Source organism: Nakamurella flavida, from assembly GCF_030811475.1.
GTDB classification, from domain to species: Bacteria; Actinomycetota; Actinomycetes; order Mycobacteriales; family Nakamurellaceae; genus Nakamurella; species Nakamurella flavida.
The window spans coordinates 2,960,377-3,017,197 of sequence record NZ_JAUSQV010000001.1 but is presented as its reverse complement, the minus strand read 5'-3'; the positions used below and the strand labels follow the sequence as shown (position 1 = coordinate 3,017,197).

Here is a 56,821-nt window from a genome sequence, read left to right as displayed (position 1 = left end):
TCGGAGCCCTTGAGGGCGTCCTGGACCTTGGTGAGCGCGGTCTTGGTGCGCTCCTTCGGGTCCTCCGGCAGCTTCTCGTCGTTGTCCTTGAGGAACTTCTCGGTCTGGTAGACCAGCGCCTCGGCCTGGTTGCGGACCTCGGCCTCCTCCAGACGCGCCTTGTCGTCCTCGGCGTGCGCCTCGGCCTCGCGCATCATGCGATCGATGTCGTCCTTGGGCAGCGCGGAGCCACCGGTGATCGTCATCGACTGCTCCTTGCCGGTGCCCAGATCCTTGGCGCCGACGTGCACGATGCCGTTCGCGTCGATGTCGAAGGTGACCTCGATCTGCGGCACGTTGCGGGGTGCCGGCGGGAGGCCGGTCAGCTCGAACATGCCGAGCTTCTTGTTGTAGGCGGCGATGTCGCGCTCGCCCTGGAACACCTGGATCTGCACGGAGGGCTGGTTGTCCTCGGCGGTGGTGAAGATCTCCGAGCGCTTGGTCGGGATGGTGGTGTTGCGCTCGATGAGCTTGGTCATGATGCCGCCCTTGGTCTCGATGCCCAGGGACAGCGGGGTGACGTCGAGCAGCAGCACGTCCTTGACCTCGCCGCGCAGCACACCGGCCTGCAGGGCGGCGCCGACGGCGACGACCTCGTCCGGGTTGACGCCCTTGTTGGGCTCCTTGCCGCCGGTGAGCTCCTTGACCAGCTCGGTCACCGCGGGCATGCGGGTGGAACCGCCGACCAGCACCACGTGGTCGATGTCGCCGACCTTGACGCCGGCGTCCTTGATGACCTGGTGGAACGGGTTGCGGGTGCGGTCCAGCAGATCGGAGGTGATCTTCTGGAACTCGGCGCGGGACAGCGACTCGTCCAGGAAGAGCGGGTTCTTGTCACCGTCGACGGTGATGTAGGGCAGGTTGATCGACGTGTTCTGGCTGGAGGACAGCTCGATCTTGGCCTTCTCGGCAGCCTCGCGGATGCGCTGCATGGCCATCTTGTCCTTGGTCAGGTCGATGCCGTTGGCCATCTTGAACTTGTCGACGAGCCACTTGACGACCCGCTCGTCCCAGTCGTCGCCGCCGAGCTTGTTGTCGCCGGCGGTGGCCTTGACCTCGACCACGCCGTCGCCGATCTCCAGCAGGGACACGTCGAAGGTGCCGCCGCCGAGGTCGAAGACGAGGATGGTCTGCTCCTGGTCGCCCTTGTCCAGGCCGTAGGCCAGGGCCGCGGCGGTGGGCTCGTTGACGATGCGCAGGACGTTGAGGCCCGCGATCTCGCCGGCCTCCTTCGTCGACTGGCGCTGGGCGTCGTTGAAGTACGCGGGGACGGTGATGACGGCGTCCACGACGGGCTCACCCAGGTAGGACTCGGCGTCGCGCTTGAGCTTGCCGAGCACCCGGGCGGAGATCTCCTGCGAGGTGTACTTCTTGCCGTCGATGGCGTCGGTGGTCCAGGTGGTGCCGACGTGGCGCTTCACCGAGCGGATGGTGCGGTCGACGTTGGTGACCGCCTGGCGCTTGGCGACCTCGCCGACGAGCACCTCACCGTTCTTGGCGAAGGCGACGATCGACGGGGTGGTGCGGGCGCCCTCGGCGTTGGCGATGACGGTGGGCTCGCCGCCCTCCAGGACCGAGACGACCGAGTTGGTGGTACCGAGATCGATACCGACGGCACGCGACATGCGTTCCTCCTGTGACGACCCGCCGTGCGGCGGGGGTGGTGGGCACGGTCCGGGGCGGATCCGCGCCGACTGCTGCGATCAAGACCTGTGACTGGTGAACTGAGGGAACTGACCTGACCGAGCCCGGCGCGACCGAGTCCGGCAGACCGGCCCGGACCTGAGTCCGACCGGCTCAACTTCCAGTGAACCAGATCCCGCGATCGTCCGCAATGTGACTTGCGTCGACCCGGCTCAACTTTGCTGCTGTCCGGATTCAACGGTCGTCCTGCATGGATATTCCCGAGATTTCCTGGGGCGCACCCCTGGTTCCGCGAGCGGAGCGGTGGCAGCCTTACGGCGTTCTCCGGGAGTCCCGAACGACGACGAAGGGGTGTCGATGACCCTGGCACCTGAGGTCGCCGACCTGGCCGTCCGATGGGTGCCGGCCGCCTGCACCGTCGGCATCACCGCGAGCCGGGACGGGCGGATCACGCTCTCCGAGGGGGCCAACCCCCTCGGTCGTTGGCTGAACCACCTGGAGGCGGAGTTCGCCCAGGGCCCGACCTGCGACGTGCGGAACCGCGGCGAGACGGTCGTCGTCGCCGATACCGCCACCGAGCCCCGCTGGGGTCAGCTCCCCGGGGAGATGCGCGACGCCGGGGTTCGTTCCCTGCTCGCGGTTCCGGTCGAGCTCCCGCCCGACGGTCGCGGCACCCGTGCCGCCCTGGCCCTCTACTCCGACCTGCCGCGCGCCTTCGAGGACGGCCGGGGGCGCGGTGATCTCCCCGCTCTGCTGGCGGCGGTCCGGGACGCGATCACCGCGACCCCGACCGAACCGGACCGGGTGGCGAGTGTCGTCGACCTGCAGACCGCCCTGGTCGGGCGCTCCGTCGTCGGCCAGGCCGTCGGGTTGGTCATGGGCCGACGCGGCTGCACCGCCCGGGAGGCCCGGGCCCATCTGCGCCGACTGGCGGCGCTCGAGGGCATCCCGCTGGTGCGGGTGGCGCAGGACCTGGTCGACAGCCTGGGTCCGCCGACCGCCCAGCCATGACGGCACCGATCAGGGCGTGAGGTCCGCTGCGGCCGCCCCGGTCACCGGCGCGGCGGGCGTCCCGCCGGGCGGGGGTACGGGGGGCACCGACCGGCGCAGTCCGATCGACAGCACCGCGGCGACCACGCAGAGGCCCGCCCCGCCCAGGAAGGCCCAGGTGTAGGTGCCGAACTGCTCGCGGATCACACCGGCACCGAGCGCCGCCGCAGCGGCCCCGAGCTGGTGGGCGGCGAACACCCAGCCGAAGACGATGGTCCCCCGGTCGCCGAAGATGCGACGACACAGCACCACCGTCGGCGGCACCGTGGCCACCCAGTCCAGGCCGTAGACGACGATGAACGCCAGCATGCTCGGGTGCACGGACTCGGCCAGCAGCAGCGGGAGCAGGGCGAGACCGACTCCCCGGAACACGTAGTACCCGAGCAGCAGATACCGGGGATCGAACCGGTCGGTGAGCCAGCCCGACGCGATCGTCCCGGCGATGTCGAACACGCCGACCACGGCCAGCAGACCCGCCGCCGTCGTCGTGGCCATCCCGTGGTCGTGCGCAGAGGGGATGAAGTGGATGCCGATGAGCCCGTTGGTGGTGGCCCCGCAGATCGCGAAGGCACCGGCCAGGGCCCAGAACGACCGGTTGCGCATCGCCGTGCGCAGGGCGCCCAGCGCGACCCTCGCCGCGCCGCCCGCCGGCGGCGGCGGATCGACCTCGATCGGCGTGCCCGGATCGGCGCCGTAGGGCCGGAGGCCGAGATCGGCGGGCCGATCGCGCAGCACCAGCACCACGACGGGCAGCACGGCCAGCGCCGCGCCCGCCACGACCAGCGAGGCGACCTGCCACCCGGTCGACTCGGCGAGGGCGGCGACCACCGGCAGGAAGACCAACTGCCCGGCCGCCCCGCCGGCGGTCAGGATGCCCAGCACCAGGCCCCGCCGCCTCACGAACCAGGCGTTGGCCACGGTCGCCGCGAAGACCAGGGCCATCGACCCGGTGCCCAGCCCGATGAGCAGCCCCCAGGTCAGCACCAGCTGCCAGGCCTGCTGCGCGAACACGGACAGACCCGCGCCGGCCGCGGTGAGCAGCAGGGCCACCCCGGTGACCCGGCGCAGACCGAACCGCTGCATCAGCGCCGCCGCGAAGGGAGCGGTCAGCCCGTACAGCACGAGGTTGACGCTGATGGCGGCGGACATGGTCGTCGTCGACCAGCCGCGTTCCTCGTGCAGCGAGACGATGAGCGGACCGGGGGCAGCCCGGAACGACGCCGCGCCCAGGAGCGCGACGAACGCCACCCCGGCCATCACCCATGCGGGATGCACTCTGCGCACGGCCCTGTCCTCGCTGATCGGCAGCCGCCCCGGCCGGGCTCGAGGGCCGGCGGAGCGGGGCCGCGGGACGGCCCGCAGCGATGGTGGCCCCTGCGTGCCCTCCCGCGATACGGCCACTTGCGCATCGCTGGCCTGCTCGGTGCGATGAGATCCGGGTCCGGCGACGGTCGAACACCGGAGAACGGGCGTGACACGCGCGCCCGGTCGCGACGACGGGAGACACAGATGTCCGGACCCGCCCAGCCCAGCGCCGCCCCGCCGGTGGTCGACCGTGACCGGTTCGACGCGGCCCTCGCCGCGCAGATCGAGGCCGAGAAGGAGGTGACGCGCCACGACGACCGGGTCTCGGCGAGCCGCCGCCGCCTGCCCATGGTGGAGGTGCAGGACTACGTCTTCACCGGCCCGGACGGACCCGTCCGGCTGACCGACCTCTTCGGCGACCAGCACGTGCTGCTGATCCAGAACGTGATGTTCGGGCCGGACTGGGACGCCGGATGCCCGAGCTGCACGTGGGCGGTGGACAACCTGCCGGCGAACATGTCCCGGCTCACCGACGAGGGGATCGCCTTCGCGATGGTGTCCCAGGCGCCCATCGACAAGCTGGAGGACTGGCGGACCCGGCGGGGCTGGGACCACCGCTGGGTGTCCTCGTTCGACACCAGCTACCACCACGACTGGGGGTGGACCGCGACCGACGCGGAGGGCCGCGAGGGACAGCAGCCCGGGTACTCCTACTACCTGCTCAAGGACGGCCCGCCGTACCTGACGTACATGACGAAGGCCCGCGGTACGGAGGCGATCCTGCCGGTCCCGCACATCATGGACCGGACCGTCTACGGCCGCCGTCAGGACTGGGAGGACAGCCCCGACGGCTGGCCGCAGGAACCCACCTACGGCTGAGCGGGAGCCCCGATCCGACGACCGGGGCCCCCGATCGTCGAACCGGCCGCCGGATCAGTCGTCGAAATCGGTGCTGCGGGACAGGGTCTCCCAAGTGTCGACCTCACTGCGCAGCGCGTCGAGCGCGGCGCGGAACCCGTCGGAGGCGTCGTTGCCGAGCAGCAGCATGAACGGCGGCTCCGCGCACTCCACCGCCTCGATGAGCGCCGCGGCGGCCTTGGTCGGGTCGCCCTTCTGGGTGCCGTGCACCGTGTCGTTCTCCTTGCGGCGCTTGCCGGCGGTGTCCGCGTAGGCCGGGATCGCCTCGGCCGACTGCCGCAGCGAACGCCCGGCGAAGTCCGTCCGGAACCCACCGGGCTCGACCACCATGGCGGTGATGCCCAGGGGCGCCAGCTCCTTGCGCAGCGAGAGGGTCAGCGCCTCGATCGCGGCCTTGACCGCGGCGTAGTACCCCGATCCCTCCGGGGAGATGCGGGCGCCGATCGACGACAGGTTGACGATGGTGCCCGAGCCGCGCTCGCGCATGCCCGGCAGGACGGCCTTGATGGTGCGCACGGTGCCGAACACGTGGGTGTCGAACAGCTCCCGGACGGGGCCGTCCTCCCCCTCCTCCACCGCGGCGCGATAGCCGTAACCGGCGTTGTTGACGAGCACGTCGATCCCGCCGAAGCGGTCCTGCGCAGCCTGCACCGCCGCGTGGACCTGCGCGTCGTCGGTGACGTCGAGGGCCACCGCCAGCGCGGTCTCCGGGTGGGCGTCGGCGAGATCCTGCACGGCGGTGACGTCGCGGGCGGTGACGACCGCGTTGTCACCGCGGGCCAGGACGGCGTCGGCGAACGCGCGACCGAGGCCGGTGGAGCAACCGGTGATGAGCCAGGTGGACATGGGCCCTCTTCTTCGAGTGACGGGTGATGACGGCCCCAGTCTGCGCGCCGTCGACCGCCCCCAATCACCGAGCGGGGGCCGGCACCCCCGCCCGGCCCGGGCTCACGCCTTGGGCGTGACCGCGTCCACGTCGAGCTTGAGCATGCGGGCGATGTTCCCGTTGAGCTCGCTGTCGTCGAAGATCTTCTTCCAGTCCGGCTTGATCAGGGTGTCGCGGCCGTAGTCCATGGCGATGAGACAGGCCTCGGAGAAGGGGTTGTCGCCGCGCAGGCCGTTGGCCAGGGCCACCTGGATGTGTCCGAAGAGCATCGCCTTGGCGGCGGGCTCGGGGACGCCGACGGTGTGCACTGTCTCCTGCAGGGCCTCGTTGAGCAGGGCGCCGATCATGCAGGCGACCGTCTCGACCAGGGTGGGCTCGAGGACGGCGAGCTGCTTGACCGTCACCCAGTGCACGTCGACCACCGGCGCGTACATGGCCCGGATGACGGTCTCGGCGGCGGCGCGCTGCTCGTCGGTGCCGGCCTCGAGGGCGGCCACGACCTCCTGCGGCGCGGCGATGCCACCGAAGGTGTCGGCCCACTGCTCGGCCGTGGTCCGCTGGTAGAACACCGACGGGTGGCAGGGGTGGGCGACGGCGAAGCAGATGTCCTCCCGCTCGGCCAGCAGACCGGCGTAGGCCGCGGCCGGGTCCAGGGTGAGCACGATGCTGCCGGATCGCATCTTCGGGACGAGGTCGGCCGACACCGCGCCGAGGATGCGGTCGGGCACGGCCAGGATGACCACATCGGCCTGGGCGACGGCGGTGTCGGAGTCGGTGATCTCCCGACCCTGCTCGCTGACCCGGTCGCGACCGGCCGGCGAGTTCTCGCTGTAGTGCACGGTGTGCCCGGTGCGCTGCAGGTTGTTGGAGACCCGCATGCCCATCTTGCCGCCGGCGCCGATGACGGCGATGGTCAGGGAATCGGTGCGGGTGTCGGGTGCAACGGTCATGACGCGCTCCTCAGGTAGGAAAGGTTGTGGTCGGTCCACTGCTGTTCCAGGGCGCAGGTCGCCCCGGGGGTGCCCTGCCACGGCAACCAGTGCTCGATGATCTGGCTCAGCCCGCGGGCCGCCGGGTCGATCCGCTCGATCATCGCGCGGTAGTCCAGCAGGCCCTCACCGAGCGGCGCGCCGACCAGCGTGAAGCCGACCCAACCGTCCTGGCGGGTGAAGCGAAAGTCCTTGATGTGCATGTTCACCACGTACGGAGCCACCCGGTCGATCACGTCGGCCGGCAGTTCGAGCGCCGCCACGCAGTTCGCCGGGTCGGAGCAGATGCCCAGGGCCGGGCTGTCCACGGTGCGGACCAGGTCGACCAGATCGGTGGACGACACCTGCTCGTAGGTCTCCAGGGCGATGCGGACCCCGGCCCGTTCGTACGCCGGCAGCACCTCGCCGAGCAGATCGACCGCCTCGGTGATGCCCGGCCGGTGGTCGGCGGTGTTCAGCATCGACCGCACGATCACCGCGTCCAGCCGTCGGGCCAACTCCAGGTAGCGCGACAGGTGCTGCGGGACGACCCCTCTCGTCCCCAGCTCCAGCCGTACTCCCCCACGCTCGGCCTGCCGGCGCAACGCCTCCAGGGCCTCGTCGTCGAGCGCGGCGACAGCCGGGTAGTCGCAGATCTGGAAGACGCCGACGCCCTGCTCGGCGGTGTCCGCGATCATCTGCCCGAGGCTCATCGGCGTCTCCGCCTGATCCGAGGCGCGCCAGAAGTAGGCGTAGGTGCCCAGTCCGATCGTCACCGGGATCAGTGCACCTGGGGCAGCTGGTCGGCCGTGTCGGCCGTGGGGGCCGGTGCCCGCCGGGACAACGCGACCATCAACCCCGCGGAGACCAGCAGCAGCCCGCCGACCACGAACATGGGCAGGTTGTAGGAACCCGAGGCGTCCTTGAGCCAGCCGGTCACGTACCCGGCCGCGAAGCCGGCGATGTTGCCGAACGAGTTGATCAGGGCGATGCCGGCCGCGGCGGCCGCACCGGTGAGGAAACGGGTCGGTACGGTCCAGAAGTTCGGCAGCGCACCGAAGATGGCGCACGCGGTGACGGTGATGACGGCGACCGTGGCCGCCGGCGAACCCATGTACAGGGCGACGGGGATGCTGACGCCGCCGACGACGGCGGGGGCGGCGATGTGCCAGGTGCGCACACCGCGGCGCTGCGCGTCCCGCGACCAGAAGTAGAGGAACACCGCGGCCGGGAGGTACGGGATGGCGGTGATCAGGCCGCGCTCCAGGAACCCGAACTTCGTCCCGAACTGCGCCTCGAACCCACTGATGATGGTGGGCAGGAAGAAGGCCAGGGCGTACAGGCCGTAGATGAACCCGAAGTAGATGAAGCACAGGGTCCACACGCGACCGTTGGTGAAGGCCGCCTTCAGACCGCCGCCGTGCTTGGCGCCGCTGGTCTTGGTGCTGGCCTCCTTCTCGAGCGCGACGGTCAGCCACTGCTGCTCGTCACGGTTGAGCCACTTCGCGTCGCCCGGCCGGTCGGGCAGGTAGAACCACGCGATGACGCCGACGATGATCGCCGGGATCGCGACGACCAGGAACATGAAGCGCCAACCCTCGAGGCCGAACACGCCGTCCACGCCGAGCAGGGCGCCGGCCAGCGGGGCACCGATCACCGTGGTCAGCGGCTGGGCCAGGTAGAACAGCGCGAGGATCTTGCTGCGGTGCGCGGCGGGCACCCACAGGCTCAGGAACAGGATGGCGCCGGGGAAGAAGCCGGCCTCGGCCACACCCAGCACGAACCGCAGGATGTAGAGCTGCTCGACGTTCTGCACCCAGGCGAAGAGCGCTGCCACGATGCCCCAGCTGACCATGATGCGGGCCAACCAGCGGCGGGCACCGAAGCGGTGCAGGGCCATGTTGCTGGGGACCTCGAGGAAGATGTACCCGATGAAGAAGACGCCGGAGGCGAAGCCGAACTGCGCGGCGGTCAGCCCCAGATCGGTGTTCATCCCGTTCGGGCCGGCGAAGGAGATCGCGGTCCGGTCGAGATAGTTGATGAAGAACATCAGGGCGACGAACGGCACCAGCCGGGTCGACACCTTCTTGATGGTCGATCTCTCGACCGAGGTCTTCGCTGCCAGGTCCACGATGACTCCAGGGATGTACGCGGCTCCCGCGGCGCTGCTCACGGGAACCGACGGGCCGATGCCGCCGGTCGAGGAACCGGCGGGACGGGACCTGGAGACCGCCGCGGCGCAGGTCTGTCGTCTGCGAAAACGGTAGGGCCAGACCGTCAGGTGGTCAATTGGTCGACCAATTGACCACTCGTTCGGCCCAGCCCGCGTCGGCCGCTGCCGTGGCTACACTGCGGCGAACCCGCCCACCGACCCCGAAGCCGGGCCGTCGGGCGTGCCCAGGCCGGAAGCGAGGTGACCGCGGTGACGCCACCCGCGGCCGAGGCGTTCCAGCCGTCGCCGGTGGAGCGCTACTCCACGGTGGGCGCCGTGGCCAAACAGCTGCTGACCCACCTGACCACCGGCCACTTCGCGCCCGGCACCCGACTCCCCGCCGAACGCACCCTGGCCGCCTCGCTGGGCGTGGCCCGGTCCACGCTGCGGGAGGCGATGGCCGCCCTGGACGTCCTGGGCATCGTCGAGGTGCGCCCCGGGTCCGGCTCCTACCTGACGTCGGACAGCTCGGAGATGCTGCCGCAGGCGCTGAAGTGGAGCCTGCTGCTCGGCCAGCCCCGGACCCGGGACCTCATCGAGGTGCGGGAGTACCTCGAGGTGATCACCGCCCGGCTGGCCGCCGCCCGGGCCACCGAGGAGGGCATCGCCCGACTCGGCGTGCACATGGACGGGATGCGTTCGGCCGGCGGGGATGTCGAGGCGTTCGTCCGGGCCGACATCGCCTTCCATCTCGAGGCCGCGCACCTGGCCGGGAACACCGTGCTGCAGGACATCCTGCACAGCGTCCGATCGCTCCTGCAGGTCTGGTTCGACCGCACCCTGCGCGTCCCCGGCACCCTGGAGGAGACCCTGCTCGAGCACGAGGCGGTGTTCCAGGCGATCGGCAGCCGCTCCCCCGAACTCGCCGAGGAGCGGATGAAGGCCCTGATGGACGCGGCCGACCGGCGGTTGACCGCCTCCATGGCCGACCTGGACTGAGCCCATCAGGAGTGCCGACACCGATCACCCCGTCGGACGGCCCCGGCCGATGGTGATCCAGGATGGGCGCATGGCCGACCCGCACCCGTCCTCGCCCTCCACAGACACCGCCACAGCCACAGCCACAGCCGCAGCCGCAGCCGCGCATCTCGCCTGGCAGCAGGAGCGCCTGCAGCAGGTGTCCGGTCCGGTCGGCAACACCGCGCTGATCGACTACCAGCCCGTCGGGGCCGAACCGGCGGCGGTGCGCGGACTCCCGGCCACGGTGCGGCGGGTCCCCGGTGAGAACGGCGTCCGCGTCACCCCCACCGGGCCGGTCCGGCTGCACACGGCCGCCGGCGTCACCCCGCTGACCGGGGAGACCCTGGTAAACCGGCTGGGCGTCGAGGGCCTCCCGCTGTTGAGCTCGGGCGGGATCACCGTGGACGTCTTCGGGCTCGACGCCACCGCCGTCGAACTGCGCATCTACGACGCCGCCGCCCCCACCCGGCTCGCCTTCGCCGGGATCGAGGTCGCCGAGTACGACCCGCGCTGGGCGGTCGACGCGGTGTTCCGTTCGTCCGGCGAGATCCAGCGCGTGCCCTGGGGGTTCACCCGCGCGTCGGACGACGGCCACACCAAGGCCGTGCCCGGCACCGTCGAGGCGACCATCGAGGGAGTCCCCTCCGTCTTTACCGTCTTCGCCGACGGGAACCACCTGGTGCTGGTGTTCGCGGACGCCACCACCGGGCGGAGCAGCTACGCCCCCGGCCGTTTCCTGCGCTTCCCGGCCGTGCCCGACGGCGCCGCCCTCACCCTGGACTTCAACCGGGCGATCGTGCCGCCCTGCGGGTTCAGCGACTTCTACTCGTGCCCGATCCCGCCGGCGGAGAACCGCATCGCGGCCGCCGTCGTGGCCGGTGAGCTCCGAGCCCGGCGATCCGGCGAGCAGAGTTCGCACTGAGCACCTGAGCACCCGGTCATCGGGCCGTCACATGCCCGTGTGCAGTCCGCACATCCAGGCCGAACCGATCGACGCCCTGCACATGGCCCACCGGAGTGTGACGACCTAGCGTGATCAGCACTTGTTGCGATCACCCCGAGGAGCAGTCATGGCGGCAGGCGCCACGAGCAGTGCCCACATCGACGACTACACCCTGTCACGGGTGCCGACGACCGACCGGAGGCACTGGTTCCCCATCGCCGTCCAGCGGTTCGGGCAGATCTCGGCCCTGTCGCAGTTCCTGCTGGGCGCCACCCTCGGCTACGGCATGAGCTTCAGCAACGCCTTCCTGGCCATCCTGCTCGGCTCGATCATCGTCGAGGTGATCATGTGCCTGGTCGGCATCATCGCCCAGCGCGAGGGGCTGAACACCGCACTGCTGGCCCGCTGGACCGGCTTCGGCGAGGTCGGCGCGTCCATCGTGGGTCTGGCCGTCGGCATCAGCCTGATCGGCTGGTTCGGCATCCAGTCGGCCATCGCCGCCGACTCGCTCGGCTCGCTGATGCCCGGCGCGATGCCCGGGTGGGCCTGGAGCCTGATCTGCGGCCTGGCCGTCACCGCCATCGTGGCGTTCGGGTTCAAGGGCATGCAGGTGCTCGCCAACATCACCGTGCCGCTGTTCCTCGTCCTGGTCGCCTGGTCCGTCATCGCCGAGCTGTCCCGGCACGACCTGGGTGACCTGCTGTCCAGCGCACCGGCCGGGCCGCAGATCTCCATCCTCACCGGATCGGGCATCGTGGCCGGCGGCGTCATCGTCGGCGCGATCATCACCGGCGACATGACCCGGTTCAACCGCACCCCGGCCGATGTCGTCAAGCAGACCGTGGTCGGGGTGAGCCTGGGCGAGTTCGTCATCGGGCTGTCCGGCGTCCTGCTGGCCCACGCCGCCCGCAGCGGCGACATCGTCGCCATCGTGACGTCGTCCATCGGTTTCATCGGGCTGCTCATCGTCATCACCGGCACGCTCAAGATCAACGACTGGAACCTCTACTCCGCGTCGCTGGGCCTGCTCAACTTCGTGTCGGTGGCCTTCCGCCGCCAGCTGCATCGCGTCCCGGCCACCGTCATCCTGGGTGTGGCCGGCACCGTGCTGGCCGCGGCCGGCATCCTCGAGAACTTCATGCAGTTCCTGATCGTGCTGTCGGTCGTCTTCCCGCCCATCGCCGGGATCATGGTCGCCGAGTACTTCGTGGTCCGCCGTTGGCGGCCGGACCTGGAGTCGAGCCGGCAGAGCGGGGCGCTGCCCGCCACCGCACCGCGGCTGGTCCCGGCCACCCTGATCATCTGGGCGCTGTCGTCGGTCATCGGCTACTTCGTCACCTGGGGCATCCCGTCGGTGCTGAGCCTGGTGCTGTCGATGGTGCTGTACATCGTCGCCGGCCGGCTCGGCCTGGTGACCGGTATGGGGGAGACCCGGACGCCGGAGAAGGCCGCGGAGCGCACCACCGTCTGAGCCGTCCCACCCCGAACGTCCTGTGCCGCCGCACGTCCCGGTGGCCGAACCACCGCGATCCAGGAGCACCGAAATGCACATCGGCATCGATGTCGGCGGCACCAACACCGACGCCGTCCTCATGGAGGGCGCCACCACGCTGGCCGGGGTCAAGCACTCCACGACCCCGGACGTCACCACCGGCATCGTGCAGGCCATCGAGGCGCTGCGGGCCCAGCACGCCTTCACCGGCCCGGAGATCCGGGCGGTGATGATCGGCACCACGCACTTCATCAACGCCCTGGTGCAGGCCAAGCGGCTCGCCCCCACCGCCGCCCTGCGGTTGGGGCTGCCGGCCACCCGGTCGCTGCCGCCGATGATCGACTGGCCGCAGCCCCTGGTGGAGGCGCTGTCGGCGCGGACGTACCTGGCCCACGGTGGGTACGAGTTCGACGGTCGGCCGATCTCCCCCCTGGACCCCGAGGAGCTGCGGACGCACGCCCGCGACATGCTCGCCCACGGGATCCGGTCGGTCGCCATCTCCAGCGTCTTCAGCCCGGTCAACCACGACCTGGAGGTGCGCGCAGCGGAGATCGTCCGCGCCGTGTTCGCCGAGGGCGGGCCGGACGGACCGACCGACGTGGCCGTCTCGCTCAGCCACGAGATCGGCCGCATCGGCCTGCTCGAGCGGGAGAACGCCACGATCATCAACGCCGCGCTCAGCGAGCTGGCCGGGGAGATCGTCGACGGGTTGACCGCGGCCGCCCGCGCCCAGGGCATCACCGCGCCGATCTACCTCAGCCAGAACGACGGCACGCTGATGGACGAGGGCTTCGTCCGCAGCTACCCGGTGGCCACCTTCGCCTCCGGCCCCACGAACTCCATGCGCGGGGCGGCGGTCACCAGCGGGCTGACCACCTGCGCGGTGGTCGACGTCGGCGGCACCACCGCGGATGTCGGGCTGCTGGTCGGCGGCTTCCCACGGGAGACGGCCGGCGAGGTCAAGGTGGCCGGGGTGCGGACGAACTTCCGCATGCCCGACGTGCTGTCCATCGGCATCGGCGGCGGCAGCCTGGTCGACCTGGACACCGGCGAGGTCGGCCCGGAATCCGTCGGCTACCGGTTGACCACCGAGGCCCTGGTCTTCGGCGGCTCCACGCTGACCGCCACCGACATCGCGGTGGCCGCCGGCCGGGCCGACATCGGCGACGCGACGAAGGTCGCGCACCTGGACCCGGTGTTCGTGCAGAAGGTGCTGGCCCGCATCGCCGAACGGGTGGCCGAGGCGGTGGACCGCATGCGGACCTCCCCCGACCCCATCCCGGTGGTCGCCGTGGGCGGCGGCTCCATCCTGCTGCCCGACGAGCTCCCGATCTTCGGCCGGGTGCACCGTCCGGAGAACTACTCCGTGGCCAACGCCATCGGCGCCTCCATCGCCCAGGTCGGCGGCGAGATCGACAAGATCATCGCCATCGAGCCGAGCCGGCGGCAGGAGACCATCGCCGCGGTGAAGCAGGAGGCGGTGGAGAAGGCCGTGGCGGCCGGCGCCCGGGCGGAAACCGTCGACATCGTCGACTTCGACGAGGTGCCCATCCCCTACCTGCCCGGCAACGCCACCCGCATCCGGGTCAAGGCCGTCGGCGATCTCGAGATGGACGCACGATGACCTGGTCGATCGGACCCGACGCCATCGACGACCTGGCCCGCGGTGCGGCCGTGCTGGGCACCGGAGGGGGCGGGGATCCGTACATCGGCGCCCTGCTGGCCCGCCGGGCCATCGCCGAGCACGGCGAGGTCACCGCCGTCGGCCTCGACGAACTGCCGGACGACGCGCTGGTGATCACCGTAGCCATGATGGGCGCGCCCACGGTGATGGTCGAGAAGCTGCCCACCCTGGAATCGATCATCGACCCGGTCCGGGCGATCGGTGCCTACCTGGGGCGGCCGGTCACCCACCTGGCCTGCGCGGAGATCGGCGGGGTCAACTCGACCATCCCGATCGCCGCCGCGGCGGTGCTGGGCCTTCCGCTGCTGGACGCCGACGGGATGGGGCGCGCCTTCCCCGAGCTGCAGATGGTGCTGCCCACCCTGTCCGGGATCAGCGCCTCCCCGCTCGGCTTCGCCGACGAGAAGGGCAATGTCGGGGTGCTGCAGACGATCGACAACTCCTGGGTCGAACGCATCGCCCGCGTCGCCGCCGTCGAGATGGGCTGCTCGGTGATGATCTGCGGTTTCGCGATGAGCGGCGCCCAGGCCCGGGAATCGCTCGTACGGGACTCCCTGCGCCGCTGCATCGGTCTGGGGTCCGGGATCGCCCGCGCCCGGACCGACAAGCTCGACCCGGTCACCCGGGTGGTCGAGCTGCTCGGCGGTCGGGAGCTGTTCACCGGCAAGGTGGTCGACGTGCAGCGGGCCACCACCGCCGGTTTCGCCCGCGGCACGGCCACGCTGCAGGCGGTCGGGGCCGGCGACGACCGGGATCTCACCCTGGCCTTCCAGAACGAGCACCTCATCGCCTCCCTCGGCGACGGCGTGTCCGGTGACGAGGTCCTCGTCACCACACCGGATCTCATCGTCGTGCTCGAGCACGACACCGGTGAGCCGATCACCACCGAGGGCCTGCGGTACGGCCAGCGGGTCCGCGTCGTCGCCGCGCCCAGCGATCCTCGGTGGCACTCGCCGGCGGCCCTGGCGATGGTCGGACCGGGCTACTTCGGGTACGACGTGCCGGCCCGCCGCTTCGACGGCACCACCGCCGAAGGCGTGTCGGTCACCGGCGTCCCCGCGGTCACAGCATGAGCTGGCAGCTGACCGCCGCCGATCTGCCCGATCTCGCCCGCGGCGCCACCCTGCTCGGCACCGGCGGCGGAGGGGACCCGTACATCGGCTCCAAGCTGGTCGAGCAGGCGCTGGGCGCCGGCTCGATCACCGTGCTCGACCCCGGTGACCCGGCCGATCTGCCCGACGACGCGTTCGTCATCCCGACCGCCCAGATGGGCGCGCCCACGGTGATGATCGAGAAGATCCCGGCCGGCACCGAGCCGACGCTCGCGCTGCGCACCCTCGAGGAGCACCTCGGGCGTACGGCGGACGCCACCATGCCCATCGAGTGCGGCGGGATCAACTCGATGATCCCGTTCGTGGTCGCGGCGGAGACCGGCCTGCCGGTGGTCGACGCCGACGGGATGGGCCGGGCCTTCCCGGAGCTGTCCATGGAGACCTTCGCGGTCTACGGCGTGCACGGGTCGCCGCTGGCCCTGGCCGGCGAGCGGGGCGAGAAGATCGTCATCGACACCGGTGACGACGACCGCCAGCTGGAGTGGCTCGCCCGCGCGGTCACCATCCGCCTCGGCGGCGTCGGGCACATCGCCGAGTACGCGATGAGCGGCGCCGACGTCCGGCGCACCGCCGTCCCGCGGACCATCTCGATGGCCCTGTCCCTCGGCCGGGCCATCCGGATCGCCCGGGAGGACAAGCGCTCTCCGTTCGACGCTATCCAGAAGGTGCTCGCCCCCACCCTCTACCACCACGTGGTCGACCTGTTCGAGGGCAAGATCGTGGACGTAGAACGGCGGACCACCGAGGGCTTCGCCCGGGGTCGGGTCCGCATCGCGCCGACCGGGTCCGGCGCGGAGCTCGAGATCTCCTTCCAGAACGAGAATCTCACCGCCCACCGGGACGGGGAGCTGCTGGCGATCGTGCCCGACCTGATCTGCGTGCTGGACCACGAGACCGCCGAGCCGATCACCACCGAACGGCTGCGGTACGGCCAGCGGGTGCGGGTGCTGGGCATCTCCACCCCGGACCTGATGCGCACACCCGAGGCCCTGGTCACCTTCGGGCCGGTGGCCTTCGGACTGTCCGAGGACTTCGTCCCGGTGGAACGGATCGCGCGGACCGCGGGCGCCGCGCTCTAGGCTGGCCGCCCGTGAGCCTCCGCGTCGAACGCCGTGACGTCGACGCCCTCGCGCACGGGTGCGCCCTGCTCGGATCGGGCGGCGGCGGCGCCACCACCCAGCTCGAGCTGCTGGCCCTCGGCGCCCCGTGGCCGATCGAGGTGGTGCCGGCCGATGCCGTGGACCCGGCCACACCCTGCCTGGCCGTCGCCCTGGCCGGGTCGACGATGGTGATGACCGAGCGGCTGCCCGGCCCGGAACTGCTGACCGCGGCCGTCGCCGCGGTGCAGCGGTGGACGGGGACCACCGCCCCGGCCCTGTGCACCCTGGAGATCGGCGGCCTGAACGGGCTCACCGGCTTCGTCGTCGCGCAGGGCCGCACCCTGCTGGACGCGGACTGCATGGGCCGGGCCCTGCCCGGCATCGACCAGGTCAGCCTGCTCGTCGACGGGGTCCCCGGGCTGGTGGTGGCGACCACCACCGGTGACGGCGTCGGGCTGGTCGACCGGCCCCGGCCGATGGACGCCGAGGCGATGGTCCGCGCGGCGCTGCGGCTGTCCGGGGGCACCGGGGCGGTGGTCGTCGGGGGCTTCACCGCCGGCGACCTGGTCGAGCACGCCGTGACCGGGTCGACCACCCGCGCCCTCACCCTCGGCCGCGCGTTCGTGGCCGCGCGGGAGGCGTCCATCGGCAATCTCGCCGCCGCGATCGGTGGCCGGCTGCTGGCCCAGGGCCGCATCCAGGCCGTGCTCACCGACCCGGTCGACCCCCAGGTGCAGTCCTTCCACCTCTTGGGCCCGGGTGGGGCCGTGCACCGGCTGATCACCCGGACGGAGACACTGGCCCTCATGACCGACGGGGTGCTGATCAGTGCCGCACCGACGATCCTGGCCGTGCTCGACGTGCGCACCCGCGCCGTCCTGCAGATCACCGATCTGTCCCCCGCCCACCACATCGCGGTGATCGAGCTCGCCGCACCGACCTGGTGGACCGATCGGCCCGAACGCCTCCGCCGCGTCACCCCGGCCGCCTACGGGGTCACCGACCTGGAACCGGGCGCGTCCGGGTGAGCGGCATCGATCTGCCCGCCCTGGCCGCCGAACCGGCCGACGGCGGTCTGCGGCAGGTCGCCGGGCCCGTCGGCGGCGCGTGGCCGACCGCGCTGCTCGCGCTGACCGAGGATCTCCTGGACACCGACGGCGCAGGTCGACTGGCCATCGTGGCCACCCCGCTGCCGGGCGAGCCGTGGCGGGTGGACGCGATGCTGCGGCGGGTGCGCGACCGCGGATACACCGCGCTGGCCGTCCCGGACGCCGACCGGCTCGACACCGGGACCCGACGGCTGGCCGACCGGCTGCACCTGGCGGTGCTGACGGTGGCCCGGCCGGTCGAACTGGCCGAGACCTGCTGGCGACTCGCCCTGGCCCGCGACGCCATCGTGCTGGACCTGGTCCGCCGACTGACCGCGGCGTTCCGCTACTCGGCGCAGGACCTCGGCGATCTGCTCGGCCACCTGGCCGCGGTGACCGGCAGCGGGGTCGCCCTGCTGGACGCCGCCGGGGTGATCGACGAGCACGGGGGCGAGCTGGCCGGATGGCTCACCGACCGGCCCGATCTGGTGCAGCACGACCGGTGGACCAGCATCGTGCACACCCCCGAGGTGTCGGTGGCCACCGTCCAGGTGGACAGCCCGTCCCGCCCCGGTCTGCGGTTGGCGTTCTTCGCCCCCGGCATCGGGGACAGCCAGCTCGACGCCCTGGCCGTCGCCGCGGAGATCGCGATGCCCGCGGTCGCCGCCCGCATCCTCATCGACGAGGTCGCCACCGTCACCGACGCGTCGGTGACCTCGGACCTGCTGCGCGACTTCCTGGACCTGGGCGAGGGCCACGACCAGGAGGTCGAGCGGCGGATGACCGAGCGGGGCTGGCGGACCACCGGCTACCACCTGGGGTACCGGGTCATCGGGCGCACCCGGCTGGACACCTTCGCCCTGCTGCGGGCGGTCGGCACCGCGCTGTCCGGGCTGGGCGTCGAGTCGCACGCCGCCGTCCAGGGCCGGGGCATCACCGCCTGGTTGCGCTTCGTCCCCGCCCCCAGCCCGCGGGACCTGGAGCGGCACGTGCACCAACTGCGGGCCGTCCACGACAGCCTGCGTCGGTCCTTCAACGTGGCGGGCGGGGTCGGCTCCCTGCAGGCCGATCGGGCCGGGCTCGCCGCCACCCTCGGGGAGGCCGCCGACGCCGCACGCATCGCCGCGGAACGGTCGGGGAACAACTGGTTCGTCCGCGTCGACGGACTCGGCCTGGAACAGCTGCTGCTCGCCCGCACCGAGAACGACACGTTCCTGCCGGCCGCCCGCTCCCTGCTGGCTCCGCTGCGCGGGGCGGACGCGGCGGGCAGCCGCGGGGAGGCGGACGTCCTGCTCGTCACCCTGACCAGCTATCTCGACCACGAGTCCGGCATCGCCGCCACCGCGCAGGCCCTGGGTGTGCACCGCAACACGGTGACCGGCCGGGTCCAGCGGATCCAGGAGATCCTCGGCGTCGACATGCACGACCCCGGCGTGCGGCTGGCCCTGCACCTGGCCTGCCGGGCCGTCCTGCGCTGACCCGGCCGCGCGTCACCAGGTGACGGGCAGCGCGTCCATGCCGTGCACCAGGGAGTACTCGCGGAAGGTCAGATCGGCCGCCGACCCGGCCACGGCCAGCCCGGGGAACCGCCGCACCAGGGCCGGGAACGCCGCCCGCAGCTCGATGCGGGCCAGTTCGGCCCCGACGCAGCGGTGGATGCCGTAGCCGAAGGCCAGATGCGCGGTGACCGCCTGATCGGGGGCGACCTCGTCGGGCCGGCCGACCAGCTCGGAGTCCCGGTCGGCGGCGGACAGCGAACACAGCACCATGTCCCCCGCGGCGATCCGTTGACCACCGATCTCCAGATCGGTCCGCGCGAACCGGGGGAACGCCACCTGCACCACGGTCAGGTAGCGCAGCAGCTCCTCCACCACCGCGGCGGTGTCGGTGTCGGAATCCCGCAGCGACGCGGCCAGATCCGGCCGTTCCATCAGCACGAGGGCGCCCAGGGCCAGGCTGCTGGCCGTGGTCTCGTGCCCGCCGGTGAGCAGCCCGTCGGCCAGACCGGCCAGTTCGGCGTCGGTGATCTCGTCGCCGTGCTCCCGGATCAGCATGCCCAGCAACCCGTCCCCCGGGTCGCGGCGCTGCTGCTCGACCAGGCCGGTGAGGTACTGCAGCGAGGCGGTGATCGCCCCCATCGGATCGCCCAGGTTGCCGAACAGGTCGAACCGCGACTCCGACAGCGACTGGAACGTCTCCCGGTCCTCGTACGGCACCCCCAGCAGTTCGCAGATCACCAGGGACGGGATGGGCATGGCGAACTCGGCCACCAGGTCCACCGGCGGCCCGGCCTGCTCCATGGCGTCCAAACGCCCGGTGATGATCTTCTCGATCCCGGGGCCGAGCTGGGCCAGGCGCCGCACGGTGAACTGGGGCGTGAGCAGCCTGCGCAGGCGGGTGTGGTCGGGCGGGTCGGCGAATCCGAGGCCGCCGGGATCCACGGTGGTGTCGTCGTCGCCCGCCCCGGCGGCCGCGGTCAACCGCCGGAAGTCGTTGCTGAACCCGTCGACCGACCCGAGCACCTGCTTGACGTCGGCGTACCGGGTGACCAGCCAGGCCGAGATGCCGAACGGGAACTCGAGTTTGCTCACCGGCTGCTCGCTGCGCCGCTGCCCCAGCTCAGGCACCGGGTCGAACCGGTTGCGCTGCAACGGCATGAAGGCCTCGGTCATGGTGGGGTTCCCTCCCGGGGATCACAGGACGTCGGACGGCGGCACCCTACGACCGGACCCAGCGCACCGCCCCGGCCGCCGGAACGGTGAGCGTCAGCACCCCGTCCCGGTCGGCGACGCGGCCGACCGTACCGGCGGAGTGTGTGAGTTCTCCGGGAGAACCGGCCCCGACGGTGATCTCGATCTCGCGTGCACCGGCGGAGAGGTTGGCAGCCAGCACCGTCAGGGTGTCGGACGTGCGGACCGCGACGTGCGTGACCGGGTCCGCCGTGGTGGCCGGCGAGGACGCCAGCACCCGACCTCCGGACAGCTCGGCGAGCCACTCGACGGCGCGGCCCATGGGGAGCAGCTCCCCTGCGGCGGTGACCACCCCGCGCGGTCCGCAGGTCTCGAAGTACGCCAGCGACACGACGCCCGGCACGGCCAGCGCGATCGCACTCGCCACGGCCCAGGCCGCGACGCCGTCGGAGACCTGTCGGGGGTCGGTCGCCTCCGGGACGAACTCGGCGCCGTACCCGGCGCTCACCTCGATGGCCGGGTCCGGCGGCGCCGGCGCGGTGGCCACCGCGTTGAACCGGGGCCGCAGGGTGACCGGGCCGATGTGCACCCGCGCCCCCGCGGCGAGGGCCACTGCCTGCTCGGCCACCCGCCGCTGTACCGGCACCGACTCGATGACCTGGCGTCGGGAGCGGTCGTGCATCTGCGGGGTCAGGCTGAACGCCACGCCCGCGCCGTCGGGCAGATCCAGGCGCTGGATCGTGCGGTTGAGCTCGGTGAAGTGGGCGCGGGTGCCCAGCACCGGCTCCGGGCCGGGCTGCATCCCGGCCAGCGCGTCCAGCAGCGCGGCCACCAGCGGCGGCTCGCTGACGTGGGTGGCGCCGTCGACCACGCCGACGCGGGCCACGGGGTGCCCGGCGAGGCTCCGGACGGCGTCGGCGATCGGGGCGGGACCCGGGCAGACGAACCGGACGTCCAGGCGCTCCCCCTCACCCGCGGCGCGGGCCAGGGCCGCACGCCAGTTCGCCGCGGCCAGATCCAGCTCGACGAGCACAGTGCCGGGCCAGCGCCGGTCGGGGCCGGTGCTGTCCAGGGCGGCGCTGTCGGGGGCGGTGGACGCCCCCAGGGCGATCTCGGGGAAGACCCAGGACTGCTCGTGCTGCGAGGCGCCGGCCGGCACGGGCGCGGCCGATGCGGGCCGGCCGGGTCCGGCCCCGGACGGCGCACAGCGCACCTCGATGGCCTGGGTGACCGCGTCGTCCGGGCCGAGCTCCACCGGGAACGGCCGGCTGAGCGGGGTGCTGTAGGTCTTGAACGAGGCGTCGGTCCAGTTGCGCTGGTCCTCGATCTCGAAGACGTCGCCCACCACGTCCATCTCGACGGCGAGCGTCCCGACCCGCCAGCGAAGGGCCGCGATGTCCCGGGCCGGCTGATGCGGGGCGATCTCCTCCGGCACGACGATGTCGGAACCGGTCCCGTCGGGGTGCGTGACGGTCACCGGCGTGCCGGCCCACTCCGGCGAATGCAGGGCGACCAGCCCGAATCGGTTGCGGCGGAACGGGTGTCGCACCGACCCGGTGATCTCGTACCGGAGCACGCCGGGTCGGAGGACCAACTGGCCGGTCAGTACCACCCCCACGGCGGGGTCGACGGAACGGCCCTCGACGGCCAGGATCAGCTCGTCCTCCCCGCCGTCCGGGAGAGGCCGGTGGGTCACGACGAGGTCCACGGTCCGCCAGTTCTCGTCCCGGACGACCCAGCGCACCGCGCGCAGCACGAGCGTTCCGCCGTACCGGATCTCGTCGACGGAGTCGTCGGTGAGCTGCACCGACCACGCGCCGTGCCGCACCGTCCGCGGGGCCTGCTCATCGTCGAGCCAGGGGTCGGCGGGGGTCACAGGGTGGTCATCCCGCCGTCCACCCGGAACAGGCTGCCGGTGGCGTAGGCCGACTCGTCGGCGGCCAGGTAGACCATGATCCCCTCGACGTCCTCGGGGCGACCCGGCCGGCCGAGCGGGATGCGGGAGACGATCGCCGCCCGGTCCTCCGCGTTGCCGGAGATGGCGGTGACCAGCGGGGTCTCGGTGTATCCGGGGACCACGGTGTTCACCCGGATCCCGTCGGCCGCGTAGGCCGCGGCCACGGTGCGGGCGAGCCCGTGGATGCCGGCCTTGGAACTGCTGTACGCGGTAAACGCGGCACCCTCGCCGTTCAACCCGGTGGGGCTGCCGGTGAGGATGATCGACCCGCCGGGCCGGGACCGGCCGGGTGTCAGCATGGCGCGCACGGCGTGCTTGACGGTCAGGAAGGTGCCGGTGAGATTGACCCCGACCGTGCGGTTCCACACCTCGAGGTCGAGATCGGCGATGGGCGCGTCCTGGCCGAACAGCTGTACCCCGGCGTTGGCCACCACGACGTCGATCTCCAGCCCCCGCTCCGCCGCGGCGGCGTAGCCCGCGGCCACGCTGTCCTCGTCGGAGATGTCGAGCCGGATCGCCACCGCACCGGGGCAGGCCCCGGCGGCCCGTTCGGCCGCCTGCTGGTCCCGGTCGGTGAGCACCACGGTCGCGCCCTCGGCGGCGAACCGCTGCGCGACCCGTTCCCCGATCCCCGATCCGGCCCCGGTGATCAGGGCCGTCCTGCCGGACAGTCGACCGGTCATGTGTCCTCCTCGAGATCCAGCGGGTGCGGGCGGGGTCACGGTAGCCCGCCGGTACTTTTGCCCGATGACCACGGACGAGCACGGCAACGACCCCGGACCGCCGGTCGACCTCTCGATCGGCCCGGACGGGCAGCCTCCCCGGTTCTGCTGGTTCGACCCCCGCAGCGACGAACAGGTGTACGCGGCCACCGCGGACGACCTGCTCGCCGAGTGGATGCCCGGCTACCTGGACCGGGACGAGGCGGGGCGCCTGGACGCCCGGACCCGGCACGCCCTGCACGTGCGACGCGCCCTGGTCGGCAAGCTCGCCGCCGAGGCCACCGACCTGACCGAGGAGCAGCGGCAGGTGCTACTGGCCGAGCCGGACGACATGCCCGACGTCGAGCGCTGGGACGCCCGCGTCCCGCTGGTCCTGCTGGACACCCGGTTCCGCCCGCACACCGACCGGCCCGCCCCGGTGGCCGATGGGGACGGGGACGTCCGGGAGGCGACGGTGCTGTGGCTGCGGGTGTCCGATGCCGAGGCCTACCTGCTGTCCCTGGCCCACGCCGGGGTGATCCGCCTCGACGTGCACGCGTGAGCAGGCCCGGGTGCGCCCCTACGATCCGGGGGCACGCCGGTCCTGCCGTGTCCCACCCGACCGTTCTGGAGACCCGATGCCCGACGACAGGCCGCTGATCATCCTGCGACCGGCACCGCAGGAGCGCGACCGGATCTTCGCGCCGGACACGCTGGCCCGGCTGCACCGGGAGTTCGAGGTGGTGGATCTCGACACCGACCTCTCCGACGCCGCACTCCTGGCCGCACTGCCGCGGGCGTTCGCCGTGGTCGGTCAGCCGGACCTGCCCGCCGACCGATTGGCCGCCGCCCCCGCGCTGCGGGCCATCGTCAACGTGGAGGGCAACTTCTTCCCCAACATCGACTACCCGACTGCCTTCGCGCAGGGGATCCGGGTGCTGGGCTGCGGGAGCGCGTACAGCCAGGCCGTGGCCGAGTACGCACTGGGCCTTGCCCTGGACGCGGCCCGGGGCATCAGCCGGGAGGACCACGCGGCCCGCTCCGGGCGGGAGAAGTACGTCTCGGAGAGCAACGTCGGTGCCATCCTGCTGCGCGGGGCCGATGTCGGCGTGATCGGTTTCGGCAACCTCGGGCGCAGTCTGCACGCGCTGCTCGCCCCGTTCCACACCAACGTCCGCGTGTACGACCCCTGGCTGCCGCCCGCGGTGCTGACCGACGCCGGAGTCCTCCCCTCCTCGCTCGAGGAGACGTTGTCCCGCAGCACGTTCGTCTTCGTCTTCGCCACGGCGACCCCGGAGAGCGCCCACCTGCTGGACGCGGCCAAGCTCGCCCTGCTGCCCGACGGGGCCCGCCTGATCCTGGTCAGCCGGGCCGCGGTGGTCGACTACGACGCCCTGCTGGCCGAGCTCACCGCCGGCCGGATCGTCGCCGGGATCGACGTCTGGCCGGTCGAGCCGATCCCCGCCGACAGCCCGTTCCGCGCCCTGGACACCGTGATCCTCTCCGGGCACCGGGCCGGCGGCATCGAGCAGGCGTTCCACACCATCGGCGAGATGGTCTGCGACGACCTGGAGCTCATGAAGGCCGGCCTGCCACCGGTACGGCTGCAGGCTGCGGCACCGGAGCTGGTCGGCCGGTACCGCAACCGCCCCGTCGGCTGAGACCACCCGCCCCGCCACCGATCCGGAGACGAGAATGCTCAAGGGAATCCCCGCCCTGCTCACCACCGAGGCGCTCACGATGCTGTCCGCGATGGGGCACGGCGACGTGCTCGCCGTGGTCGACCGGAACTACCCGGCCGCAGCCAACCACGCCCGGGTGGCCACCCTGGCCGGCGCCGACGCCCCGACGGCGATCGCGGCCATCGCCGAGCTGCTGCCCGTCGACACCTTCGTGGACCCGTCGGTGTGGGGCATGGTGCCCGATGACGAAGCTGACGCCGTCATCCCCACCCACGGCGAGATCACCCGGATCCTCACCGACGCGGAGGGCCGCGACGTGACCGTGACCCCGCTGGCCCGCACCGCGTTCTACGCCGCGGCCCGGCAGGCCTACGGCGCGATCCTCACCTCGGAGTCGCGGCCGTTCTCCTGCTTCCTCATCACCAAGGGCGTGGTCTTCCCGCCCGCGGACTGAGTACCGTCCGGTGGCCAGTTCCGGGGGGAACAGCGACGATGACGCCATGACCGTGGTCGAGCCGTGACCGCCCCCGACGCTGCCGCCGGGTGGCGATCGAGAACGGTCGACGTCCGCGGCGGCATCGTCGCCGCGCAGGCCCTGGGCGATCCCACCGACCCCGCCCTGCTGCTGCTCGGCGGCGCGACGTGGTCGCGGGACTGGTGGGACGACGCCTTCTGCCAGGCACTCGCCGCCGAGCACCTGCTCGTCCTGCGGTACGACACCCGGGACACCGGGGAGTCGACGCTCTCCCCGCCCGGGGAGCCGGACTACGCCGCGCGGGACCTGGCCGAGGACGCGGTCCACGTCCTCGACGCGTTCGGCATCGCCACCGCCACGATCGCCGGCCTGTCGATGGGCGGCGGGCTGGCCCAGCAGATCGCCGCGGTCCACCGGGACCGGGTGGCCGCGCTGGCCCTGCTGTCCACCAGTCCCGCGGGCGCCGTCGGTGATCTCCCGGGACCGTCGGCGGCGATCCTGGCCACCTTCGACGTCGAACCGCCCGCACCGGACTGGTCGGACGTGGACAGCGTCACGGACTGGGTGATCGAGGCCGAGCGCCCGTACGCCGGTCCCGGGCTGTTCGACGAGGACGGGATGCGCCGCCTCGTCGCGGCCGTGTGGGCCCGCACGCCGTCCATGGCCGGAGCCGCCAACCACTTCCTGGTGGCCGAGTCGGCTCCGTCGGTCGATCTCAGCGCCCTGCGGGGAGTGCCGGCCCTGGTCGTCCACGGCTCGGCCGACCCGCTGTTCCCCCTGGCGCACGGGGAAGCCCTGGCCAGGGCCCTGGACGCCCCGCTGCTCGTCCTGGACGGCGTCGGGCACCAGGCTCCCCCGCCCGCGGTGTGGCCCGAGCTGGTCGCTGCCCTCGCCGCGCTCGCCCACCGCTCGACCCGCTGACCTGCTGCGACGGACGTCGCCGACTCCCCGACCCTCCCGCTTGTTCACACTGATCTCACTACGTGTAGCCGACATTAAGCGCAGAGTTGCTACCGCAGGCCGGCGTGTGAGCCCGGCTCCGGGTCGGCCCGCACGAGCCGCCACCCGGTGCCGCCGCCCCCGCCCGGCCGTCCCGTCCGGCCGGACGAACCCTGTCGGACCACCCAGCCGGACGACCCAGCCGGATGACCACCGCCGGATGACCGCCGCCGCCCCGACCGCAGCTCAGGTCCGCCCACCCCTGCCCTGACGACGAACCGGGAGCGCCCATGAGTCTCCGCCCCACCGCCCTGACCGACCCCCTGCGCAATCGCGGCACCGCCTTCACCCTGGCCGAGCGCGCGGAGCTCGGCCTCACCGGACGGCTGCCGGCCGCGGTGGAGACGCTCGACGAACAGGCGTCCCGCAGCTACGCGCAACTGCAGCGGTACTCCACCGATCTGGAGAAGTACGTCTTCCTGGACTCCCTGCACGATCGCAACGAGGTGCTGTTCTACAAGGTCGTCGCCGAGCACCTCGCCGAACTGCTCCCGGTCGTCTACGACCCCACCGTCGGCGAGGCCATCAAGCTGTGGAGCCGCGACTACCGCCACTCGCGCGCCGTGTACCTGTCCATCGACCGCCCCGAGGACGTGCGCGCCTCGTTCCAGACCCTCGGCCTGGGCCCGGACGACGTCGACCTGCTGGTGGTCTCCGATGCGCAGGAGATCCTCGGCATCGGCGACTGGGGCGTGAACGGCACCGACATCTCCATCGGCAAGCTCGCCGTCTACACCGCCGCCGCCGGCATCGACCCGAACCGGGTGATCGCGGTGAACCTGGACGTCGGGACCGACAACGAGATCCTGCTGAACGATCCCGCCTATCTCGGCAACCGGCACGCCCGCGTGTCCGGTCAGCGGTACGACGACCTGATCCGGACCTACCTGGAGGTCGCCACCGAGCTCTTCCCGAACGCCCTGCTGCACTTCGAGGACTTCGGCCCGAGCAACGCCCGCCGGATCCTGGAGGAGTACCGGGACACCTACCGCATCTTCAACGACGACATGCAGGGCACGGGCGCCATCGTGATGTCCTGCGTCATCTCCGGGCTCAAGATCACCGGGCAGACCTTCGCCGAGCAGCGGCTGCTGGTCTACGGAGCGGGCACCGCCGGCACCGGCATGGCCGATCAGATCCACGCCGCGATGATCCGGTCCGGGGCGACCCCGGACGAGGCGAAGGCGCGGGTGTGGCTGGTCGACGTGGACGGCCTGGTCACCGACGACATGCCCGACCTGCCGAACTACCAGCAGGCCTACGCCCGCCCGGCCGCCGAGGTCGCGGACTGGCCGCGGACCGGCGGGAAGATCGACCTGGTCACCGCCATCCGACAGGTCGCCCCCACGGTGCTCATCGGCACGTCCACCGACCACAACGCCTTCACCCGGGACGTGGTCGAGGCCATGTGCGCCGGGGTCGAACGGCCCATCATCCTGCCGCTGTCCAACCCGACCGAGCGCATCGAGGCCATGCCGGCGGACGTCATCCCCCAGTCGAAGGGCCAGGCCCTGGTGGCCACCGGCATCCCGGTCCCGCCCGTCGAGTACGACGGCGTCCGGTACGTCATCGGGCAGGCCAACAACGCCCTGCTCTACCCCGGCCTGGGGTTGGGCACGATCGTCTCCGGCGCCCGACACGTCACCGACGGGATGCTGCTCGCCGCGGCCGAGGCCGTCGCCGGCCAGGTCGATCCGACTCCCCTGGGCGCCTCCCTGCTGCCCGACGTGGAGAACCTGCGGGCCTCCTCGGCGACGGTGGCCCTGGCCGTCGCGAAGGCCGCCGCCGCCGACGGCGTCGCCACCCGCACCCACGACGACCTGGTCCAGGCCGTGCAGGACGCCATGTGGCAGCCGGTCTACACCCCCCATCCGGCTCAGGCCTGACCCACTCCCTGAACGACCGCCCCGCAACCCAGACCCAGGAGAACCCATGACCACCCACGCCGATCCGCAGACGGCCCCGGCCGCCGCCGCCACCCCGACCGCCGCCAGCCCGACCCTGCGCGACGTCCCGATCGGCCTGAGTGCCACCGGCTCCCGCAGCGAGTTCGACTCCATGGGCACCGTGGAGGTGCCGGCCGACCACTACTGGGGGGCGCAGACCCAGCGGTCGCTGATCCACTTCTCCATCGGCAACGACCACATGCCGGTCGAGGTCTACCGCGCCTACGGCTACGTGAAGAAGGCCGCCGCGATCGTCAACCACGCCGCGGGCCGGCTGCCGGACTGGAAGACCGACGCGATCATCCAGGCCGCCGAGGAGACCATCGCCGGCAAGCTCGACGACAACTTCCCGCTGTTCGTATGGCAGACCGGGTCCGGGACGCAGAGCAACATGAACGTCAACGAGGTGCTGTCCAACCGGGCCATCCAGCTGCTCGGCGGGGAGCTGGGCACCCAGCACCCGGTGGGCCCCAACGACGACGTCAACATGGGGCAGTCCAGCAACGACACCTTCCCCACCGCGATGCACATCGCCGCAATCCTGGAGATCGACGAGAAGCTGCTGCCGCGGGCCACGGCACTGGCCGACGAGCTGGAGCGCAAGGCCATCGGCTGGATGGACGTGGTCAAGATCGGCCGCACCCACCTCGAGGACGCGGTGCCGCTCACCGTCGGCCAGGAGTGGTCCGGCTGGGCCGCGCAGATCCGCGCCTGCATCGACGAGATCGAGCACAGCCGCGGAGGTCTGCTGGAGCTGGCCGCCGGCGGCACCGCCGTCGGCACCGGCCTGAACGCCCCGGAGGGCTTCAGCGAGGACATCGCGCTGACCATCGCCGAGCTGACCGGCCGGAAGTTCGTCACCGCCCCGAACAAGTTCATGGCCCAGGGGTCGCTGGACGCCATGGTGCGGGCCGCCGCCGCGCTGCGCGGTCTGGCCGTGGCCCTGATGAAGATCGCGAACGACATGCGCTGGCTCGCCTCGGGTCCGCGCACCGGGTTCGCCGAACTCCTGCTGCCGCAGAACGAACCGGGCAGCTCGATCATGCCGGGCAAGGTCAACCCGACCCAGTGCGAGGCCATCGTCATGATCGCCATCCAGGTGCTCGGCGACGACGCGGCCATCGCCTTCTCCGGCTCGCAGGGCAACTTCCAGCTCAACGCGATGCGCCCGGTGATCATCAACAACTTCCTGCACTCGGCCCGCATCCTGGGCGACGGGATGGAGAAGTTCCTGAAGTTCTCCGTCAGCGGGACCGAGCTGAACAAGCCCAAGATCTCCAGCTACGTGGGCGAGAGCCTCATGCTGGTCACCGCGCTCAGCCCCGTCATCGGCTACCAGAACGCCGCGCACATCGCGGAGAACGCGCTGGCCGCCGGCCAGACCCTGAAGGAGGCGGCCCTGGCCTCCGGCCACGTCACCGAGCAGCAGTTCGACTCCATCGTCGTCCCGGCCTCGCTCGTCGGGCACGGCGTCCAGGGCGCCTGATGGAGGTGCGGCGCGGTACCGGGCGGGCCGCGCCGCCCTCCGACCCCCCGGTCGCCCCGGTCGATCCGGTCGCTGCGGTCGCTGCGGGGGCCACGAGCCCCGGGGCGGACATCACCGGCACCACGGCGGACACCGGGGCCGATCTGGTGGCCGCGGTGGCGGCCGCCCTGCTGGCCGACGGCGCCGAGACCGACAAGGTCGTCGAGCGGGCCGGACAGATCGCCCGGGCCGCGGGTGGCCGGGTCGAGCTGCGGCTGGACTGGACCACCTGCACCGTGCAGTACACCGATCGGTCCGGCCGGGTCGCCCGCCGGGAGTTCGCCGCCGCCCCCACCACGGTGGGCATGAACCGGGTCATGGCCGTCGATCGGGCGGTCGAGGACTTCGCCGCGGGCCGGCGGACCGCGGCACAGACGCTGACCGCCGTCTCCCGCGCCCGTGCCCTGCCGCCGGCCAACACCGCACTGTTCGCCGCGGCCTGCGCGGTCGGGGCGGTCTGCCTGGCGGTGATCTTCGGTGTCGACCACTGGCAGGCCGTCGGCCTCATCGCGGTCGCCGCCGGCGGCGCCGGACTGCTGCGCCGGGCCATCGCCCGGAGGGGCGGGTCGAACTTCACCCAGGTCGGTGCGGCGGCGCTGCTCGCCGGGCTGATCGGCGCGGCCGCGGTGCAGCTCGACCTCAGCTCACCGCTGCGGCTGGCCGCGGTCTGCCCGTGCATGGTCCTGGTCCCCGGCCCGCACCTGCTGAACGGATCGTTCGACCTGGCCCGCCTGCGCATCCCGCTGGGCATCGCCCGGTTGGCCTTCGCCACCCTCACCCTGATCGCGATCGGGGCGGGCCTGCTGGTCGGGCTCACCCTGGGCGGCGCGCAGCTCGTCCTGGAGCCGGCCGGCCGGGACGTGCCGCTGCTGGTCGACGCGGCCGCCGCCGGGGTGGTCGCGGTCTGCTACGGCGTCTTCTACTCCGCGCCGCTGCGCGTCCTGGTGTGGCCGTTCGCCGTGGGGGCGGCGGTGCACGCCCTGCGCTGGGTCGCCCTGACCCACTGGCACCTGCAGTCGGCCGTGGCCGCCGGGCTGGCCTGCCTGGTCGCCGGGCTGATCCTGCTGCCCGTCGTCCGCCGGTACCGCATCCCGTTCTCCGCGATCGGTTTCGCCTCGGTCGTCTCGCTCATGCCGGGCCTGCTGGTGTTCCGGACGCTGGCCGCGCTGGCCATGCTGCAGGACGCCGACGCGGCCGGCGCGCCGGCACTGATCCGGTCGGCCGTCGACGACGCCACCGTGGCCGGGCTGACCGTGCTGGCCATGGCCCTGGGCTTCCTCGTCGCGGTCGCCGTCCACCGCGCGGTGGCCACCCGCCCGGCCCGGCCGGTGACGCCGTGAGCCGGCCCGGCCGGAAGGCGCCCGCACTGCCCCTGTTGCTGAGCATCGTCGCCGGGCTGACCGACGTCACCACCTTCGTACTGCTGGACGGGATGTTCAGCGCCCACATCACCGGCAACCTGGTCGTCCTGGCCGCCGACGTGGCCACCGATCGCCCCGTCCACCTGACCACCCTGTTGGCCGTCCCGTTCTTCGTCGTGGTCGCGGCCGTGGTCACCGCGCTCGTCACCCGCTCCACCCGGCCCCCGGCCCGGTGGGTGTTCGGGCTGGCCACCGCCCAGCTGGTGTTCCTGCTCGCCGCAGGCGTGCTGTCCGTCGCGCTGGGCGCGTCCCGCCACCCCGGCGGTGCCGCCGCCCTCGGGGTCGGCCTGCTGGCCGTCGCGGGGATGGCCGTGCAGAACTCGTTGCTGCACCTGGCCTACAGCTCGACGCCGTCCACCGCGGTGATGACCGGCAACGTCGTCGAGGCGACGATCAGCGGGGTCCGCATCCTGATGGGTCGGTCCACCGGCGCCGCGGACGACCGGGCCGTCTGGCGACGTACCTGGCCCCTCATCGTGGGCTTCCTCGCCGGCTGCCTGTTCGGCGCGCTGGCCTGCCGCACCCTGCACGACCTGGGGTGGGTGCTGCCCGTCCTGGCCGCCCTCGTCGTCGTGGTGCACACCCGGACCCGGGCGGACGAGATCCCCTCCCCCGCCGCGGAGGCCGCGGTCACCCGACGATGACCACCCGCAGGGTCCGGGGGCCGTGCACGCCCTCCACCCGCTGCAGTTCGATGTCACTGGTGGCCGAGGGGCCGGAGATCATCGTCAGCGGTGCGGTGGGGTCGAGCAGGGCGATGGCCTCGGGCACCGTCTGCACCACCTGATCGGCGCGCAGCACGATCACGTGCAGGTCGGGGACCAGGGTGATGGCGCGACGCCCCTGGTCGGGCCCGCCGTCCAGGACGATCGTCCCGGACAGCGCGATCGCCACCCGGGCGCCGGTGACCACCGCATCGATGCCGTCGAGCTGCGCGGCGGTCAGCGGGATCTCGGACAGATCGCCGACCACCTGCCGGCCGTCCTGCTCGCAGGCGGCCAGCACGTCGTCCGGCAGGCCGCGCGGCACCACCACCGAGGCCGCATCGCCCAGGGCACGGGCGACCGCCGCCGTCACCTCCGCCGGGGCGACGACCTGCACCTCGGCGCGGTAGTCGATCAACCGGTCCACCAGCAACTCGATCGCCTCCGGGGACCCGGGCGCCAGGGCACCCCGCCGGTCGTACTCCCGCGGCACCGGCTGCGCGGCGACCGGTCCCGCCGTGGCCAGGGCCGCGCGGATGCGGCCGAGCACGGCCTCCCGACTGCCGGTCATGCCTGCTCCTCCGGATGGGTCTCGCGCCACCAGGCCCGGAACGTCTGCGCCGGCGGGGCCGGCAGGTCACGGGACTGCGTCCACCCGGACAGCGGCGGCGGCAGGGTGCTGATCTTCCGATCCCGACCCGCGACGATCCGGCCCAGCTGCAGACCCTTCTCGGCCGCGGCGAACCGCTTCGGGTCGCTCATCACCCACGACGCGGCCTTCATCGCCGCGTCCCACCCGCCGGGCATCCCGCCGCGCTCGTCGTCCACCGACCGGGCCCGCAGCTCGACCAGCAGCTCCGGAATGTTGATCTTCACCGGGCAGGCGTCGTAGCAGGCCCCGCACAGCGAGGAGGCGTACGGCAGCGAGGCGTTCGGGTCGTCGTGGCCCTGCATGCCGGTCAGTTGCGGGGTGAGCACCGCGCCGATCGGCCCCGGGTACACCGAGCCGTAGGCGTGCCCGCCGGTGCGCTCGTAGACCGGGCAGACGTTCAGGCAGGCCGAGCAGCGGATGCAGTGCAGCGCCGCCCGCCCGACCTCGTCGGCCAGCGCGTTGGTCCGGCCGTTGTCCAGCAGCACCACGTGCAGGTCCTGCGGGCCGTCGCCGGGGGTGACCCCGGACCACAGCGAGGTGTACGGGTTCATCCGCTCCCCGGTGGACGAGCGCGGCAGCAGCTGCAGGAACACCTCGAGATCGGCGAAGGTGGGCAGCAGCTTCTCGATGCCCATCACCGTGATCAGCGTGTCCGGCAGGGTCAGGCACATCCGCCCGTTGCCCTCGGACTCCACCACGCAGAGCGTCCCGGTGTCCGCGATGCCGAAGTTCGCCCCGGACACCGCGACCCGCGCGGAGAGGAACTTGCGGCGCAGGTGCGTGCGCGCGGCCATGGCCAGCTCACGCGGGTCGTCGGTGAGACCCTCGACCACGCCGGTCATCTCGGAGACGAAGATGTCCCGGATCTCGGTGCGGTTGCGGTGGATGGCCGGCACCAGGATGTGCGACGGCTTGTCGTGCCCGAGCTGGACGATGAGCTCGGCCAGGTCGGTCTCCACCGCCGCGATGCCCTGCTCCTCCAGGTACTCGTTGAGCCCGATCTCCTGGGTGGCCATCGACTTGATCTTGATGACCTCGTCGGCCCCGGTCGCCCGGACCAGCTCGGTGACGATCCGGTTGGCCTCGTCGGCGTCGGCGGCCCAGTGCACCGTCCCGCCCCGGGCGGTGAACGCCGCCTCGAACTGCTCCAGCAGCTCCGGCAGCCGGGCCATCACGTCGGCCTTGATCGCCGAGCCGCTGTCCCGCAACGCCTCCCAGTCGGCCAGCTCGCCGACCACGGCGGCGCGCTTGGCCCGGATGGTCGCGGTGGCGTGGGCCAGGTTCGCCCGTAGCTGCGGGTTGGCCAGCTCGCGGCGGGCGGCCTGCGGGAACGACTCCGTCCCCCGCAGCGGGGACTCCGGCGCGTGCGCGTGCCGGCGGAGCGGCACGCCCAGGAAGGTGGTCACGCCGCACCCACCGGCTGCTCGCGGGTGGCTGCGAGGATCTGCGCGAGATGCACGGTGTGCACGCCACTGCCGAGTCGCGACAGGCCCCCACCGATGTGCATCAGGCACGACGCGTCGCCGGCCGAGCAGACGTCCGGCCGGACCTCGAGCACGTTGCCGATCTTGTCGGCCAGCATCGCCGAGGAGGTGTCTGCGTTCTTCAGCGCGAAGGTGCCGCCGAACCCGCAGCACTGCTCGGCCTGCGGTAGTTCGACCAGGTCGATGCCCTCCACCGCGCGCAGCAACTGCATCGGCTTGTCACCGACCCGGAGCATCCGCAGCGAGTGGCACGTCGGGTGGTAGGTGACCCGGTGCGGGTAGTACGCGCCCACGTCGGTCACCCCGAGGACGTCGACCAGCAGCTCCGACAACTCGTAGGTGCGGGACGCCACCGCCACCGCCCGCTCGGTCAGTGCGGTGTCCCCCGCGCGGCGGGCCACCATCGCGTGCTGGTGCCGGACCGACCCGACGCAGGAACCCGACGGCGCCACGGCCACGTCGTAGTCGGCCTCGCTGAACACCTCGACGTGGTGCCGGACGACCGGCAGCGCTTCCTTGAGGTACCCGGTGTTGACGTGCATCTGCCCGCAGCAGGTCTGGCCGGCCGGGAAGACGACCTCGTGCCCGAGCCGGGTCAGCAGGGTGACGGTGGCCCGGACGACGTCCGGGAACAGCGCGTCGCCCAGACAGGTGGCCATGATCGCGATGCGCATCAGCTGCCCGCCAGGTGGAAGACCTCGCGGAGCTCGGTGAAGGCCCGGTCGGGCGCGGCCCCGTCGGTGCCGACGAAGAACTCAGCCATCTCGGCCTGCCACCGCGCGTTGACCGCGGTCGCGTCCATGGCCCGTTGGGCGGCGGCGAGGTCGTCGGTCTCCACGTACCCGACCAGCAGACCGTCCTCGGCCAGGAAGAGGGAGTAGTTGCCCCACCCGGTCTCCCGCAGCGCCTGCTGCATCTCCGGCCAGACCTCGGTGTGCCGGGCGGCGTACTCGTCCAGCCGGTCCGGCCGGACCCGCAGGGTGAAGCAGTGGCGCTGGGACACAGGAACTCCAGGTGCGGTCATCGGCCGATCCCCGCCACGCGGGAGCTCGGGACTCTTCTGGGAGGGTACGTCCGGGTGGTGAGGCCGGTCCGGAGATGCTCGCGCAGCGCCCACCGGTCGCCGGAGAGCACTCCGTGGGTGCGCGCCTGGACCAGCAGGTTCCCCAGGGCGGTGGCCTCCACCGGCCCGGCCACCACCGGGCGGCCGCAGGCGTCGGCGACCAGCTGGCACAGCAGCTCGTTCTGCGAGCCGCCGCCCACCACGTGCACGGTGGTCACGTCGCGGCCGGACAGGGCGGCGGCCCGCTCGATGCCCGCGGCGAACGCGGTGGCCAGGGAATCGAGGATGCAGCGCACCATCGCCGGGATGCCGTCCGGCGCCCGTTCCCCGGCCGACCGGCACGCGTCCGCGATCCGGGCCGGCATGTCCCCGGGCGGCAGGAACACCGGGTCGTCCGGGTCGAACTGCGGCCCCCCGGCGGGGAGCTCGGCCGCCCGGGCCAGCACGTCGGGGAGGCTGACGTCGACGCCCTGCAGACCCCAGGTGCGCAACGACTCGGACAGCAGCCACAGACCCATCACGTTGCGCAGGTAGCGGACGGTGCCGTCGACGCCGCGCTCGTTGGTGAAGTTGGCCGTCCGCCCGGCCTCGGTCAGCACCGGGGCCTCGAGTTCCACCCCGACCAGACCCCAGGTGCCGCAGGAGATGTACCCGAAGTCGGCGTCGGCGGCCGGCACGCCGAGCACCGCGGACGCGGTGTCGTGCGAGCCGACGGTGCTCACCGTCAGCGGCCGGGTCAGGCCGGTCTCCGCCACCACGGCCGGGGTCAGCCCGCCGAGCACGGTGCCCGGCGGCACCACGTCGGGCAGCAAGCCGGCGGGCAGGCCGAGACGGTCGATCAGCGACGTGGACCAGTCGCCGGTGCGGGCGTCCAGCAGACCGGTGGTCGACGCGTTGGTCTGCTCGGCCACCCGGACCCCGGTCAGCCAGTAGCCGAGCAGGTCCGGGATCAGCAGCGCCTGGGTGTCGGGTCGGCCCAGCGACACGTCGGCGGCGAACTGATACAGCGTGGTGAAGGGGAGGAACTGCAGGCCGCTGATCCCGTACAGCTCGGCGAAGTCGACCCGCTCGTGGGTGGCCGCCACGCCGGCGGCGGTGCGAGCGTCCCGGTAGTGGAACGGGTTGCCCGACAGCCGCCCGGAGGCGTCGACCAGGCCGTAGTCCACCGCCCACGAGTCGATCGCCACGCCGGCCAGCTCCGGGGCCCGCCGGGCCGCGGCCCGCAGCCCGACCAGCGCGTCCTGGTACAGACCCAGCACGTCCCAGTACAGGCCGTCCGGCAGGGCGACCGGACCGTTGCGGAACCGGTGCACCTCGGTCAGCTCCAGCACGCCGGGGGTGATCCGGCCCAGCATCACCCGGCCACTGGACGCACCGAGATCCACCGCGGCCAGCGCGATGCCGGTCTCCGCCGTCATCGGAACCCACCGCTCCTCGCGCAGGCGCTCATCGCAGGAAGGCGGCGGCGACGCCCGAGTCGACCGGGATGTGCAGGCCCGTGGTCTGCGACAGGTCGCCGGCGGCCAGCGCGAACACGGCCGCGGCCACGTGCTCGGGCAGCACCTCCTTGCCCAGCAACGTGCGCTTGGCGTAGTAGGTGCCGAGGTCCTCCTCCTTGACCCCGTACACCGCGGCCCGGGAAGCGCCCCATCCGCCGGCGAAGATGCCCGACCCGCGGACCACCCCGTCGGGGTTGATGCCGTTGACCCGGATGCCGTGCGGACCCAGTTCGGCGGCCAACAGCCGCACCTGGTGCGCCTGGTCGGCCTTGGTGGCGGAGTAGGCGATGTTGTTGGGTCCGGCGAACACGGAGTTCTTGCTGGAGATGGTGACGATGTCCCCACCCATGCCCTGCTCGATCATCACGCGGGCGGCCTCCCGGGACACCAGGAAACTCCCCTTGGCCATCACGTCGTGCTGCAGATCCCAGTCCTTGACCGTGGTCTCGAGCAGCGGCTTGGACAGCGACAGACCGGCGTTGTTGACGACGAGGTCGACCCCGCCGAAGGCCAGCGCGGCGGCGGCGAACGCGGCGGCGACACTGTCCTCGTCGGAGACGTCCGAGCGCACGGCGACGGCCACGTCCGGGCCGCCGAGTTCGTCGGCGACGGCCCGCGCGGTGTCCAGGTTGAGATCCGCGATGACCACGCAGCCGCCCTCGGCGGCGACGCGGGTGGCGATGGCCTTGCCGATGCCCGACCCGGCCCCGGTGATCAGGGCGATACGGGTGGCCAGCGGCTTGGGCTTCGGCATCCGCTGCAGCTTGGCCTCCTCGAGCGCCCAGTACTCGATGGCGAACTTCTCGGCCTCGCTGATCGGGGCGTAGGTGGAGACGGACTCGGCGCCGCGCATCACGTTGATGGCGTTGACGTAGAACTCGCCGGCCACCCGGGCGGTCTGCTTGTCCTTGCCGAACGAGAACATGCCGACCCCGGGGACGAGCACGATCGCCGGGTCGGCCCCCCGCAGCGGCGGGGAGTCCGGTGTCGCGTTCCGGTCGTAGTAGCCCTGGTAGTCCGCGCGGTAGGCGGCATGCAGCGCTGGTAACGCCGCCAGGGTGTCTTCCACCGTGGCGGTGGCCGGGAGGTCGACGACCATCGGCTTGACCTTGGTGCGCAGGAAGTGGTCGGGGCACGAGGTGCCGAGACCGGCCAGTGCAGCCAGCTTCTCGGAGGACAGGAAGTCCAGGACCTCGGGGCTGTCGGTGTAGTGGCCGACCTGCGGCTTGTCGGTGGAGGCCAGTCCGCGGACGGTCGGGAACAGTGCCGCCGCCCTGGCGTGCCGCTCGTCGGCGGGCAGGGCCTCGTAGCCGGGGACGACAGCCCCGAACGGCTGGTCGGACCCGTTCGCGGCCAGGAACTCCTCGGCCGTGCGGATGATCTCCAGGCTGTTCGCCTCGGCCCGCTCGGAGGTGTCCCCCCAGGCGGTGATGCCGTGGCCGCCGAGGATGCAGCCGATGGCCTGCGGATTGGCCGCCGCGATCGCCGCGATGTCCAGACCCAACTGGAAGCCGGGCCGTCGCCACGGCACCCACACCACCCGGTCGCCGAAGCATTGCTTCGTCAGCTCGGGGCCGTCGGCGGCGGTGGCCAGCGCGATGCCGGAGTCGGGGTGCAGGTGGTCCACGTGGGCCGCGTCGACCAGCCCGTGCATGGCCGTGTCGATGGACGGCGCCGCCCCTCCCTTGCCGTGCAGGCAGTAGTCGAACGCGGCGACCATCTCGTCCTCGCGGTCCACCCCGGCGTACACGCCGGTCAGCGCGCGGAGCCGGTCGAGCCGCAACACGGCCAGGCCGGCCGGCTGCAGGGTGCCCAGATCACCACCGGAACCCTTGACCCACACCAGCTCCACCGGCTCCCCGGTGACCGGGTCGGCGCCGGTGCCCTTGGCGGAGGTGTTGCCACCGGCGTAGTTGGTGTTGCGGGGATCGCTGCCGAGACGGTTCGACCGGGCGATCAGATCGGTCACGGCGGTGTCGTTCACCGCGATGTCGGGAACGGGGGAGTCGCTCACGGGGTTGCTCCTGGAGTCCGGGGCTGGCTGACGGGCTGAGGGATGGGGACGGCCGGTCGGATCAGGCGCCCCAGCTCGCCTGGGTACCGCCGACGCGGTCGGCGGCGGCCTTCGCCGCGTAGCCGGACTCGGCGAAGGCGCGCAGCGGATCCCGCGGCAGCCCGCGGGCCTCGCGGCGGTCGGCGAGCAGCCCGCGCACGTCGGTCTCGTAGGCGTCCATCACCACGCCGTGCGCACCGAGCACGTCGCCCTGCGCGCGGGCCGCGGCCAGCGCGTCCTGGTCGACCAGCAGCGCCTTGGCCGTGGCCGCCTGCACGTTCATCACCGAGCGGATCTGCCCGGGGATCTTCTCCTCGATGTTGTGGCACTGGTCGAGCATGAAGTTCACCCCCGAGGTCGGCAGGTGGGCGCCCTGGGCGACGATCTCGGTCATGATCCGGAACAGCTGGAACGGATCGGCCGAGCCGACGATGAGGTCGTCGTCGGCGTAGTTCCGCGAGTTGAAGTCGAACGCGCCCAGGCGGTTCTGTCGCAGCAGCTGCATGACGATGAACTCGATGTTGGTGGACGGAGCGTGGTGGCCGGTGTCCAGGATGACCTTGGCCCGCTCCCCCAGCGCCATGCAGTGCAGCAGGGACGTGCCCCAGTCGGGCAGGTCCATCGTGTAGAAGTACGGCTCGAAGATCTTGTACTCCAGCAGCAACCGCTGGTCGTCGTCCATGGCCGCGTAGATCTGGGCGAGGGAGTCGGCGAGCCGGTCCTGCCGGTCGCGCAGCGAGTCCTGCCCGGGGTAGTTGGTGCCGTCCGGCAACCAGATCTTCAGGTCCTTGCTGCCGGTGGCCCGCATGACGTCCAGGCACTCGCTGTGGTGCGCGATCGCCTTGTCCCGGATGCGGGGATCCGAGTTGGCCAGCGAACCCAGTCGGTAGTCGTCGTCCTGGAAAAGGTTCGAGTTGACCGACCCGATGGCGACCCCCTGCTCCTTCGCGAATGCGGTGAGCGCGGCGAAGTCGTCGACCTTGTCCCACGGGATGTGGATGGACACCCGCGGCGCCAGCCCCGTCATGGCGTGCACCTGGGCCGCGTCGGCGATCTTCTCGTACGGGTCGCGGGGGGTGCCCGGCGTGGTGAACACCTTGAACCGGGTGCCGGAATTGCCGTACGCCCAGCTCGGCACCTCGATGCCGAAGTCGTCGAGGGCGTCCAGCGGGTCCCGGCCGGTGGCCGGGGTGGGTGCGGGGGTGGTCATGGGAGTCCTCCGGGGAAACAGTGATCGAGGCTGGGCGGGCGGGTGGCACGGAGCGCTACTTGGAGCCGCCGTACCGCCGGTTGGTCAGCCCGTTGAGCAGGGCGGCGAAGACGAGCACGGTGCCCAGCGCGAGCAGCTGGTACTGCGAGCCCTCGTTGCCGACGAAGGCGAGCAGGATGCCGGCGTTGAGCCACACGATGAGCAGGGTGGCCAGCACGACGCCGGCGACCCGGCCGATGCCGCCGGTGATGGCGACCCCACCGAGCACGGCGATGGTGATGGCGGGCAGGGCCATGCCGCTGCCGGACACGCCCGCGTCGGGGCGGGCCGAGGCGAACTGGGCCACGGTGACCACGGCGACCAGACCGGAGATGACCCCGGCGTAGACGTACGCCTTGAACCGGGTGTCACGCACCGGCAGCGCGCTCCACCGGCCCGCCACGTCGTTGGTGCCGATCGCGTACAGGCGGCGGCCATAGGTGGTGCGCGCCAGCAGCAACCACACCGCGATGGCGGTGGGGATGAGGAACGTGAAGATGCCCAGCGGCACGTTCGGCAGGTTGCCGCCGATCACCGGCAGCTCCACCGAGCGGCTGATGGAGAACAGCTCCTGGATGGGCTGGGTGCTGATCGGCCGCTGGTTGTTGATCACGATGGCGAGGGACTTGAACGCATAGAACGTGGCCAGGGTGGCGATCAGGGCCGGGAAGCCGATGTAGGCGACCAGGAATCCGTTGAGCGCACCGCACAACCCACCGAACACGGCGGTGAGCAGGATCGCCGACCACAGCGGCCAGCCCCACTGGCCGTAGGCGAACCCGAACACCATGCCGGCCAACGACACGATGGCGCCGACCGAGAGGTCGATCCCGCCGCGACCGGACAGGATGACCAGCAGCTCGGCCAGCCCGAGCAGGGCCAGCGGGACCGCGTTGATCAGGCTGGAGGACAGGTAGTCGGCGTCGTACGGGGCGGTCAGGTAGTCACCCGCGTCCATGATCGTGAACACCACGACCACCACGACGATGAGCACGGCGAGCAGGACGACGCGCTGGGTCAACAGGGCCCGCACGACCCGGGCGACGAGGGACTCCCCGCCGCCGGTCGGGGCGGGGCGGTCCACGGGCGGGACGCCGGTGGGGGCGGACGGTGTCGTGGTGCTCACTTGGCTCTCCTTGCCCGTTCGCGGATCAGGTCGGCGCCGACGGCCACGATGATGAAGATGCCGACGAACAGGTCGGACAGCTGCGAGTTCCACCCGAGCTGGGTGACCCCGGAGGTCACGGTCTGCACGAGCAGCGCGCCCAGCAGGGTGCCGAGCACCGAGCCGCGGCCGCCCATGATCGAGGTGCCGCCGATGACCACCGCGGCGATGACGGCGAGTTCCTTTCCGCTGCCGACGGTCTGGTCGAGGGTGGACGTACCCTGCGCGATGACGAAGCACGACCCGAGGCCGACCAGCACCCCGGTGATGACGTAGGCCAGCAGCACCCGTCGCTGGACGCGGACGCCGGCCAGCCGGGCCGCGTGGGCGTCCCCGCCGATGGCGTAGAAGTGCCGCCCACCGGCTGTGTGCCGCAGGTACCACCACGCCGCGGCCGCGATGACCACCGTGATGAGGAAGGCGTGCGGCAGCCCGAACGTGCGGCCGGCCACGCCGCGCCCGAAGACGTCGAAGGTCTGCGGGATGCCGTTGACGGTGCGGGAGCCGAAGACCGTCAGGCCCAGCCACTGGAACAGGTTGGCGGTGCCGAACGTGATGATGATGGCGTGCACCCGCCCGTAGGCGATGAGCAGGCCGTTCACGAGCCCGAGCAGGGCGCCGACGACCATCGAGACCAGCACGGCCGGCACCAACGAGAGTCCGGAGTCCACCAGGAGTTTCGCGGTGATCACCGAGCACACCATGATGGCGCCGCCGACGGAGACGTCGATGCCGCCGGTGATGATGATGATCGTCATGCCGATGCCGATGAGGGCGACCGGGGCGGTGGCCACCAGCAGCGGCTGCAGCGAGCCGGCGGTGAAGAACGCCGGGGTGGCGAAGGCGAGCACGACCCACAGCACGGCGATGACGCCGATGAGGACGAGCTCCTGGCCGGAGACCGGCGACGGCAGGATCCGCCGGGACCGGGCCGGCCCGGGTGCGTCCGCCGGGGGCCGGGCCCCGGGGCGGTCGAGGGTGGTGCTCATACGACCTGTCCTTCCTGCTCCGCGTCGTGCGTGCTGTCGCCGGCAGAGGTGGTCATGTCACCGGCGGCGGCGGCCAGCACGTCGACCTGGGTGGCCTCGGGGCCGAACTCCACGGTGGTGGTGCCGCCCCGGACGACCTGCAGGCGGTCGGAGATGCGCAGCGCCTCCGGCAGGTCGGAGGTGACGACGAGGATCGCGGAACCCTGTTCGGCGAGCTCGGTGATGATGCGGTGGATCTCCTCCTTGGCGCCGACGTCCACCCCCTGGGTGGGTTCGGCGAGGACGAGGACGTCGGGGCGCTGGACGAGTTGCCGGGCCAGCACCACCTTCTGGGCGTTGCCGCCGGACATTGCGCCGATGGCCTGCCGCTCGTTCGGGGTCTTCACCGAGAGCCGGCGGATCATGTCCTGCGCGACCGACTTCTCCTTGGCCCGGTCCATCCAGGTGCCGAACCTCGACAGCAGCGGCAGGTGCCCGGCGGAGATGTTGAAGGCGATGGACTGGAAGGTGAACATCCCCTCGAGCTTGCGGTTCGCCGGCAGCAGGGCGATGCCCAGCTCCTGTGCCTCCTGGGCGCTGCGCGGCGCCACGGGCTTGCCGTTCAACAGGATCTGCCCGGCGGTGGCCCGGTCCATGCCGTAGATGCAGCTCGCTATCTCCGACACACCCGAGCCGACCAGCCCGTACAGACCGACGATCTCGCCCCGCCGGACCTGCACGTCCACGTCGTGGAACTTGCCGGTGCGCCCCAGGCCGGACAGCGTCAGCACCGGATCACCCTGGGGCACGACGCGCTCGGGCCGTTCGTCGGACAGGATCCCGCCGACCATCAGCTCGGCGATCTGCCGGACGGAGAGCTCGTCGATCGGGTAGGTCCCGATGGTCGCGCCGTCGCGCATGACGGTGACCTGCTGGGCGATGCGGAACAACTCGTCCAGCCGGTGGGAGATGTAGATGACCGAGACCCCGGACGCGGTGAGCCGGCGGACCACGCCGAAGAGCACGTCGATCTCGGCGTCGGTGAGGATGGCCGACGGCTCGTCCAGGATGAGCACCTTGGCGTTGCCGGCCAGCGCCTTGGCGATGGAGACCTGCTGCTGCTCGGCGATGGACAGCGTGCCGACGGGGACGGTGGCGTACCGACCGGGCAGCCCGAGCAGCTCCAGCAGCTCGACGACCTTGGCGTTCTGCGCGGCCCAGTCGACCCGCAGGCCGCGCCGCATCTCGCGGCCGGTGAAGATGTTCTCCGAGACGGTGAGCTCGGCGAACAGCTGCGGCTCCTGGTAGACGGTCGCGATGCCCAGGGCCATCGCGTCGGTGGTCGAGGAGATCGACACCTCGGCACCCTCGAACTCGATGCGCCCGGTGTCGGCGGCCTCCACCCCGGAGATGATCTTGATCATGGTGGACTTGCCGGCGCCGTTCTCGCCGACCAGGGCGTGCACCTGCCCGGAGGCGACGGTCAGGTCGGCGTTGCGGATGGCCCGGACGGCGCCGAACCGCTTGGAGATGCCGGTCAGCCGCAGCCGGGCCAGCCCGCTGTCGGGGGTGACCGCGGTGTCGGCAGCGGTGTTCACGGGGGTGCTCACCGGCACGGCCGGGCGGAGTCGGCCGGGGCGGGGAGCCGGGTGCGGCTCCGTCCACCGGTGACGGGGGTGCAGGTCATGCCTCGGGCTCCGTTCGCCTCGACGTGCGCGTGGATCTGTGACGGGATGCAGCAGGGTGCGGGGGCGGCGGCCCGGGTCGGGTGACCCGGGCCGCCGGGTGGGACTCGACGTGCCGAACCGGGGGCTCGGTGGTCGGGGGTGACCGGTCGGGGATGACCGGTCGGGGATGACTCAGTAGTCGAAGTCGTCCACGTTGTCCTTGGTGATGGCCAGGGCCGGGCCGAGCAGCAGCGTCTTGGTCGCCTCGTCGTAGGCCACGTCGGGCAGATCGGCGTTGACGTCGTTGGTGGCGGCGAAGGGCTTGTCCTCCGCGAGCTGAGCGCCGGCCCAGGCGGTCAGGTAGCCCAGGTTCTCCACGTTCCACAGGATGGACGCGGACGACGAGCCGTCGGCCAGGTACGGCTTCATGGACTGCGGGGTACCCAGGCCGACGGTGAAGACGCTGCCGATCTTGCCGGCGTCCCGGACCGCCTGCGCCACACCGGGTGCCGAGGAGGTGCACTCGCCGACGAGGCCGGTGAGATCGGGGTGGGCGTTCATCAGGTCGGTCGCCATGCTGGCCGCCTTGTTCTGGTCCTCACCGGCATAGACGGTGTCCACGATCTCGGCGTCGGGGTACTTCGAGGCGGTGTAGGCCTTCTGCACCTCGATCCAGGAGTTCAGGTTCTCCGCGGTCTGGCCGCAGGACACGATGGCGTACTTGCCCTTTCCGCCCATCGCCGTCATCAGTGCGTCGGTGAGGCCCTCGCCGATGCCGTCGACGGAGGCCTGGTTGACGAAGGCCTCGCGGACGGAGCTCGGGGCGTCGGTGTCGGCGGTGGCGACGTGGATCCCGGCGTCCTTGGCCTGCTGCAGCAGCGGGGCCATCGAGTCGGGGTCGTTCGGCGCCACGATGAGCGTGTCGACCTTCTGCTGGATGAAGGACCGGACGATGTCGGCCTGGGCGGCGGCATCGGCCTGCGTCGGGCCCTGGTACAGCCAGGTGACGTTGCCCAGCGCCTCGGCGGCGGCCTGGCCACCGGTGTTCATCGCCTCGAAGTACGGCACACCCTGCAGCTTGGGCACGAAGGCGACGGTGACCTTGTCGCCGGACGCCGGCGCACTGCCCGAGGCGGCGGAGGTCGCGGCCGACGACGCCGCGGGAGCGGCGGCCGGCGCGTCGTTCTTCTTCGTGCAGGCGGACAGCACCAGGGTCGCCGCGAGACCGAGGGAGAGGACCGCGGTGGTCCTGCGGAGAGCGGACATGGATCACTCCAGGGGTTGGCGCGGCCGTTGCCGGACGCGGTCGATGGCCGCCCCGGGGTCGGGGCGGTGCGTGCTGGGGAGACCGCCGGTCGAGATGACCGGCGGGCGTGGGGATCTCGGGCCGCCCGGGGGCGGATGGAGCGGGGAACTGCGGGGAACTGCGGATGGGCCGGTGGAGCGGTCGGGCGGTCGGGGTGCGCTCAGCCCGTCCCGGTGGGCGACGCCCGGGAACGCCGGCGGCGCCGCGCCGGCTCCCGCGCGCCGGAGGTGGGCAGGGGGGTGACCGTGGCCGCGGTGTCCGCGGCGCTGGTCGCGGCGGCGGCGCTCGGGACGGTGGTGATCGGGACGTCCAGTGCCGCCCATTCGGCGACGGCGGCGGGATCGGCCCCGGTGTCGGTGTACATGCCGGTGATGTCGGCCGGGGGGACGAAGGAGTGGAAGCCGAACCCGTCGATCTTCGACGAGTCGAACAGGGCGTACACCCGGTCGCAGGCCGCCGCCATGAACTTCTTCGTCTGCGCCTCCTCGGCCGAGACGTCCAGCAGGCCCAGGGTTGTCGAGATGCCGACCACCCCGAAGAAGCCGGCGCTGATCCGACCCCGGCCGGCCAGCACGTCACCGATCGGCCCGACCACGCTCCCGGCGGACCGGCGCACCACGCCGCCGGGCATGAGCACCACGGCGGACGAGTGCTCCATGAAGAGCAGGGCGTGCCGCAACCCGTTGGTGATCACCACCAGGTTGCGCCGGCCGAGCACCTCCTGGGCGAGGTAGAACGACGAGGTCGAGGAATCGAGCGCGATGACGTCGCCGTCCCGGACGAGGCGGGCGGCGGCGACGGCCACCGCCTGCTTGCTGTCCTGGGAGTACCGCAACCGCATCTCGAACGCGCCCTCGTCACCGGCCGGTGCACTGACCGCCCCGCCGCGCACCCGCCGGACCAGACTGCGGTCCTCGAGAGCGGACAGGTCCTTGCGAATCGTGACGGCGGAGACGCCGAACCGGACGGCGAGATCCTGGACGGTCACATGGCCGGTGGTCTTGAGGTCCATCAGAATGCTCTGCTCGCGGGCGAACTCGTCCACCGATGACACCGACACCACCTCCTCGTGGGATCCGTCCGACCCCACTGTGGGCCAGCTCTCAACGCGCTTTCGAAAGCTAACGGGCGCCTGCCGGTGCGTCAACGAAGTCCAGGGAAACGAAAGTGCCGCGCTTGCGATGAACGGACGCGTGGTTTCGGCGGCGTGATCTGCCCGAGATGTACCGCTGGCCGACCGGGTTTCGCGAACCCGGCGCGCCCGTCCGCCCGCCGCTTCCGGTCGGCCCGCCGGCCGCCTACCGTCCAGGGGTCGAGAGCGGAGGAGGTGTGCGCATGCGACGTCCGGTCCGGGCCGCGGTGTCGACCCTGTCCGCCCTGCTGGCCCTGGTCGCGCTGGTGCTGCTGGCGCCGCTGCTGCCCGCCGACCCGACCACCGGGTCCGAGCACGCGGTCCGCTGGGTGTGGGGCGCCCTGCTGCTGGGCGTGGCCGGCTGGGGTTTGGTTCTGATGTACCGCAACGGCACGTCCCGCCGGCCCGGTTCCCGCGGTTCGGCCCCGGCGCGCGACGAGGACTGACGGGCCGGCGGGAGACGCCGCGGGGGCCACCGGTTCCCGCGGTTAGGCTGGCGCCATGCCCCGACGATCGTCCGGCGCGGTCCGCCGCGAGCGGACACCGCCCTCGTCGGGATCCACGCCCCTGGGCGGCGGGGAACGCCACCAGGAAACCGCCGAGGGCACGTTCGTGGTCCGCAGCATGTCCGGCTCCGCCGCCGTGAAGACCTACCGCTGTCCGGGCTGCGACCACGAGGTGCTGGCCGGCGTGGCGCATGTCGTGGTCTGGCCCGCGGACGGCGACGGATCCGACCGGCGGCACTGGCACAGCTCGTGCTGGCAGCGACGGTCCACCCGGGGCGGACCGGGGCGGCTGCCCTGGACCGGTCTCTGACCTGTCGACCCGGAGCCCTCGGCATCACCGCCAGGAGTGCCCGGCCCACCAGCCCAGCGCGGCCATCCCCACCCCGCCGACCACACTGGCCGCCACGTTGACCGCGGCGAGCCGGCGTCGCCCGTCCCCGGACATCCGCATCACCTCGTAGCCGAACGTCGAGTAGGTGCTGAGTGCACCGCAGAAGCCGGTGCCGATCAGGGCCGTGACCTCCGCCGAGAAGTGGGTGGCGGCGCCGACCCCGAACCCGAGGATCAGCGACGCCACGAGGTTGACCGTGAGCGTGCCCCAGGGGAAGCCGGTGCGGTGCCGGGACTGCACGAGCTGATCGGTGAGATAGCGGGCCGGGGCACCGACCAGGGCACCGAGGGCGACCATCAGGGCGATCACGCGTGCCCCGCCGTCGCGGCCCGCCGGGCGATCCGGCGCCGGAGCAGGAGCCGGGTCACCCGGGTCGCCGCCCACACGGCCAGCGCGCCGAACGCCAGCGACAGCCCGACGAAGGCGAGGGCGGCACCCGGGCGATCGGCGCGCAACAGGTCCTGGGTGTCCATCGCGAAGGTGGAGAACGTGGTGTAGCCACCCAACACCCCGACCCCCAGGAACGGGCGGGCCAGCCGGTGCGGGGTGACCGCCTCGAGCAGGACGACCATGAGCGCACCGATGAGCAGGCATCCGGTGACGTTGACGACCAGCGTCGACCAGGCGAACGCACCCGGCTGGTGCGGCATGAGCAGAGCGACGCCGTACCGGGACTCGGCCCCGATCACTCCGCCCAGGGCGATGGCCGCCAGCACGGCCCCCTCCGACCGGCGGGACCCGGCCGGACCGACATCACCGGGTCGGAAGTCCGAGCCGACCACGTCCTCGGACGCCACCGACCCTCCTGTCCCGTCCCGCAGTTCCCTGCCGGATCACGCACGGACCGATCTCGCCCGCCGGTGGTGGGAGACCACCCGGGGGACCGGACGGGACCAGTGTGGCCGCACGACGATGTCGACCCGGTGAGCCGCGACGCTCAACCGGCGAGTTCCTTCTCCAACGGGGTCCGGAAACGCGGGACGATCCGCACCCCGTCCATCCACCCGGTGAGGGCCTCGGCCCGGTCGGCGATGCGCGCCGCGGTCTCGGCCCCGACGTCCTCCAGCAGGGAGAACACCACGGCTCCGTCCGGTCGCTGGGCCCAGCCGCCCACGATGCGGCCGTCCGCCCACACCGTCGGCCCGACGTTGCCCATGGTGTCGAACAGGGCGGCCTTGTGCCCGCCCAGGTAGAAGTCCCGCTGCGACCAGCCCATCGGAGTGGCGTCCAGGGCCGGGAGCAGCGCCACCCAGGGCTCCGGCGGCGGCACCGGATCGACGTCCTGCGCCAGCACCAGGGCGGGGCCGGTGGCGACCTCGACCTCCACCGGCTGCAACCGGGCCAGCGCCGCCTTCACCGTCCGGCCCGCCCAACCCGTCCACCAGGCGATGTCGGTCGCCGTGGCCGGGCCGAACGCGGCGAGGTAGCGGCGGACCAGCTCGACCTGGGCGTCGGCGGTGTCGAGCACGGCACGGTGCGGCGACTCCGGGCCGTGGTCGGCGAACCAGGTCTCGGCCGGCCACCACACGTACTGGCTGCTGACCCAGGTACCGGCGGGTCGGCCGCGGACGATCAGCCCCCGGGTGGAGAGCAGCAGGAGCACCCAGGTGGTGATGCTGGACTGCCCGCCGTACTTCTTGCCGGGCGGCGCGGGGAAGGCGAACCGCAACTCCGGGACGTCGGTGGACAGCTGTGCGGCGGTCGCCGACCCGCGGGCCCGCAGCGCCGCGAGGGTGGCCTCCTCGACCTGCCGGAGCCAGGCTCCGTCACCCCCGCCCGCCTCGGCGATCAGCTTCTCGTAGCGGGTCCGCTGGACGACGGCCACGGCCTCCGTCGCCGCGGCCTGCATCACCGGGACCAGATCCAACGGGGCGATGAACATCGTCCGGCGGATGCCGAGCATGCGCAGCAGCACCCGGTCGTCGTACAACGCCCGGGCCGTGTGCGCGGTGGGGCCCAGGCCCGTCCGGGCGGCGGCGGCCACGTACACCCCGGCCGGATCGGTGGCGTGCAGGGCGACCACCGCGCGAGCCGCCGCCACCGGGTCGGCCACCGGCCGGGCGAGGGCATGGCGCGCACCCAGGCGAGCCCGCCGCTCGGCGTCGTCGATGTACCGCACCCCGGCAGCCGCTCCCGTCACGGCACAGTGGTACCACCGGCGCCCGACAGCGGGTCCGGTCGGGACGCGGTTCGCGGCCCGCCCCGGCGCGGCTGTGACAGCCTGCAGGAGTGCCCTCCCTCCCGTCAGGACCGACCACCGAGCCGACCGCCCACCCGACCTCGCGTCCGACGGACGACCTGACCGACGTCCTGACCGAGGTGGCCCGGCGGGCCCGGCCGAACGCGCGGGACGGGGACACCGACGGCAACGAGGAGAACAGCGAACCCGGCCGGTTCGCCGTCGCCCTGTGCGAGCTCGACGGCACCGAGCACGTCACCGGGGACGCCGATGTCGGCTTCCCGGTCCAGAGCGTGGTCAAGGTGTTCGCACTGACCGCGGCCCTGCGGCTGGTCGGCGAGAACGTCTTCACCCGGGTCGGCCGGGAACCCTCGGGAGATCCGTTCGACAGCCTGATCCAGCTCGAGCGCGAGCACGGCATCCCGCGCAACCCGTTCATCAACGCCGGCGCGGTCGTCGTCTGCGACATCCTGGTCCAGGCCACCGGATCGGCCGGAGCGGCGGTGGCCGCGGTCACCGACCTGCTGGCCGACCTCGTCGGCGAGCGGCTCGAGCCGGATGCCGACGTGCTGGCCGAGGAACGCGCCGGGGCCGAGCTGAACATCGCCATGGGCTGGCTCGTCCGGTCGTTCGGCAACGTCACCCACCCGGTGGACGAGGTGGTCGACGCCTACGTCCAGCTGTGCGCGCTGACCGTCACCACCCGCGGCCTGGCCCGGGCGGCGCGGTTCCTGGCCAACGACGGGGTCGACCCGCGGACCGGTGGACGGATCCTGACCGAGCCGTTGGCCCGGCGGGTCAACGCACTCATGCTGACCTGCGGCACCTACGACGCGGCCGGTCAATTCGCCTACGACGTGGGCTTCCCCTGCAAGAGCGGGGTGGCCGGCGCCGTGATGGGTGACGTCCCGGGTCGGTACGGGGTCTGCGCCTGGTCGCCGCCGTTGGACGAGGCCGGCAACTCCGAGGCCGGCCGCGTGGCGCTGCACCTGCTCAGCGAGCGCCTGGACCTGTCCCTGCTGTAGCGCCCGCGCGGCCACCGGCGGGCCCTGGATACCGTGTCGCCCATGCAGACCCAGCTGCGTCACAACCCGTCGTTCACCGTCGCCCGCGCCTTCCTCGGCCCGCGCGAGCAGATCCGCATGGAGGGCGGCGCCATGATGGCGCACAGCCAGGGGGTGACCCTGGAGGCGCGGGCCGAGGGCGGCGTGCTCGCCGGGCTCAAGCGCTCGGTGCTGGCCGGGGAGTCGTTCTTCGTCACCACGTACACGGCGCCGGCCGACGGCGGCTGGATCGACATGGCCGGGGTGCTGCCCGGAGACATCGCCGTCATCGACATCGCCCCGGGCCGGCCGTACTTCCTGGCCAAGGGCAACTGGATCGCCAACGCCGCAGCGGTGCAGATCGACACCCAGTTCGGCGGCATGGCCAACCTGTTCGGCGGGGAGGGCGGCTTCGGGGTCCGCGCCTCGGGCAGCGGCCAGGCCGTGGTCAGCGTCTACGGCGCCATCGACGTGTTCGACCTGCAGCCCGGCCAGGTCGTCACCATCGACACCGGTCACGTCGTCGCCTACGAGCTCGACATGCGTTTCGAGATGCGCCGGGCCGGCAGCGGGATGCTGAACTCCATGAAGAGCGGCGAGGGCTTCGTCTTCGACTTCACCGGCCCCGGCCGGGTTCTGCTGCAGACGCGCAACCCCTCGGCGTTCGCCCAGTGGGCCGGATCGGTGGCGCCGGGCAACAACCCGAAGGGCGGGCTGGGCGGGATGTTCGGGCGGTGAGACGGCCCGACACGCGGCACGGGTGAGCTTGTCGGCCTCCCGGTCGTCCCGGCGACCGCACCCGGGGCGGGGTGACCGTGGCTCGCATCCGCCGACGGAAGATGGTCTTCATCGACGTCTGGCCCGATCACGACATCTCGTCGGCGGCCAGGACGTTCGCCGCGCAGAGTTCGCCGGTGTTCGAGCTCTACATCCGCGGCCTGCACGCCGGCGAGAAGAGAATCGCTGCGACCACCTCCTGGTGCCGCTTCGTCCTGACCGATCAACCCGTGGCGCATCGCCACCACACCCTTCTCGGGCCCGATTTCGCCGTCATCACCGAAGAACCGCCCGACAGCTTCGGGCTCAGTGACGGCGGATGGGCCCGCTTCGACCCCGCCCTGATCGCGCTGCCGCCCGCGGATCGCGGTCCGGCCTACCTCGACTGGTTGCACCAACGGATGGTGCGCCTGGCGGAGCTGCGCGGCTGGGACCGACGGCCACTGGAAGACGCCCGGCAGTACTGCCTGGACCGGAGTGTCGAGGCCCGGTTCGACGGTCCCCGCCGTCAGAGCCCCGACCGCCGGCACACTGCCGCCCTGAGCCTGCACATCGACCCCGACGGCCTGCGCCACGTGGCCCTCACCGTCCGGAACAGAGCACGGGAGGTCATCACGGCGCGGACCACGACCGCCCGCCCCTTCTTCTGCGACTTCCATGACTGGCGATCCGTCCAGCGACAGGTGCGCTGGCTGTCACCGACGATGTTGAGCGTCGGCGACGAGTACTCCCTCCCCTACCTCGCCCCGCTCGCTCGGGTGGACATCACCGAACCCGGCGTGGGCTGAGCGGCCCTGGCCTCAGGACTTCTCGTCGGAGTACTTGTTCTCGATGAACCGCGGCGCCAGCGTCTCCATCTGATCGAGCACCAGTTTGATGGCCTCGGGCCGCTTGTCCGGCGGATACCCGTGCTTGGCCAGAAGTCGCTTGATCGACGAGCGCAGCTTGGCCTTGACATCGTCTCGGTAGGCCCAATCGGTGCGGATGTCCCGCTGCATCACAGTCACCAACTCGCGGGCGATGTCGGCGAGGACCCCCTCGCCCTGGACCTGGACCGCGGACTCGTTCTCGGCCACGGCGTCGTAGAAGGCCAGCTCGTCGTCGCTGAGCGGTGGCGCAAACTGCTCTCCGCGCTTGGGCTCTGCAACCGCCTCGCGGGCCAGCGAGATCAGCTCGGCGATCACCTCGGCGGACGTCAATTGCTGGTTGGTGTACCTGCGCATCAGCTCGGCCACCCGCTCGGCGAACGCGCGCTGTCGGATGGCGTTCGTCCGGGTCGCTTCTTGCGATTCCTTGGCCACCAGGTTGCGGAGGGCCTCGATCGCCAACTGCGGGTTCGTTGCCTTGCTGGCCTGATCTGCGAACGTGGGTGTCAGGTCGGAGAGGGACGGGCGGGGCATCCCGGCCGCCTGGCCGCCTGGCCGCCAGCTCAACCCGCCCGCACCGGGGACCGCCGCGGCCACAGGGTGGAGCTGATGGCCCACAGGAGCTCCACGCCGAGGATGACGCCGAGCAGCGGCAGCGAGCCGGTCAGCTCGGCGGTGCGGGAGGGGTCGTCGACCCAGGCCGTGAGCCCGAGCAGCACTCCGCCGGCGATGGCCACCGCCAGTGCCGTCCGTCCGACATCGGCCCAGCACAGTCGCGTGTAGGCGCTCCCCGTCGCCCGCACCGGGGCCGGGCCGTTCGCGAAACGGTGGGCGAACCGGGCGTCGGCCCACGCCACCATCCGATGGCCGTAGGCCACGGAGAAGCCGAGGTAGTAGGCGGCGACGCTGTGCTGCCAGGTGGCCGTCGCGCCGGACCCGAGGTGGACGGCCGTGGCCACCAGGAGGACGACGTCGCAGACCGGGGCCAGGACGAGCAGCCCCGCCCCGAGGCGGGGGCGTCGGAGGACGTACCGCGCGATGAGCCCGGCGGCCACGGCCACCCAGAACCCGATCTCGCAGGCCACGATGACGGCCAGGACCATGACGCCTCCCTTGTGCGCACAGTCGTACGCATCACGGCAAATTAGCACGACTGTGTACATTCGGCCCATGCCACGGGTGGACCACGACGCACGTCAGGTGGCCGTCGGCGAGGCGGCGTGGCGGGTGCTGCTGCGGGAGGGCCCCCGGGGACTGTCGGTGCGATCGGTAGCCGCCGAGTCCGGGCTGGCCACCGGTTCGATGCGGCGGTCCTTCCCCACCCAGGCGTCGCTGGTCGCGTTCTGCTTGGACCTGGTGCGACGCCGGGTCACCGGGCGGATCCAGGCACTGCCCACCGAGGGGGAGCCGGCCGACATCGCCCTGCGCATGCTCAGCGAACTGCTCCCGCTGGACGCGGATCGCCGGATGGAGATGGAGGTCTTCCTCGCCCTCGGATCCCTGGACCCGGGCGACCGCGAGCTCGAAGCGGCCCTGACCACGGCCCATGCCGATCTCGCCGACCTCTGCCGCCGACTCGTCGACGCCCTCGCCCCGGACGCCGCCGAGCGGGACGGGCGGACGCTGCACGCACTCCTCGACGGACTCGCCCTGCATCTGGTCCGGCAACCCGCCGACGCGTCCGGAGAGTGGGCGGTCGACGTGCTGCACGGGCATCTGGACTCCCTGGGCTGACCGGCCGGGCACAGGAACGGCACAGGCTCCGCCCAGCCCACGCCTCGGGCGGGGGGCGAGATTCCTCCCATGACCATCGTGACGTCGCTCCCCTCCCCCGCGCGGATCGCTCCGGTCGGCCGATGGCGGTCGGTCGGCGCCCAGGGGGTGCGCTTCGCCCTGGTGGGCGGGACGATGACCGGGGTCCAGCTCGCTCTCTACGCCTTCCTCGCCGGCTCGCTGGGCAGCCAGGCCGCCAACCTGCTGTCCTGGTTCGTGGTCACCGTGGCCACCACCGCAGCGCACCGCCGGTTCACCTTCCGTCTGCCCGGCCCGGGGTCCGAACGTGACCACCTCGTCGGGCTGGGCACCAGCCTGGGCGGGCTCCTCGCCTCCGCCCTCGCGCTGTCCGCCCTCTCCGGCGTCGGTGGCTCTCTCGTGCAGACCGTCGGCGTCGCCGCGGCCACCGGGGTCGTGGGTGTCGGCCGCTTCCTGGTGCTCCGCCGGTGGATGCGGCGAGGCACCCCGTCGACCGGCCACCCGGAGTCCGCCCCCACGGACACCACCACCCCCACGGCCCCTACGACAGCGGGTGTGGTGCTCGCGGGCTAACCACGCCACGACGGGGCGACCTACCGTGGGGCATGGACCGACGCGCCCAGGGCCTCCTGCTGCTCGTGCTCGCGGTGCTGGCCGCCCTGGTCGTGCCCAACCTCGGCGCGCGCAGTGTCCCCGGCCTGCCCCGGGCAGCAGCGATCCCCGGCCCGCCGAACACCGGTGACTGCCTGCTCGATCCCCTGCAGTCTTCCTTCGAACCGTCCACCGGCCGACGGATCTGGACCGGGACACCCCGGTACGCACCGTGCGCCGGGGACCGGGTCGGTGAGGTCGTCCTGGTCGAGCCGGACGTGGACCGCCGACCGCGCACCCGCTCCCTGGCGTACCGCCCGAGCGACACCTGCACCGCGGCCGCCGCCGCCTTCATCGGTCTGCCGCCGGACCTGGCCGGCCGGGACCGCGTGTTCGGCACCTGGTTCCCGGCGGTCTCCGCCCCCACCGTGCGGCTCGCCCCCGACGTCGTGCAGTGGGCCGGAGGTCAACGCTGGGCCGCCTGCGTCGTCCTCACTCCCGGAACCGCCGGCTCGACGGTCTACCCGACCTCGCTGCGCGGCACCTTCGAGGCCGGGCTCCTCCCCCAGGCCTTCGGTACCTGCTGGGACACCACCGATCCGGTGTACTCGACCACCATCGACTGCGGGACCGCCCATGCGGCCGAGGGTTTCGGTTTCGCCGACGACCTCACCGGGACCACCCAGGAGGCGCTCGACACATCCTGCCGACGCCTGGTCGACGTGCTCACCGCCATGCCCGACGCCACAGCCGGCGGGACGCTCTCGGTCGGGGCCGCCGTCGTCCCCGACGAGGGCGAAGGCGGCAACGGATTCGCCCTGTGCCGGGTCGCCGCCCCGGCCGACCGGACCCTGACCGGCACCCTGCTCGGGTTGGGCACGGGCGAGATCCCCTGGGAATAGGGCGGGGCGGCGCCGGCGGCCCCAGCAGGCCGCCGACAGGTGCAGGTTCCGCGGTGGGCGGGTGGACTGTGATCGAGGTCTCGCGTCGGCGACGCCGGCGGTTTCGATCCGCTGACCATTGCGTGACCGAAAGAGATTGCTGCGTCATCTGTTCGACATCTGGTGCCCGCCACCTGGGCTGATTACCCAGTGACACTCGTTGTCGCACAACGTGCGCTGAGTCGGAGATCCGTTTCGCCCACAGCAACCGCGGGCACACTCGGCAGTGGCTGCCCGGCCATTCTGCAGTCGAGGAACAGGAGCTCCCATGTCGTCGCACCGGGGTCGAGCTCCACGCACCACCGGCCGGGCCGCACTGCTGGCCGCCGCGATGTCCGCCGCGTTGATCCTGTCCCCGGGAACGGCCACCGCGCAGCCCGTCGAGCCAGTCCCCCAGGGGGCGGCCCCGGCGCCGACCCCGGCGCAACTGGCCGTCTGGGGCAGCGCTGCGGCCGGTGCTCGCGGCGTGGAGCAGAGCGTGGCCGTGCTCGACCGGGCCACCGGGGAGCTGGTCGCCTCCGTCGGGGGCGACGAGGTCTACAACACCGAGTCCGTGCTCAAACTCTTCACCGCCGCGTACTACCTGATCCAGGCCGACGGGGAACCCGACGCCGACCTGTCCGGTGCGCTGGAGTCGCTGATCGAGGTGTCGGACAACGGCATCCAGTCGGCGTTGTGGGACTACGACATCATCCCGACCATCGTCGAGCGCTACGGGCTGAGCGGCACCCGCAACGGCCCCAATGCCTCCTCGGGCACGTGGGGCTCGGACCGGACGACCGCGGACGACCAGGTGCGCTTCCTGGCCGCGGCGGCCGCCGATCCGTTGGTCGGCCCGTTCCTGTTGGACACCATGGCCGACACGCAGGAGGAGGGCACGGACGGCTTCGACCAGGACTTCGGCCTCAACGCCCTCACCGGGGTGCACGGTTCCAAGCAGGGGTGGAGCGACCCGGGCTGGACCCCGGCCAACCTGCATTCCGTCGGCTACACCGCGCGGTACTTCGTGGCGATCCTGCAGACGTCCCCGGATGCCAGCTACGCGACCATGCGGGCCACCTCGACGGCGACGGCCGAATCCCTGGCCGCGCTCGACCCACCGGTTGCCCCGCCCGCGCCCGAACCGGCGCTGCTGTGGTCGATCGTCCTCGGCCCGCTCGTCCGATGGGGCGAGACCCTCCCCGTCCGGGACTGATCCGCATCGGTACGGGACCCACCACCCGACTCGCGCGATCGGGTGGGCCTGGTCACCACGGGTAGGTGCGCCCTACGCTGTCCGGGTGAACGAGGACGCAAGAGGTGAACTGCAGCCGGTCATCCGGGCCGGCGAATCCCTGCTGTGGGCCGGGCGGCCCGATCCGGCCTGGCGCTGGCGGCGCGGGGATCTCGCTGCCACGGCGACCGGGGTGGTCTTCGGTGCGTTCATCACCTTCTGGCTGTCCCTCGCGATCGGCAACGGCGCCCCGTTCTTCTTCCCCCTCTTCGGCTCGGTCTTCGCTCTCTTCGCGCTGTGGATGCTCATCGGCCGGTGGTTCTACCGGGCGGCCCGGGCCCGGCGCACCGCCTACGGGTTGACCCCCACCCGGGCGTACATCGTGGTCAAGGGCTCCGTGACCACCCACCCGCTGCGGGAGTCGTTGACCGTCCGGCGCAGTGGTGAGCACGTCGACGTCGTCTTCGCGGACGAGACCCGCCCCGGCCGGGGCTGGACGGCTGTCGGCAACACCGGGGCCGAGTTCATAATGCGGTCCCGCTACGACGCGGCGTTCTACGACGTGGCCGACGCCGACGGCCTGCTCGGTGCCCTGGACCGCGCCCAGCGGTCGGTCACGAAGGACTGACCGACCCGGCGTCCCCGCCCGCCGTCCGGCGCGGGGTGATCACCCGACGCAGGGCGGCGAGCCGCCCCCGGCGAGCGGCAGCCGACGCCCGTTCGGCATCGCCGTCCACCACCCGCCAACCCGACCGGCCGGTGCCGGTGAGCAGCGGGTGCCGCTGCAGGACGCGGCCGGTGCGCGGGACGTCCGCGTCGCCGA

General features: G+C 72.2%; 54 protein-coding genes and 1 pseudogene (2 of these 55 running past the window's edge). 28 read left to right on the top strand and 27 right to left on the bottom strand.

Annotated elements, in window-relative coordinates; genetic code table 11:
• A protein-coding gene (gene dnaK / locus J2S58_RS13350) for a molecular chaperone DnaK (protein WP_205256635.1) crosses the window boundary here: on the bottom strand, positions 1–1,664 show its 5' portion. The gene continues 193 nt to the left of window position 1, outside the view; only the first 1,664 of its 1,857 coding nucleotides appear in the window; the start codon lies at positions 1,662–1,664; its stop codon lies beyond the left edge, outside the window.
• A gap of 376 nt (positions 1,665–2,040) precedes the next feature.
• Between dnaK and J2S58_RS13345 the strand changes: the two genes are divergently transcribed.
• Entirely contained in the window at positions 2,041–2,694 is a 654-nt protein-coding gene (locus J2S58_RS13345) for a GAF and ANTAR domain-containing protein (RefSeq protein WP_205256636.1), read from the top strand.
• A 9-nt stretch (positions 2,695–2,703) separates the two neighbouring features.
• On the opposite strand, the gene J2S58_RS13340 is transcribed toward J2S58_RS13345, so the two are convergent.
• Positions 2,704–4,017 carry an MFS transporter gene (locus tag J2S58_RS13340; RefSeq protein ID WP_306828538.1) on the bottom strand — a complete coding sequence of 438 codons (1,314 nt, stop codon included), beginning with the start codon at positions 4,015–4,017 and terminating at the stop codon, positions 2,704–2,706.
• A gap of 225 nt (positions 4,018–4,242) precedes the next feature.
• On the opposite strand from J2S58_RS13340, the gene J2S58_RS13335 reads away from it, so the two are divergent.
• Complete coding sequence (locus J2S58_RS13335; protein WP_205256637.1) at positions 4,243–4,917, top strand: DUF899 family protein; 675 nt, start codon at positions 4,243–4,245, stop codon at positions 4,915–4,917.
• 54 nt (positions 4,918–4,971) lie between these two features.
• Here the strand turns inward: J2S58_RS13335 and J2S58_RS13330 are convergent, their stop codons facing one another.
• From J2S58_RS13330 to J2S58_RS13315, 4 genes are all read right to left on the bottom strand, one after another.
• Complete coding sequence (locus J2S58_RS13330; protein ID WP_205256638.1) at positions 4,972–5,802, bottom strand: oxidoreductase; 831 nt, start codon at positions 5,800–5,802, stop codon at positions 4,972–4,974.
• A gap of 102 nt (positions 5,803–5,904) precedes the next feature.
• Positions 5,905–6,792: a phosphogluconate dehydrogenase C-terminal domain-containing protein gene (locus J2S58_RS13325; RefSeq protein WP_205256639.1), complete on the bottom strand. Its 888-nt coding sequence runs from the start codon at positions 6,790–6,792 to the stop codon at positions 5,905–5,907.
• Entirely contained in the window at positions 6,789–7,586 is a 798-nt protein-coding gene (locus J2S58_RS13320) for a sugar phosphate isomerase/epimerase family protein (RefSeq protein ID WP_205256640.1), read from the bottom strand. Before J2S58_RS13320 ends, J2S58_RS13325 begins: the two co-directional genes overlap by 4 nt.
• Before the next feature lie 5 nt (positions 7,587–7,591).
• Entirely contained in the window at positions 7,592–8,860 is a 1,269-nt protein-coding gene (locus J2S58_RS13315) for an MFS transporter (RefSeq protein WP_370881872.1), read from the bottom strand.
• A gap of 372 nt (positions 8,861–9,232) precedes the next feature.
• Between J2S58_RS13315 and J2S58_RS13310 the strand changes: the two genes are divergently transcribed.
• From J2S58_RS13310 to J2S58_RS13275, 8 genes are all read left to right on the top strand, one after another.
• Positions 9,233–9,961 (top strand): FadR/GntR family transcriptional regulator, encoded by a 729-nt coding sequence (locus J2S58_RS13310; protein ID WP_306828535.1) that lies wholly within the window; start codon positions 9,233–9,235, stop codon positions 9,959–9,961.
• Between the two features lie 70 nt (positions 9,962–10,031).
• The gene (locus J2S58_RS13305) at positions 10,032–10,904 is read left to right on the top strand and encodes a DUF1684 domain-containing protein (RefSeq protein WP_205256643.1); all 873 of its coding nucleotides are present in this window, start codon (positions 10,032–10,034) and stop codon (positions 10,902–10,904) included.
• Positions 10,905–11,052: 148 nt separating this feature from the next.
• A complete protein-coding gene (locus tag J2S58_RS13300; RefSeq protein WP_205256644.1) occupies positions 11,053–12,396 on the top strand; it encodes a purine-cytosine permease family protein in 1,344 nt (447 codons plus the stop codon).
• Positions 12,397–12,469: 73 nt separating this feature from the next.
• Positions 12,470–14,041 carry a hydantoinase/oxoprolinase N-terminal domain-containing protein gene (locus J2S58_RS13295; protein WP_205256645.1) on the top strand — a complete coding sequence of 524 codons (1,572 nt, stop codon included), beginning with the start codon at positions 12,470–12,472 and terminating at the stop codon, positions 14,039–14,041.
• The gene (locus J2S58_RS13290) at positions 14,038–15,174 is read left to right on the top strand and encodes a DUF917 domain-containing protein (protein WP_205256646.1); all 1,137 of its coding nucleotides are present in this window, start codon (positions 14,038–14,040) and stop codon (positions 15,172–15,174) included. The genes J2S58_RS13295 and J2S58_RS13290 overlap by 4 nt, the downstream gene beginning before the upstream one ends.
• A complete protein-coding gene (locus tag J2S58_RS13285; protein WP_205256647.1) occupies positions 15,171–16,292 on the top strand; it encodes a DUF917 domain-containing protein in 1,122 nt (373 codons plus the stop codon). Before J2S58_RS13290 ends, J2S58_RS13285 begins: the two co-directional genes overlap by 4 nt.
• Positions 16,293–16,303: 11 nt before the next feature.
• On the top strand, positions 16,304–17,341 hold the full coding sequence (locus J2S58_RS13280; RefSeq protein WP_205256648.1) for an S-methyl thiohydantoin desulfurase domain-containing protein: 1,038 nt from the start codon (positions 16,304–16,306) through the stop codon (positions 17,339–17,341).
• Positions 17,338–18,879: a PucR family transcriptional regulator gene (locus tag J2S58_RS13275; RefSeq protein ID WP_205256649.1), complete on the top strand. Its 1,542-nt coding sequence runs from the start codon at positions 17,338–17,340 to the stop codon at positions 18,877–18,879. Before J2S58_RS13280 ends, J2S58_RS13275 begins: the two co-directional genes overlap by 4 nt.
• Before the next feature lie 12 nt (positions 18,880–18,891).
• Here J2S58_RS13275 and J2S58_RS13270 read toward each other — a convergent pair whose 3' ends face one another.
• The 3 genes from J2S58_RS13270 to J2S58_RS13260 are packed head-to-tail and all read right to left on the bottom strand — an operon-like array spanning position 18,892 to position 22,731.
• Positions 18,892–20,073: a cytochrome P450 gene (locus J2S58_RS13270; RefSeq protein ID WP_205256650.1), complete on the bottom strand. Its 1,182-nt coding sequence runs from the start codon at positions 20,071–20,073 to the stop codon at positions 18,892–18,894.
• 46 nt (positions 20,074–20,119) lie between these two features.
• On the bottom strand, positions 20,120–21,967 hold the full coding sequence (locus tag J2S58_RS13265) for a hypothetical protein (protein ID WP_205256651.1): 1,848 nt from the start codon (positions 21,965–21,967) through the stop codon (positions 20,120–20,122).
• Positions 21,964–22,731 (bottom strand): SDR family NAD(P)-dependent oxidoreductase, encoded by a 768-nt coding sequence (locus J2S58_RS13260; protein ID WP_205256652.1) that lies wholly within the window; start codon positions 22,729–22,731, stop codon positions 21,964–21,966. The genes J2S58_RS13265 and J2S58_RS13260 overlap by 4 nt, the downstream gene beginning before the upstream one ends.
• Positions 22,732–22,795: 64 nt before the next feature.
• Between J2S58_RS13260 and J2S58_RS13255 the strand changes: the two genes are divergently transcribed.
• The 8 genes from J2S58_RS13255 (at position 22,796) to J2S58_RS13220 (ending at position 31,441) form a co-directional block, all read left to right on the top strand.
• Positions 22,796–23,311 carry a hypothetical protein gene (locus J2S58_RS13255; protein WP_205256653.1) on the top strand — a complete coding sequence of 172 codons (516 nt, stop codon included), beginning with the start codon at positions 22,796–22,798 and terminating at the stop codon, positions 23,309–23,311.
• A 76-nt stretch (positions 23,312–23,387) separates the two neighbouring features.
• Complete coding sequence (locus J2S58_RS13250; protein ID WP_205256654.1) at positions 23,388–24,410, top strand: NAD(P)-dependent oxidoreductase; 1,023 nt, start codon at positions 23,388–23,390, stop codon at positions 24,408–24,410.
• Between the two features lie 34 nt (positions 24,411–24,444).
• Positions 24,445–24,885, top strand: coding sequence for an RbsD/FucU family protein (locus J2S58_RS13245; RefSeq protein ID WP_205256655.1), 441 nt, complete (start codon positions 24,445–24,447; stop codon positions 24,883–24,885).
• Positions 24,886–24,948: 63 nt separating this feature from the next.
• On the top strand, positions 24,949–25,827 hold the full coding sequence (locus J2S58_RS13240; protein WP_205256656.1) for an alpha/beta fold hydrolase: 879 nt from the start codon (positions 24,949–24,951) through the stop codon (positions 25,825–25,827).
• Positions 25,828–26,135: 308 nt separating this feature from the next.
• Positions 26,136–27,791, top strand: a complete 1,656-nt coding sequence (locus tag J2S58_RS13235) for an NAD-dependent malic enzyme (RefSeq protein ID WP_205256657.1) — start codon at positions 26,136–26,138, stop codon at positions 27,789–27,791.
• Positions 27,792–27,837: 46 nt separating this feature from the next.
• A complete protein-coding gene (gene fumC, locus J2S58_RS13230; protein WP_205256658.1) occupies positions 27,838–29,337 on the top strand; it encodes a class II fumarate hydratase in 1,500 nt (499 codons plus the stop codon).
• Positions 29,337–30,716, top strand: coding sequence for a threonine/serine exporter family protein (locus tag J2S58_RS13225; RefSeq protein ID WP_205256659.1), 1,380 nt, complete (start codon positions 29,337–29,339; stop codon positions 30,714–30,716). The genes fumC and J2S58_RS13225 overlap by 1 nt, the downstream gene beginning before the upstream one ends.
• Positions 30,713–31,441 carry a YoaK family protein gene (locus tag J2S58_RS13220; protein WP_205256660.1) on the top strand — a complete coding sequence of 243 codons (729 nt, stop codon included), beginning with the start codon at positions 30,713–30,715 and terminating at the stop codon, positions 31,439–31,441. The genes J2S58_RS13225 and J2S58_RS13220 overlap by 4 nt, the downstream gene beginning before the upstream one ends.
• Here the strand turns inward: J2S58_RS13220 and J2S58_RS13215 are convergent.
• The 12 genes from J2S58_RS13215 to J2S58_RS13160 all read right to left on the bottom strand — a co-directional run bounded on the left by J2S58_RS13215 (position 31,428) and on the right by J2S58_RS13160 (position 45,667).
• Positions 31,428–32,072: a LutC/YkgG family protein gene (locus J2S58_RS13215; protein ID WP_205256661.1), complete on the bottom strand. Its 645-nt coding sequence runs from the start codon at positions 32,070–32,072 to the stop codon at positions 31,428–31,430. The genes J2S58_RS13220 and J2S58_RS13215 overlap by 14 nt on opposite strands.
• Positions 32,069–33,559 (bottom strand): LutB/LldF family L-lactate oxidation iron-sulfur protein, encoded by a 1,491-nt coding sequence (locus tag J2S58_RS13210; protein ID WP_205256662.1) that lies wholly within the window; start codon positions 33,557–33,559, stop codon positions 32,069–32,071. Before J2S58_RS13210 ends, J2S58_RS13215 begins: the two co-directional genes overlap by 4 nt.
• The gene (locus tag J2S58_RS13205) at positions 33,556–34,311 is read right to left on the bottom strand and encodes a (Fe-S)-binding protein (protein WP_205256663.1); all 756 of its coding nucleotides are present in this window, start codon (positions 34,309–34,311) and stop codon (positions 33,556–33,558) included. The genes J2S58_RS13210 and J2S58_RS13205 overlap by 4 nt, the downstream gene beginning before the upstream one ends.
• A complete protein-coding gene (locus tag J2S58_RS13200) occupies positions 34,311–34,661 on the bottom strand; it encodes an L-rhamnose mutarotase (RefSeq protein ID WP_205256664.1) in 351 nt (116 codons plus the stop codon). Before J2S58_RS13200 ends, J2S58_RS13205 begins: the two co-directional genes overlap by 1 nt.
• Positions 34,658–36,118, bottom strand: coding sequence for a rhamnulokinase (locus tag J2S58_RS13195; protein WP_205256665.1), 1,461 nt, complete (start codon positions 36,116–36,118; stop codon positions 34,658–34,660). The genes J2S58_RS13200 and J2S58_RS13195 overlap by 4 nt, the downstream gene beginning before the upstream one ends.
• A gap of 28 nt (positions 36,119–36,146) precedes the next feature.
• Entirely contained in the window at positions 36,147–38,189 is a 2,043-nt protein-coding gene (locus J2S58_RS13190; RefSeq protein ID WP_370881871.1) for a bifunctional aldolase/short-chain dehydrogenase, read from the bottom strand.
• An 85-nt stretch (positions 38,190–38,274) separates the two neighbouring features.
• Positions 38,275–39,462 carry an L-rhamnose isomerase gene (gene rhaI / locus J2S58_RS13185; protein WP_205256667.1) on the bottom strand — a complete coding sequence of 396 codons (1,188 nt, stop codon included), beginning with the start codon at positions 39,460–39,462 and terminating at the stop codon, positions 38,275–38,277.
• A gap of 55 nt (positions 39,463–39,517) precedes the next feature.
• Positions 39,518–40,627: an ABC transporter permease gene (locus J2S58_RS13180; RefSeq protein WP_205256668.1), complete on the bottom strand. Its 1,110-nt coding sequence runs from the start codon at positions 40,625–40,627 to the stop codon at positions 39,518–39,520.
• Positions 40,624–41,655 (bottom strand): ABC transporter permease, encoded by a 1,032-nt coding sequence (locus J2S58_RS13175; protein ID WP_205256669.1) that lies wholly within the window; start codon positions 41,653–41,655, stop codon positions 40,624–40,626. Before J2S58_RS13175 ends, J2S58_RS13180 begins: the two co-directional genes overlap by 4 nt.
• Positions 41,652–43,244 carry a sugar ABC transporter ATP-binding protein gene (locus J2S58_RS13170; protein ID WP_205256670.1) on the bottom strand — a complete coding sequence of 531 codons (1,593 nt, stop codon included), beginning with the start codon at positions 43,242–43,244 and terminating at the stop codon, positions 41,652–41,654. The genes J2S58_RS13175 and J2S58_RS13170 overlap by 4 nt, the downstream gene beginning before the upstream one ends.
• A 249-nt stretch (positions 43,245–43,493) precedes the next feature.
• Positions 43,494–44,567: an autoinducer 2 ABC transporter substrate-binding protein gene (locus tag J2S58_RS13165; protein ID WP_205256671.1), complete on the bottom strand. Its 1,074-nt coding sequence runs from the start codon at positions 44,565–44,567 to the stop codon at positions 43,494–43,496.
• A gap of 200 nt (positions 44,568–44,767) precedes the next feature.
• On the bottom strand, positions 44,768–45,667 hold the full coding sequence (locus J2S58_RS13160) for a DeoR/GlpR family DNA-binding transcription regulator (RefSeq protein WP_205256672.1): 900 nt from the start codon (positions 45,665–45,667) through the stop codon (positions 44,768–44,770).
• Positions 45,668–45,942: 275 nt separating this feature from the next.
• Here J2S58_RS13160 and J2S58_RS13155 point away from each other — a divergent pair, with 275 nt between their 5' ends.
• Positions 45,943–46,185: a hypothetical protein gene (locus tag J2S58_RS13155; protein ID WP_205256673.1), complete on the top strand. Its 243-nt coding sequence runs from the start codon at positions 45,943–45,945 to the stop codon at positions 46,183–46,185.
• A gap of 55 nt (positions 46,186–46,240) precedes the next feature.
• The gene (locus tag J2S58_RS13150; protein WP_205256674.1) at positions 46,241–46,555 is read left to right on the top strand and encodes a hypothetical protein; all 315 of its coding nucleotides are present in this window, start codon (positions 46,241–46,243) and stop codon (positions 46,553–46,555) included.
• Positions 46,556–46,579: 24 nt separating this feature from the next.
• On the opposite strand, the gene crcB is transcribed toward J2S58_RS13150, so the two are convergent.
• The 3 genes from crcB to J2S58_RS13135 all read right to left on the bottom strand — a co-directional run bounded on the left by crcB (position 46,580) and on the right by J2S58_RS13135 (position 48,776).
• Positions 46,580–46,945, bottom strand: a complete 366-nt coding sequence (gene crcB, locus J2S58_RS13145; RefSeq protein WP_205256675.1) for a fluoride efflux transporter CrcB — start codon at positions 46,943–46,945, stop codon at positions 46,580–46,582.
• The gene (locus tag J2S58_RS13140; protein WP_205256676.1) at positions 46,942–47,433 is read right to left on the bottom strand and encodes a fluoride efflux transporter FluC; all 492 of its coding nucleotides are present in this window, start codon (positions 47,431–47,433) and stop codon (positions 46,942–46,944) included. The genes crcB and J2S58_RS13140 overlap by 4 nt, the downstream gene beginning before the upstream one ends.
• A gap of 140 nt (positions 47,434–47,573) precedes the next feature.
• Positions 47,574–48,776, bottom strand: coding sequence for a winged helix DNA-binding domain-containing protein (locus tag J2S58_RS13135; RefSeq protein ID WP_306828514.1), 1,203 nt, complete (start codon positions 48,774–48,776; stop codon positions 47,574–47,576).
• An 89-nt stretch (positions 48,777–48,865) separates the two neighbouring features.
• Between J2S58_RS13135 and glsA the strand changes: the two genes are divergently transcribed.
• The 3 genes from glsA (at position 48,866) to J2S58_RS13120 (ending at position 51,423) form a co-directional block, all read left to right on the top strand.
• On the top strand, positions 48,866–49,840 hold the full coding sequence (gene glsA / locus J2S58_RS13130; RefSeq protein ID WP_205256677.1) for a glutaminase A: 975 nt from the start codon (positions 48,866–48,868) through the stop codon (positions 49,838–49,840).
• A 42-nt stretch (positions 49,841–49,882) separates the two neighbouring features.
• Entirely contained in the window at positions 49,883–50,596 is a 714-nt protein-coding gene (locus J2S58_RS13125) for a TIGR00266 family protein (RefSeq protein WP_205256678.1), read from the top strand.
• A 71-nt stretch (positions 50,597–50,667) separates the two neighbouring features.
• Positions 50,668–51,423: a hypothetical protein gene (locus J2S58_RS13120; RefSeq protein ID WP_205256679.1), complete on the top strand. Its 756-nt coding sequence runs from the start codon at positions 50,668–50,670 to the stop codon at positions 51,421–51,423.
• Positions 51,424–51,435: 12 nt separating this feature from the next.
• Here the strand turns inward: J2S58_RS13120 and J2S58_RS13115 are convergent.
• Both J2S58_RS13115 and J2S58_RS13110 read right to left on the bottom strand, forming a co-directional pair.
• Positions 51,436–52,047 (bottom strand): annotated as a pseudogene (locus J2S58_RS13115) (DUF3387 domain-containing protein); the annotation flags it as partial.
• 17 nt (positions 52,048–52,064) lie between these two features.
• Complete coding sequence (locus tag J2S58_RS13110; RefSeq protein WP_344470401.1) at positions 52,065–52,604, bottom strand: hypothetical protein; 540 nt, start codon at positions 52,602–52,604, stop codon at positions 52,065–52,067.
• Positions 52,605–52,671: 67 nt separating this feature from the next.
• On the opposite strand from J2S58_RS13110, the gene J2S58_RS13105 reads away from it, so the two are divergent.
• The 5 genes from J2S58_RS13105 to J2S58_RS13085 all read left to right on the top strand — a co-directional run bounded on the left by J2S58_RS13105 (position 52,672) and on the right by J2S58_RS13085 (position 56,626).
• Complete coding sequence (locus J2S58_RS13105; protein WP_205256682.1) at positions 52,672–53,235, top strand: TetR/AcrR family transcriptional regulator; 564 nt, start codon at positions 52,672–52,674, stop codon at positions 53,233–53,235.
• A gap of 69 nt (positions 53,236–53,304) precedes the next feature.
• A complete protein-coding gene (locus J2S58_RS13100; RefSeq protein ID WP_205256683.1) occupies positions 53,305–53,826 on the top strand; it encodes a GtrA family protein in 522 nt (173 codons plus the stop codon).
• 32 nt (positions 53,827–53,858) lie between these two features.
• The gene (locus tag J2S58_RS13095; protein ID WP_205256684.1) at positions 53,859–54,746 is read left to right on the top strand and encodes a septum formation family protein; all 888 of its coding nucleotides are present in this window, start codon (positions 53,859–53,861) and stop codon (positions 54,744–54,746) included.
• A gap of 307 nt (positions 54,747–55,053) precedes the next feature.
• Complete coding sequence (locus tag J2S58_RS13090) at positions 55,054–55,980, top strand: serine hydrolase family protein (protein ID WP_205256685.1); 927 nt, start codon at positions 55,054–55,056, stop codon at positions 55,978–55,980.
• An 85-nt stretch (positions 55,981–56,065) separates the two neighbouring features.
• Positions 56,066–56,626, top strand: a complete 561-nt coding sequence (locus tag J2S58_RS13085; RefSeq protein WP_205256686.1) for a hypothetical protein — start codon at positions 56,066–56,068, stop codon at positions 56,624–56,626.
• Here J2S58_RS13085 and J2S58_RS13080 read toward each other — a convergent pair.
• Positions 56,613–56,821 carry the end of a hypothetical protein gene (locus J2S58_RS13080; protein ID WP_205256687.1) on the bottom strand. 1,357 nt of this gene lie beyond the right edge of the window, so 209 of the gene's 1,566 nt are visible here — the last part of the coding sequence; the start codon falls outside the window, past its right edge; it ends in the stop codon at positions 56,613–56,615. The genes J2S58_RS13085 and J2S58_RS13080 overlap by 14 nt on opposite strands.

Bases quoted from the DNA above. Each gene is read 5' to 3' on its own strand.
- J2S58_RS13290 (WP_205256646.1), top strand. From the start codon at position 14,038: ATGACCTGGTCGATCGGACCCGACGCCATCGACGACCTGGCCCGCGGT.
- J2S58_RS13335 (WP_205256637.1), top strand. From the start codon at position 4,243: ATGTCCGGACCCGCCCAGCCCAGCGCCGCCCCGCCGGTGGTCGACCGT.
- J2S58_RS13330 (WP_205256638.1), bottom strand. From the start codon at position 5,802: ATGTCCACCTGGCTCATCACCGGTTGCTCCACCGGCCTCGGTCGCGCG.
- J2S58_RS13255 (WP_205256653.1), top strand. From the start codon at position 22,796: ATGACCACGGACGAGCACGGCAACGACCCCGGACCGCCGGTCGACCTC.
- J2S58_RS13200 (WP_205256664.1), bottom strand. From the start codon at position 34,661: ATGACCGCACCTGGAGTTCCTGTGTCCCAGCGCCACTGCTTCACCCTG.
- J2S58_RS13095 (WP_205256684.1), top strand. From the start codon at position 53,859: ATGGACCGACGCGCCCAGGGCCTCCTGCTGCTCGTGCTCGCGGTGCTG.
- J2S58_RS13155 (WP_205256673.1), top strand. From the start codon at position 45,943: ATGCGACGTCCGGTCCGGGCCGCGGTGTCGACCCTGTCCGCCCTGCTG.
- J2S58_RS13225 (WP_205256659.1), top strand. From the start codon at position 29,337: ATGGAGGTGCGGCGCGGTACCGGGCGGGCCGCGCCGCCCTCCGACCCC.
- J2S58_RS13150 (WP_205256674.1), top strand. From the start codon at position 46,241: ATGCCCCGACGATCGTCCGGCGCGGTCCGCCGCGAGCGGACACCGCCC.
- J2S58_RS13195 (WP_205256665.1), bottom strand. From the start codon at position 36,118: ATGACGGCGGAGACCGGCATCGCGCTGGCCGCGGTGGATCTCGGTGCG.
- fumC (WP_205256658.1), top strand. From the start codon at position 27,838: ATGACCACCCACGCCGATCCGCAGACGGCCCCGGCCGCCGCCGCCACC.
- J2S58_RS13125 (WP_205256678.1), top strand. From the start codon at position 49,883: ATGCAGACCCAGCTGCGTCACAACCCGTCGTTCACCGTCGCCCGCGCC.
- J2S58_RS13285 (WP_205256647.1), top strand. From the start codon at position 15,171: ATGAGCTGGCAGCTGACCGCCGCCGATCTGCCCGATCTCGCCCGCGGC.
- J2S58_RS13165 (WP_205256671.1), bottom strand. From the start codon at position 44,567: ATGTCCGCTCTCCGCAGGACCACCGCGGTCCTCTCCCTCGGTCTCGCG.
- J2S58_RS13215 (WP_205256661.1), bottom strand. From the start codon at position 32,072: ATGACCGGCAGTCGGGAGGCCGTGCTCGGCCGCATCCGCGCGGCCCTG.
- J2S58_RS13105 (WP_205256682.1), top strand. From the start codon at position 52,672: ATGCCACGGGTGGACCACGACGCACGTCAGGTGGCCGTCGGCGAGGCG.
- J2S58_RS13295 (WP_205256645.1), top strand. From the start codon at position 12,470: ATGCACATCGGCATCGATGTCGGCGGCACCAACACCGACGCCGTCCTC.
- J2S58_RS13245 (WP_205256655.1), top strand. From the start codon at position 24,445: ATGCTCAAGGGAATCCCCGCCCTGCTCACCACCGAGGCGCTCACGATG.
- J2S58_RS13270 (WP_205256650.1), bottom strand. From the start codon at position 20,073: ATGACCGAGGCCTTCATGCCGTTGCAGCGCAACCGGTTCGACCCGGTG.
- J2S58_RS13260 (WP_205256652.1), bottom strand. From the start codon at position 22,731: ATGACCGGTCGACTGTCCGGCAGGACGGCCCTGATCACCGGGGCCGGA.
- J2S58_RS13100 (WP_205256683.1), top strand. From the start codon at position 53,305: ATGACCATCGTGACGTCGCTCCCCTCCCCCGCGCGGATCGCTCCGGTC.
- J2S58_RS13250 (WP_205256654.1), top strand. From the start codon at position 23,388: ATGCCCGACGACAGGCCGCTGATCATCCTGCGACCGGCACCGCAGGAG.
- J2S58_RS13315 (WP_370881872.1), bottom strand. From the start codon at position 8,860: ATGTTCTTCATCAACTATCTCGACCGGACCGCGATCTCCTTCGCCGGC.
- J2S58_RS13110 (WP_344470401.1), bottom strand. From the start codon at position 52,604: ATGGTCCTGGCCGTCATCGTGGCCTGCGAGATCGGGTTCTGGGTGGCC.
- J2S58_RS13305 (WP_205256643.1), top strand. From the start codon at position 10,032: ATGGCCGACCCGCACCCGTCCTCGCCCTCCACAGACACCGCCACAGCC.
- J2S58_RS13205 (WP_205256663.1), bottom strand. From the start codon at position 34,311: ATGCGCATCGCGATCATGGCCACCTGTCTGGGCGACGCGCTGTTCCCG.
- J2S58_RS13175 (WP_205256669.1), bottom strand. From the start codon at position 41,655: ATGAGCACCACCCTCGACCGCCCCGGGGCCCGGCCCCCGGCGGACGCA.
- J2S58_RS13090 (WP_205256685.1), top strand. From the start codon at position 55,054: ATGTCGTCGCACCGGGGTCGAGCTCCACGCACCACCGGCCGGGCCGCA.
- J2S58_RS13325 (WP_205256639.1), bottom strand. From the start codon at position 6,792: ATGACCGTTGCACCCGACACCCGCACCGATTCCCTGACCATCGCCGTC.
- J2S58_RS13235 (WP_205256657.1), top strand. From the start codon at position 26,136: ATGAGTCTCCGCCCCACCGCCCTGACCGACCCCCTGCGCAATCGCGGC.
- rhaI (WP_205256667.1), bottom strand. From the start codon at position 39,462: ATGACCACCCCCGCACCCACCCCGGCCACCGGCCGGGACCCGCTGGAC.
- J2S58_RS13345 (WP_205256636.1), top strand. From the start codon at position 2,041: ATGACCCTGGCACCTGAGGTCGCCGACCTGGCCGTCCGATGGGTGCCG.
- J2S58_RS13300 (WP_205256644.1), top strand. From the start codon at position 11,053: ATGGCGGCAGGCGCCACGAGCAGTGCCCACATCGACGACTACACCCTG.